Annotated in this window: 59 protein-coding genes (1 of these 59 running past the window's edge); 30 read left to right on the forward strand and 29 right to left on the reverse strand. The window is 72.6% G+C overall.

Annotated features, from left to right (window positions below; translation table 11 throughout):
* Positions 1-471: 471 nt before the first annotated feature.
* Positions 472-1,536 carry an A24 family peptidase gene (locus DVK05_RS08575; RefSeq protein ID WP_121562973.1) on the reverse strand — a complete coding sequence of 355 codons (1,065 nt, stop codon included), beginning with the start codon at positions 1,534-1,536 and terminating at the stop codon, positions 472-474.
* A 178-nt stretch (positions 1,537-1,714) separates the two neighbouring features.
* Here DVK05_RS08575 and DVK05_RS08580 point away from each other — a divergent pair, with 178 nt between their 5' ends.
* Positions 1,715-2,251, forward strand: a complete 537-nt coding sequence (locus tag DVK05_RS08580) for an HPP family protein (RefSeq protein ID WP_121562974.1) — start codon at positions 1,715-1,717, stop codon at positions 2,249-2,251.
* A 6-nt stretch (positions 2,252-2,257) separates the two neighbouring features.
* Here DVK05_RS08580 and DVK05_RS08585 read toward each other — a convergent pair whose 3' ends face one another.
* The 7 genes from DVK05_RS08585 to DVK05_RS08610 all read right to left on the reverse strand — a co-directional run bounded on the left by DVK05_RS08585 (position 2,258) and on the right by DVK05_RS08610 (position 7,614).
* A complete protein-coding gene (locus tag DVK05_RS08585; protein ID WP_121562975.1) occupies positions 2,258-3,553 on the reverse strand; it encodes a DUF6498-containing protein in 1,296 nt (431 codons plus the stop codon).
* 112 nt (positions 3,554-3,665) lie between these two features.
* Positions 3,666-3,878 (reverse strand): hypothetical protein, encoded by a 213-nt coding sequence (locus tag DVK05_RS08590; protein WP_121562976.1) that lies wholly within the window; start codon positions 3,876-3,878, stop codon positions 3,666-3,668.
* Positions 3,875-4,927, reverse strand: coding sequence for a GNAT family N-acetyltransferase (locus DVK05_RS08595; protein WP_121562977.1), 1,053 nt, complete (start codon positions 4,925-4,927; stop codon positions 3,875-3,877). Before DVK05_RS08595 ends, DVK05_RS08590 begins: the two co-directional genes overlap by 4 nt.
* Positions 4,924-6,222, reverse strand: coding sequence for a Glu-tRNA(Gln) amidotransferase subunit GatD (gene gatD, locus DVK05_RS08600; RefSeq protein ID WP_121562978.1), 1,299 nt, complete (start codon positions 6,220-6,222; stop codon positions 4,924-4,926). The genes DVK05_RS08595 and gatD overlap by 4 nt, the downstream gene beginning before the upstream one ends.
* Before the next feature lie 130 nt (positions 6,223-6,352).
* Positions 6,353-6,628 carry a PadR family transcriptional regulator gene (locus DVK05_RS08605; protein ID WP_004597247.1) on the reverse strand — a complete coding sequence of 92 codons (276 nt, stop codon included), beginning with the start codon at positions 6,626-6,628 and terminating at the stop codon, positions 6,353-6,355.
* A 480-nt stretch (positions 6,629-7,108) separates the two neighbouring features.
* Positions 7,109-7,255, reverse strand: a complete 147-nt coding sequence (locus tag DVK05_RS17300) for a hypothetical protein (RefSeq protein WP_006112955.1) — start codon at positions 7,253-7,255, stop codon at positions 7,109-7,111.
* Positions 7,256-7,389: 134 nt separating this feature from the next.
* A complete protein-coding gene (locus DVK05_RS08610; RefSeq protein WP_121562979.1) occupies positions 7,390-7,614 on the reverse strand; it encodes a hypothetical protein in 225 nt (74 codons plus the stop codon).
* Between the two features lie 104 nt (positions 7,615-7,718).
* On the opposite strand from DVK05_RS08610, the gene priS reads away from it, so the two are divergent.
* Genes priS through DVK05_RS08630 form a run of 4 tightly spaced genes read left to right on the forward strand, consistent with a single transcriptional unit; the run spans position 7,719 to position 11,947 of the window.
* Positions 7,719-8,882, forward strand: a complete 1,164-nt coding sequence (gene priS, locus DVK05_RS08615) for a DNA primase small subunit PriS (protein WP_121562980.1) — start codon at positions 7,719-7,721, stop codon at positions 8,880-8,882.
* Between the two features lie 10 nt (positions 8,883-8,892).
* Entirely contained in the window at positions 8,893-10,020 is a 1,128-nt protein-coding gene (locus tag DVK05_RS08620) for a DNA replication complex GINS family protein (RefSeq protein WP_121562981.1), read from the forward strand.
* A gap of 9 nt (positions 10,021-10,029) precedes the next feature.
* Positions 10,030-10,671, forward strand: coding sequence for a DUF998 domain-containing protein (locus tag DVK05_RS08625; protein ID WP_121562982.1), 642 nt, complete (start codon positions 10,030-10,032; stop codon positions 10,669-10,671).
* A gap of 25 nt (positions 10,672-10,696) precedes the next feature.
* On the forward strand, positions 10,697-11,947 hold the full coding sequence (locus tag DVK05_RS08630; protein WP_121562983.1) for an MBL fold metallo-hydrolase: 1,251 nt from the start codon (positions 10,697-10,699) through the stop codon (positions 11,945-11,947).
* 61 nt (positions 11,948-12,008) lie between these two features.
* On the opposite strand, the gene DVK05_RS08635 is transcribed toward DVK05_RS08630, so the two are convergent.
* Complete coding sequence (locus DVK05_RS08635) at positions 12,009-12,266, reverse strand: hypothetical protein (RefSeq protein ID WP_121562984.1); 258 nt, start codon at positions 12,264-12,266, stop codon at positions 12,009-12,011.
* 117 nt (positions 12,267-12,383) lie between these two features.
* Here DVK05_RS08635 and DVK05_RS08640 point away from each other — a divergent pair, with 117 nt between their 5' ends.
* The 4 genes from DVK05_RS08640 to DVK05_RS08660 all read left to right on the forward strand — a co-directional run bounded on the left by DVK05_RS08640 (position 12,384) and on the right by DVK05_RS08660 (position 15,729).
* Entirely contained in the window at positions 12,384-13,253 is an 870-nt protein-coding gene (locus DVK05_RS08640; protein WP_121562985.1) for an inositol monophosphatase, read from the forward strand.
* A 405-nt stretch (positions 13,254-13,658) separates the two neighbouring features.
* Positions 13,659-14,189, forward strand: coding sequence for a DUF5817 domain-containing protein (locus tag DVK05_RS08650; RefSeq protein WP_121562987.1), 531 nt, complete (start codon positions 13,659-13,661; stop codon positions 14,187-14,189).
* A gap of 68 nt (positions 14,190-14,257) precedes the next feature.
* Positions 14,258-15,283, forward strand: coding sequence for a PGF-CTERM sorting domain-containing protein (locus DVK05_RS08655; RefSeq protein WP_121562988.1), 1,026 nt, complete (start codon positions 14,258-14,260; stop codon positions 15,281-15,283).
* Positions 15,280-15,729 (forward strand): hypothetical protein, encoded by a 450-nt coding sequence (locus DVK05_RS08660; protein WP_121562989.1) that lies wholly within the window; start codon positions 15,280-15,282, stop codon positions 15,727-15,729. Before DVK05_RS08655 ends, DVK05_RS08660 begins: the two co-directional genes overlap by 4 nt.
* Before the next feature lie 18 nt (positions 15,730-15,747).
* Here DVK05_RS08660 and DVK05_RS08665 read toward each other — a convergent pair whose 3' ends face one another.
* Both DVK05_RS08665 and DVK05_RS08670 read right to left on the reverse strand, forming a co-directional pair.
* Entirely contained in the window at positions 15,748-16,128 is a 381-nt protein-coding gene (locus tag DVK05_RS08665; protein WP_121562990.1) for a hypothetical protein, read from the reverse strand.
* 92 nt (positions 16,129-16,220) lie between these two features.
* On the reverse strand, positions 16,221-17,060 hold the full coding sequence (locus tag DVK05_RS08670; RefSeq protein WP_121562991.1) for a ubiquinol-cytochrome c reductase iron-sulfur subunit: 840 nt from the start codon (positions 17,058-17,060) through the stop codon (positions 16,221-16,223).
* A 224-nt stretch (positions 17,061-17,284) separates the two neighbouring features.
* Between DVK05_RS08670 and ppc the strand changes: the two genes are divergently transcribed.
* On the forward strand, positions 17,285-19,987 hold the full coding sequence (gene ppc, locus DVK05_RS08675; protein ID WP_121562992.1) for a phosphoenolpyruvate carboxylase: 2,703 nt from the start codon (positions 17,285-17,287) through the stop codon (positions 19,985-19,987).
* Positions 19,988-20,040: 53 nt separating this feature from the next.
* Here the strand turns inward: ppc and DVK05_RS08680 are convergent, their stop codons facing one another.
* The 6 genes from DVK05_RS08680 to DVK05_RS08705 all read right to left on the reverse strand — a co-directional run bounded on the left by DVK05_RS08680 (position 20,041) and on the right by DVK05_RS08705 (position 26,664).
* Entirely contained in the window at positions 20,041-20,517 is a 477-nt protein-coding gene (locus tag DVK05_RS08680; RefSeq protein ID WP_121562993.1) for an MOSC domain-containing protein, read from the reverse strand.
* Positions 20,518-20,880: 363 nt separating this feature from the next.
* Entirely contained in the window at positions 20,881-21,336 is a 456-nt protein-coding gene (locus tag DVK05_RS08685; RefSeq protein ID WP_121562994.1) for a 30S ribosomal protein S19e, read from the reverse strand.
* A 136-nt stretch (positions 21,337-21,472) separates the two neighbouring features.
* Positions 21,473-22,816, reverse strand: a complete 1,344-nt coding sequence (hmgB, locus tag DVK05_RS08690; protein WP_121562995.1) for a hydroxymethylglutaryl-CoA synthase — start codon at positions 22,814-22,816, stop codon at positions 21,473-21,475.
* Positions 22,817-22,893: 77 nt separating this feature from the next.
* Positions 22,894-24,450, reverse strand: a complete 1,557-nt coding sequence (locus tag DVK05_RS08695) for a carboxypeptidase regulatory-like domain-containing protein (RefSeq protein WP_121562996.1) — start codon at positions 24,448-24,450, stop codon at positions 22,894-22,896.
* 83 nt (positions 24,451-24,533) lie between these two features.
* Positions 24,534-26,378 (reverse strand): hypothetical protein, encoded by a 1,845-nt coding sequence (locus DVK05_RS08700; RefSeq protein ID WP_121562997.1) that lies wholly within the window; start codon positions 26,376-26,378, stop codon positions 24,534-24,536.
* A gap of 97 nt (positions 26,379-26,475) precedes the next feature.
* Positions 26,476-26,664, reverse strand: a complete 189-nt coding sequence (locus DVK05_RS08705; protein WP_121562998.1) for a hypothetical protein — start codon at positions 26,662-26,664, stop codon at positions 26,476-26,478.
* A 187-nt stretch (positions 26,665-26,851) separates the two neighbouring features.
* On the opposite strand from DVK05_RS08705, the gene DVK05_RS08710 reads away from it, so the two are divergent.
* Positions 26,852-27,577 (forward strand): nucleoside phosphorylase, encoded by a 726-nt coding sequence (locus DVK05_RS08710; protein WP_121562999.1) that lies wholly within the window; start codon positions 26,852-26,854, stop codon positions 27,575-27,577.
* A 30-nt stretch (positions 27,578-27,607) separates the two neighbouring features.
* On the opposite strand, the gene DVK05_RS08715 is transcribed toward DVK05_RS08710, so the two are convergent.
* A complete protein-coding gene (locus tag DVK05_RS08715; protein ID WP_053770592.1) occupies positions 27,608-28,054 on the reverse strand; it encodes a UPF0179 family protein in 447 nt (148 codons plus the stop codon).
* A 129-nt stretch (positions 28,055-28,183) separates the two neighbouring features.
* Between DVK05_RS08715 and tmcA the strand changes: the two genes are divergently transcribed.
* On the forward strand, positions 28,184-30,475 hold the full coding sequence (tmcA, locus tag DVK05_RS08720; protein WP_121563000.1) for a tRNA(Met) cytidine acetyltransferase TmcA: 2,292 nt from the start codon (positions 28,184-28,186) through the stop codon (positions 30,473-30,475).
* 384 nt (positions 30,476-30,859) lie between these two features.
* Here tmcA and DVK05_RS08725 read toward each other — a convergent pair whose 3' ends face one another.
* Positions 30,860-31,189: a ferredoxin family protein gene (locus tag DVK05_RS08725; RefSeq protein ID WP_121563001.1), complete on the reverse strand. Its 330-nt coding sequence runs from the start codon at positions 31,187-31,189 to the stop codon at positions 30,860-30,862.
* A gap of 92 nt (positions 31,190-31,281) precedes the next feature.
* Positions 31,282-33,054: a glutamate--tRNA ligase gene (locus tag DVK05_RS08730; protein WP_121563002.1), complete on the reverse strand. Its 1,773-nt coding sequence runs from the start codon at positions 33,052-33,054 to the stop codon at positions 31,282-31,284.
* 358 nt (positions 33,055-33,412) lie between these two features.
* Between DVK05_RS08730 and DVK05_RS08735 the strand changes: the two genes are divergently transcribed.
* Positions 33,413-33,649, forward strand: a complete 237-nt coding sequence (locus DVK05_RS08735; protein WP_121563394.1) for a hypothetical protein — start codon at positions 33,413-33,415, stop codon at positions 33,647-33,649.
* Between the two features lie 57 nt (positions 33,650-33,706).
* On the opposite strand, the gene surE is transcribed toward DVK05_RS08735, so the two are convergent.
* Both surE and carA read right to left on the reverse strand, forming a co-directional pair.
* Positions 33,707-34,591, reverse strand: a complete 885-nt coding sequence (gene surE, locus DVK05_RS08740) for a 5'/3'-nucleotidase SurE (protein ID WP_121563003.1) — start codon at positions 34,589-34,591, stop codon at positions 33,707-33,709.
* A 195-nt stretch (positions 34,592-34,786) separates the two neighbouring features.
* Complete coding sequence (gene carA / locus DVK05_RS08745; protein ID WP_121563004.1) at positions 34,787-35,848, reverse strand: glutamine-hydrolyzing carbamoyl-phosphate synthase small subunit; 1,062 nt, start codon at positions 35,846-35,848, stop codon at positions 34,787-34,789.
* Between the two features lie 96 nt (positions 35,849-35,944).
* Between carA and DVK05_RS08750 the strand changes: the two genes are divergently transcribed.
* Positions 35,945-36,358, forward strand: coding sequence for an Lrp/AsnC family transcriptional regulator (locus DVK05_RS08750; RefSeq protein ID WP_053770586.1), 414 nt, complete (start codon positions 35,945-35,947; stop codon positions 36,356-36,358).
* Positions 36,359-36,755: 397 nt separating this feature from the next.
* Here the strand turns inward: DVK05_RS08750 and icd are convergent, their stop codons facing one another.
* Entirely contained in the window at positions 36,756-38,018 is a 1,263-nt protein-coding gene (icd, locus tag DVK05_RS08755; protein WP_121563005.1) for an isocitrate dehydrogenase (NADP(+)), read from the reverse strand.
* A 135-nt stretch (positions 38,019-38,153) separates the two neighbouring features.
* Positions 38,154-39,158: a glycosyltransferase gene (locus DVK05_RS08760; RefSeq protein WP_121563006.1), complete on the reverse strand. Its 1,005-nt coding sequence runs from the start codon at positions 39,156-39,158 to the stop codon at positions 38,154-38,156.
* A 168-nt stretch (positions 39,159-39,326) separates the two neighbouring features.
* Here DVK05_RS08760 and DVK05_RS08765 point away from each other — a divergent pair, with 168 nt between their 5' ends.
* Positions 39,327-40,301: an isoaspartyl peptidase/L-asparaginase gene (locus DVK05_RS08765; RefSeq protein ID WP_121563007.1), complete on the forward strand. Its 975-nt coding sequence runs from the start codon at positions 39,327-39,329 to the stop codon at positions 40,299-40,301.
* A 54-nt stretch (positions 40,302-40,355) separates the two neighbouring features.
* Here the strand turns inward: DVK05_RS08765 and DVK05_RS08770 are convergent, their stop codons facing one another.
* Positions 40,356-41,006 carry a TrkA family potassium uptake protein gene (locus DVK05_RS08770; RefSeq protein ID WP_121563008.1) on the reverse strand — a complete coding sequence of 217 codons (651 nt, stop codon included), beginning with the start codon at positions 41,004-41,006 and terminating at the stop codon, positions 40,356-40,358.
* Between the two features lie 3 nt (positions 41,007-41,009).
* Complete coding sequence (locus tag DVK05_RS08775) at positions 41,010-42,473, reverse strand: APC family permease (protein ID WP_121563009.1); 1,464 nt, start codon at positions 42,471-42,473, stop codon at positions 41,010-41,012.
* Positions 42,474-42,568: 95 nt separating this feature from the next.
* Here DVK05_RS08775 and cofD point away from each other — a divergent pair, with 95 nt between their 5' ends.
* The 8 genes from cofD (at position 42,569) to DVK05_RS08815 (ending at position 48,280) form a co-directional block, all read left to right on the forward strand.
* The gene (gene cofD, locus DVK05_RS08780; RefSeq protein ID WP_121563010.1) at positions 42,569-43,606 is read left to right on the forward strand and encodes a 2-phospho-L-lactate transferase; all 1,038 of its coding nucleotides are present in this window, start codon (positions 42,569-42,571) and stop codon (positions 43,604-43,606) included.
* The gene (locus DVK05_RS08785; RefSeq protein ID WP_121563011.1) at positions 43,603-44,493 is read left to right on the forward strand and encodes a tRNA-dihydrouridine synthase; all 891 of its coding nucleotides are present in this window, start codon (positions 43,603-43,605) and stop codon (positions 44,491-44,493) included. Before cofD ends, DVK05_RS08785 begins: the two co-directional genes overlap by 4 nt.
* The gene (locus tag DVK05_RS08790) at positions 44,490-45,470 is read left to right on the forward strand and encodes a triphosphoribosyl-dephospho-CoA synthase (protein WP_121563012.1); all 981 of its coding nucleotides are present in this window, start codon (positions 44,490-44,492) and stop codon (positions 45,468-45,470) included. Before DVK05_RS08785 ends, DVK05_RS08790 begins: the two co-directional genes overlap by 4 nt.
* Positions 45,467-46,117, forward strand: a complete 651-nt coding sequence (locus DVK05_RS08795) for a DUF447 domain-containing protein (protein WP_121563013.1) — start codon at positions 45,467-45,469, stop codon at positions 46,115-46,117. Before DVK05_RS08790 ends, DVK05_RS08795 begins: the two co-directional genes overlap by 4 nt.
* Positions 46,118-46,196: 79 nt before the next feature.
* Positions 46,197-46,391 carry a 30S ribosomal protein S17e gene (locus DVK05_RS08800; protein ID WP_053770576.1) on the forward strand — a complete coding sequence of 65 codons (195 nt, stop codon included), beginning with the start codon at positions 46,197-46,199 and terminating at the stop codon, positions 46,389-46,391.
* A gap of 83 nt (positions 46,392-46,474) precedes the next feature.
* Positions 46,475-47,710 (forward strand): tripartite tricarboxylate transporter permease, encoded by a 1,236-nt coding sequence (locus DVK05_RS08805; RefSeq protein WP_121563014.1) that lies wholly within the window; start codon positions 46,475-46,477, stop codon positions 47,708-47,710.
* Between the two features lie 122 nt (positions 47,711-47,832).
* Positions 47,833-48,012 carry an HVO_2753 family zinc finger protein gene (locus DVK05_RS08810; protein ID WP_053770574.1) on the forward strand — a complete coding sequence of 60 codons (180 nt, stop codon included), beginning with the start codon at positions 47,833-47,835 and terminating at the stop codon, positions 48,010-48,012.
* A 1-nt stretch (position 48,013) separates the two neighbouring features.
* A complete protein-coding gene (locus tag DVK05_RS08815) occupies positions 48,014-48,280 on the forward strand; it encodes an elongation factor 1-beta (protein ID WP_053770573.1) in 267 nt (88 codons plus the stop codon).
* Positions 48,281-48,409: 129 nt separating this feature from the next.
* On the opposite strand, the gene DVK05_RS08820 is transcribed toward DVK05_RS08815, so the two are convergent.
* Both DVK05_RS08820 and DVK05_RS08825 read right to left on the reverse strand, forming a co-directional pair.
* Complete coding sequence (locus DVK05_RS08820; protein WP_121563015.1) at positions 48,410-48,847, reverse strand: DUF5809 family protein; 438 nt, start codon at positions 48,845-48,847, stop codon at positions 48,410-48,412.
* A gap of 36 nt (positions 48,848-48,883) precedes the next feature.
* A complete protein-coding gene (locus tag DVK05_RS08825) occupies positions 48,884-49,342 on the reverse strand; it encodes a DUF5810 domain-containing protein (protein ID WP_121563016.1) in 459 nt (152 codons plus the stop codon).
* Positions 49,343-49,592: 250 nt separating this feature from the next.
* Here DVK05_RS08825 and DVK05_RS08830 point away from each other — a divergent pair, with 250 nt between their 5' ends.
* From DVK05_RS08830 to DVK05_RS08850, 5 genes are read left to right on the forward strand one after another with little or no spacing between them, the layout of a single operon-like run.
* Entirely contained in the window at positions 49,593-50,837 is a 1,245-nt protein-coding gene (locus DVK05_RS08830; RefSeq protein WP_121563017.1) for a translation initiation factor IF-2 subunit gamma, read from the forward strand.
* Position 50,838: 1 nt separating this feature from the next.
* A complete protein-coding gene (locus tag DVK05_RS08835; protein WP_121563018.1) occupies positions 50,839-51,294 on the forward strand; it encodes a PIN domain-containing protein in 456 nt (151 codons plus the stop codon).
* 21 nt (positions 51,295-51,315) lie between these two features.
* Positions 51,316-51,891 (forward strand): DNA-directed RNA polymerase, encoded by a 576-nt coding sequence (locus DVK05_RS08840; RefSeq protein WP_004597309.1) that lies wholly within the window; start codon positions 51,316-51,318, stop codon positions 51,889-51,891.
* A complete protein-coding gene (spt4, locus tag DVK05_RS08845) occupies positions 51,891-52,088 on the forward strand; it encodes a transcription elongation factor subunit Spt4 (protein WP_053770568.1) in 198 nt (65 codons plus the stop codon). The genes DVK05_RS08840 and spt4 overlap by 1 nt, the downstream gene beginning before the upstream one ends.
* A 25-nt stretch (positions 52,089-52,113) precedes the next feature.
* A complete protein-coding gene (locus tag DVK05_RS08850) occupies positions 52,114-52,737 on the forward strand; it encodes a GTP-dependent dephospho-CoA kinase family protein (protein ID WP_121563019.1) in 624 nt (207 codons plus the stop codon).
* Positions 52,738-52,758: 21 nt separating this feature from the next.
* On the opposite strand, the gene DVK05_RS08855 is transcribed toward DVK05_RS08850, so the two are convergent.
* Positions 52,759-53,340: a hypothetical protein gene (locus DVK05_RS08855; protein WP_121563020.1), complete on the reverse strand. Its 582-nt coding sequence runs from the start codon at positions 53,338-53,340 to the stop codon at positions 52,759-52,761.
* A gap of 149 nt (positions 53,341-53,489) precedes the next feature.
* Between DVK05_RS08855 and DVK05_RS08860 the strand changes: the two genes are divergently transcribed.
* Positions 53,490-53,795 (forward strand): 30S ribosomal protein S24e, encoded by a 306-nt coding sequence (locus DVK05_RS08860; protein ID WP_017343861.1) that lies wholly within the window; start codon positions 53,490-53,492, stop codon positions 53,793-53,795.
* Between the two features lie 9 nt (positions 53,796-53,804).
* Positions 53,805-53,918: the start of a bifunctional N(6)-L-threonylcarbamoyladenine synthase/serine/threonine protein kinase gene (locus tag DVK05_RS08865; RefSeq protein ID WP_121563021.1), read on the forward strand. Its footprint extends 1,587 nt past the window's final position; only the first 114 of its 1,701 coding nucleotides appear in the window; its start codon is at positions 53,805-53,807; the stop codon falls past the right edge of the window.

The raw sequence follows: 53,918 nt of genomic DNA on the forward strand, positions 1-53,918 counted from the left end.
TCTCGTGGGGTGTCCGCTCTCGCTCCACAAAATCCAAGTCAATCCACTCAGTAGAGTCGATGAGGCGGTTGGATTCGCACATAGACACTCGAACTACCGACCGCCTCGTTCTTAACTTAACATCGCCCGCGGTCGCCCCTTTCATTTATAAATAGTTGACCGAGGATCGGCGGCGAACACCGCCAAAGCCCCAGTCGCGAGGGCTCGGTGCGCTCGCTGCGGTCCTCGGCGCTCACTCCGTTCGAGCCTGCGGTCCTTGCGTCGCGCGCCTTCACCCTCACGACTGCCCCTTTGAGTCCCGCCCCGCACAGCACCGCACCTCGCGCCTCCCCAGCCTCGCGGTTCGCTCCGGGCTCCCTTCGGTCGCCCGTCGCTCACCGCGTCCCTCGCGCGTGCGATTCGCGCCCTTCGGGCGCTCATCGGCACGCGCCACCGCATCGTCTATTTATAAGTCAAGCCGTTGCCGCCGGCTCACACCAGTCCGACCGCGCCCAGCAGCGCGAACAGCGCGTCCCCGTACGTCAGCGAGACGACGAGCCCGACGGCCATCGGGACGACGAACGGCATCCCGGGCGAGACCAGCACGCTGTCCTCGCGGGCGACGACGTCGAGGCCGTCGCGGAGCGTCGCGGCGTCGGTGCCGTACGCGCCGTGGTCGATGTCGTCGAGGAAGCGCTCCGCTGCCCAGGGGTCGGCGCCCTCCGGGTCACCGTCGGCCGCGGCGGCGGGGTCCGCGTCGGCTTCGCGTCCCCGGTCGGAGGGCACGTCGTCCACTGCGCGCCCCCCGTCAGAGGACGCGTCGTCCACTGCGCGCCCTCCATCGGTCCGCGGGCCGACGTGGGTTCCACCGTCCGTCGGGTCGAACGTCTCGTCGACGGAGGCCGGGTCCCGGAGGGCGTCGGGGTCGGCGCGCAGGTCGGCGAGCGTAAGTCCGCGCCACCGGAGGTACATCCGGAGCGCGTCCAGGTCGAGCCCGCCTCGGGTGGGCCCGTCCGGGTCCTCGAACAGGCGGCCGTGCCGGTCCGGCAGCGAGTCGGTCGCGACCGGGCGCGCGAGGAACATGCTCGAGGAGACCTCGCCGCGGACGAGGTTGAGGGCGGCGAGGCCGACGGGGTACGCGAGCCCGATCAGGACGGTGTTCGTGAGGATCGTCAGCGAGAACACGCCGAGCTGGGTGCCAACGAGCGGGAGCGTGAGCCCCCCGACCTCGTAGGCCGGGAACGTCGGGAAGATCACCGCGAGCGCGATCATCGCCTTCGCGTCGGCGCCGCCGAACGCGCCGAGGTACCAGAAGGCGTAGCCGAGCGGCGCGACGAACAGCAGGCTGATCGCGGCCCGCACGAGGAAGATCCGCCCGTCGAACCCGGCGAACGGCCACAGCGAGACGGCCTCCCAGAGCAGGAGCAGCGCGCCGAAGAGGTACAGCGGCGGCCACAGCCGGTTCGGGAGGCGCCGGGTCCGGACGTCCCGGATCGCCGCCCACGCGAAGACGGGGACGACGAGCAGTCGGAGGAGGTCCGGCAGCGTCGCGACCATGTCACCACGGCCGAGACGGGACCAATTAGGCGTTCGGGTTCGGCTATCGCGAGCGATAGCGCCCCGCGGCCCGCCGGGCGTCTCGTCCCCGTCCGGCGGGGCCCAGTCCCCCAATCTACGGGGCGTCCCGCTCCGCGATCCGCCGGCCCTTTGTGAGTCGCCCGCCGACCGGAGCGCAATGCGCCGCCGCCTCGGGACGAGCCTGTACGCCGGCCTCCTGTTCACCGTGCTCGGCCTCGTCGCGTGGGCGACCGGCCAGCCGTTCGTCTTCCCGAGCCTCGGGCCGTCGGCGTTCGGCCTCGCGTTCGACCGGCGGAGCGAACGGGAGCGGGCCGTCCGCGTGGTCGCGAGCCACCTGATCGGCGGCGTCGCCGGGCTGGCGGCGTGGACGGCGATCGCCGACGGCGCCGCGCTGACGGCGACGCCGCCCGCCCTCTCGCCCGAGGGGTTCCGGCTGACCGCGAGCGCGGTCGCCTCGCTCGTGGCGACCAGCTGGGCGATGATCGCGACCGGGACGGTCCACCCGCCGGCGTGCGCGACGACGCTCATCGTCTCGCTCGGCCTCCTTTCGACGCCGAGGGAGGTGGCGATAATCGTCGCGAGCGTGACCGTCCTCGTCGCCTTTCACGCCGCCGTCATCCTGCTCTTCAAGCGCCTCGTCGGGGGCACGCACCCGCTGTACGGCCGTGACGAGGCGGGCGACGCGGACGGCTGAGGCGAGTCAGTCGCCGGATCGCTCCGGTCCGTCCGGGCGGTCCGCCCGCCGGTCGAAGACGGCGAGTATCGGCTCCGGGTCGGCGAGCCCCGGGATCCGGTACTCGTCGTCGCGGAGCTCGATCGCGACGGTCTCGGTCCCGAGCCGCCGGTCGAGCCCGCTCCGCTCCACCCGGAGGTCCGTCTCGTCCCACGGTTCGACGCGCCAGAGCACCGCGCCGAGCAGCCGGTCGCGGGCGACGAGGGCGTCGTCGCCGGCGCGGTACTCGACGAGCCCGTGTCGGAGCTCGTGGTCGATCGCGGCGGCCCCGAGCGGGACCGCGACCGCGGCCGCGGCGAGGGCGGCGGCGGCGCCCCACTCCCCGCCGATCGCGAACAGCGCGGCGCCGAGCGCGGGGAGCGAGGCGAGGTACCACAGCCCCGGGTGGCCGAGCGGGGTCGTCAGCGCTCCCGCGATCCGCGCGCGAGGGGGCTGGCGGACCGTCTCGACCGGCTCCGCGAGCGAGCCGTCGACCGGCTCCGCCGCGGGCGGGTCGTAGGAGAAGCCCAGGTCGAGCGCGGAGGACTCGTCGAACGCGGCCAGCCGGTCGCCGTAGAGGCTCGCGAGGTCGAACGCGAACTTCACCGCGACGATCCCGAGCAGCAGCGGGAGGCCGATCGCGTCCGGGTCGAGCGCCGAGATCGGCGCGTCGCCCTCCAGCGTGCTCGCGGCGACGATCGTGACGGTGAACAGCGCGCCGAGGAAGATGGCCGCGCCGCGCGCGAACACTCCCTGGATCGCCGTCTGGGCGCTGTGGTCGCGGTACTCGCCGCGACCGAAGTACTCGACGAGCGTCGTCGCTCCCTCGCCGACGAAGACCGCGATCACCGCGAGCGTCACGGTGTCGAGCGCCCGCTGCGACAGCCCGCCGTCCGCGACGACGCCGACCGTGAGCGTGCCGACGACCCCCCAGACGACCGCGAGGATCGGGGCGGCGATCGGGAGGACGAGCAGCGACGAGACCCGGACCTCGACGCCGGTCCGCGGGATCGACAGCCCGCCGCGGCGCTGCGCGAGCGGGCCGACGATCAGGCCGTCGCGCTCGATCTCGGACGGCCGCCCGGCGAACAGCGCGCGGACGAGCGCCCAGCCGGAGGCGATCCCGAGTTCGAACCAGTACAGCGTCATCAGCGCGGCCGCGTTCCAGCCGAGCGCGACGACGCCGACGAGCGGGAGCAGGGTGGCGACGGCGACCGAGAACGCGCGCGGTCGGCGGCCGCGACCGAGCGCGCGCAGGCGGTCGGGCAAGCGGGGGGAGGGCATCCGTCGGTCGTTCCGCGTCGTCGCACATAAGCGGTCTGGAGCGGGCCGCCACAGGAGCCGGGCGAGAGAGCCGGCGCGGGCCGCCGCGGGCTCGACCGACGGCGGCGTCTCCTTACCGCGCCGGGCCGGCCTCCCGGTGGAGGTAGAGGTACGCGAGCACCGGGACGATGGTGAAAACGAGCGTCGAGAGCGCCCAGAGGGGCGCGTAGCGGCTCCCGCGGGCCTTCGCGTCGCGGTAGATCCAGACCGCCGCGGCGACGACGACGCCGTAGATCACGAGCGTGAGCGGGAGCGACCACGGGAGGACGATACCGAGGAGGGTCATGGCTCACCGGTGAGGTCCGCGCACATCACGAAGTCGGGTTCGGTCGCGACCGACACGCGGTTCGCGGCGACGTCGCTCACGTGGTCGACCGTCTCGGGGATCAGCACGCGGGCGCCGTCGGCGTTGGCCGCCGCGGCGTCGGCGGCGACGGCGGCGAACAGCGTCCCCGCCGCGTCGGCGTCGCGCCACGCGGCGACGCCGTACGTCGCCGTCCGGGTCGTCTCGCCGTCGACCTCGCGCTCCGTCACGCGCGTCCGGACCGCGAAGCCGGCGACCGCGGCCGCGTCGCCGACCGCGATCAGGCGGTCGTCGGCCGCCGCGGCCGCGAGGCGCTCGCGGGTGAGCTGCGAGCAGGCCCACGACTCGTCGGGGTCGAGCGCGAGCCCGCGCAGGTGGTCGCGCGCGTCGCTGTCGCTCCAGAACGCCCACGCCGCGTCCGGGTCCGGGTCGGCGAGGGGGGCGACGCCGGCGTCGGCCGCGCCGTCGAGCGCGGTCGCGTCCGGCTCCGGCTCGGCGAACCGGAACTCCGTCTCGGGTTCGAAGCCGACGGCGCGCGACTGGCCGAGGCCCATGGCGTTCCACGAGAACACCATGTTACGGCAGACGGTCGCGCCGCGTTCGCGGGCCCAGTCGAGGGCGGCCTCCGAGAGCGCCGTGCCGACGCCGTGGCCACGGGCCGCGGGGTCGACGCGGATCCCCTGTCCCCACGCCTCCCACTCCGACAGCGAGACGGCCTGGATACAGCCGACGACCGCCTCGGGGTCGCCGGCGTCGGCGGCGCCGGTCCCGTCGCCCTCGACGCGCGTGTCGCCCGCTTCCCGGCCGTCGAGGTCGGCGGAGGCCGCGGCCTCCGGCGGGAGGGTCGCGACGAAGGTGCCGCGGTCGGGGTCGTCGGCGGCGGCCCAGTCGGGGAACACCCGCGGGATGTAGTCCTCGTGGCGCTCGCCCCACGTGTCCCGCGTGAAGGCCGCGACCGCGTCGGCGTCGGCGGGGCGCGCCTCGCGGACGACGACCGCCGGGGCGCCGGCGGCGGACGCGCGGCCGCTCATCGCCAGGGCCGCGACTCCTCGGTCAGCTCGCCGGCGAGGTCGCGGCCCATCGCCTCGGCGGGGTCGGAGCGGTTCGCCAGCGCCCACATGAGCTTCACCTTCGCGGTGCCGGGGAGGGTGTCGCCGGCCTCGACGACGCCCGCGTCGAGCAGGTCGCGGCCGGTGTCGTACACGCGGTCGCAGACCCGGCCGGCGAGGCACTGGCTCGTCATGGCGACGACGGCGCCGCCCTCGACCAGCTCCTCGATCCGGGGGATGAGGCCGGTGTGGACGTGACCGAGCCCGGTGCCCTCGATGACGACGCCGTCCTTCCCGTCGAGGTAGTCCCAGGCCGCCGGGTCCATCCCGGGCGTGAACTTGACGAGTTCGACGTCGCCGTCGAGGTCGGACTCGACGCCGACGGTCCCCTCGTCGTCGCCCCGCGGGAGCGGCTCGCGGTTCCACTCGACGGCGGCGTCGGCCGCGTCGCCGTCGGCGCCCGCCTCGGCGGCCGCCTCGTAGTCGATGACGCCGAGGGGCGCGGCGCCGACCGTCTCGAAGGCGTCCCGACGGGAGGTGTGGTTCTTGCGGACGCGCGTCCCGCGGTGGAGCGCGCAGGCGTCGTCGGAGGGGCCGGCGTGCATGCAGACGAGCGTCTCGGCGTGGTCGGCCTTCGCGGCCTCGACGGCGCAGACCGCGTTCATCACGTTGTCGGAGGAGGGGCGGTCAGCGGAGCGCTGGCTCCCCGTGAACACGACCGGCACGGGCGAGTCGAGCATGAACGAGAGCGCGGACGCGGAGTGCTGCATCGTGTCCGTGCCGTGCATCACCACGACGCCGTCGGCGCCCGCCTCGACCTCCTCGGCGACCGCCGCGGCGAGGTCGCGCCAGATGGACGGCTCCATGTTCTCCGAGAGGATGTTCGCCACGACCCGGCCGCGGTAGTTCGCGCGGCCGGCCAGTTCGGGGACCGCGCGGAGCACGTCCTCCGCGTCGAACTGGGCCGTGACGGCGCCGGTCCGGTAGTCGACCGTGGAGGCGATGGTCCCGCCGGTGGAGATGAGCGAGACGGTGGGGAGGTCGTCGTCGAAGGTGATCTCCGAGGTGGCGTCCCCGTCGTCGTCGGTCTCGGCCGCGGGGTCGACCTCGCGGACCCCGGACTCCACCACCTCGACGTCGGCCGCCTCGCGGTCGATGCCGACGTTGTAGCCGCCGTCGAGCTTGACGACGAGGTGGTCGCGCGTCGTGGAGGGGAGCAGTACGCCCTCGTTGGTGACGCCCCCGCGTTCGACGCGGACGCGATCTCCCGGTTGCATACGCCCCGATTCCGCCGGGGCGGACTTGAATCCAACCGTTCGCGGCGCGGAGCGGTCAGGCGACGGGAAACAGGAGAGAAGACGGAGGCCGACGGCTATCGGCCGATCGCGGGAGCGGCGGACGGCCGGGTCAGTGCTCGATGTACTCGGCTTCCCAGTCGGTCCGGGCCTCTATCTCGCGGCGCCCGCGGCGAGTCAGCGTGTAGTAGTTCGTGCGGCGGTCGCGCTGGCCCTTCTCGACGAGCCCCTTCTCGACGAGCGTGTCGAGGTTCGGGTAGAGGCGGCCGTGGTGGATCTCCTTCTCGTAGTACTCTTCGAGCTCCTCTTTGATGGCCAGCCCGTGCGGCTCGTCGAGCCCCGCGATCACGTAGAGCAGGTCACGCTGAAAACCTGTGAGGTCGTACATACAACTGCCTCTACATACCTGTCGAAAATAAATAAATATACCGTTATATCAGTCCACGTACGACCGGCGAGCGGCCCCTACGTCCCCGGAACGCCGGCCTCCGTTCTGTCAACTCCGCAACCGTCGCGTGAGTCCGGACTGCGCGTTCACCGGCGGCAGTCGTTTCGCGGGAGTGATACGTGTCCTCGACCGGACCGGACGACGCGCTCGGAGGCGAGCGACGGAACTGCGCTGTGGTCCGGCGGCGCCGCTCGGTCCGGTTCCGGTATTCGCAGAGGGGAATATGACACCGCGCGCTCCGCTCAGGCGCGACGCGAGGGAGAGCCACCACTGGGCGGTCGAGTGTCGGAAGAAGGCACGCCCGACGCGGAAAAAAGCCGCGTCGGGCCTGCCGATTGGTCCCCGCTGACGCTTCGGCCCTCCAGACGAAGCGTCACCAGATCGTACAGCGTAGAGAGTGATAAACGTGTCGTACGTCGCTCACATGTGTTCCTCTTCTAACACCCAGCCGAGCGCGCGCTTGTAGTGCGCGAACAGCTCCTCGACGCCGCGGTGGTTCATCTCCTCGTCGTCCAACTGCTCGCGGAGGAACTCGTACTGCTCTCTGACCTCCTCTTCGGAGCGCATGCGAGACGGATAGGGAGCGGTCCCGGATAGTGTTTGGCCGACGGTGGCCGTTTCGCGGTCGTCCCCGGAGGGCGGTCGGCACCCAACGCGCGGCGCTCGGGGGGCGGAACGGGACCGCAGGGCTGGGACGCCGATCAGCGGTACCACGCGACCAAGACGCCGCCCACCATCGACACGCCGACGGCGGTCAGGAGTCCGCCGAGGCGGACCGACCCGTCGAGCGTCGTCATTCCGAGGAGCATCGACACGCCGATCATCGTCGCCAGGGCGCCGGCGATCAGGAACAGGGCGCCCCACACGACGTCGGGGACCAGTTCCGCTACCGCGCCGAAGAACACGTCGAATATCTCGTCGAGCATGGGGACCGGGCGTGTGCGGCGACGGCGCTCCGGAAGAAAATACTGTCGGCGGTCGCCGGCGAACGGTAACGTTGATACGTCGACCGCGGGTACGAGAGGAGACGATGGACGACCGGACCCGCGAGTACCTCCGGGGGCGGTTCGGCGACTACTACCGGTCGGTGTCGCTGTCGCTCCCGCCCGACGCGAACCTCCGCGAGTGGGGCCACATCCCGTGGACCCCCGGGTCGGGGACGACGATGGTCCGGCACCAGTCGCTGTTCGACCTCGGCGACGTGGACACGTTCTTCGCGGACAACGCCCCCCGGCACGCCTACTTCTCGGCCGCGCGCTACGACGACCCCGGCGCGGCGACGATGGGGCAGAAGGGGTGGCGGAACGCCGACCTCGTCTTCGACCTGGACGCCGACCACCTCCCCGGCGTCGACCCCGAGACCACCTCGTACCCGGAGATGCTCGCGGCGTGTAAGGACGCCCTCCTGCGGCTCTTGGACTTCATCGACGACGACTTCGCGTTCGAGGACGTGACCGTCGTCTTCTCGGGCGGGCGCGGCTACCACGTCCACGTCCGCGACGAGGGCGTGAGGGAGTTGGACAGCGACGCGCGCCGCGAGATCGTCGACTACGTGCGGGCGATCGACCTCGACACCGACGGCCTGATCCGCACCGTCTCCGACCGGGGGACGACGAAGCGCGTCCTCCGCACCGAGGGGGGGTGGGGCGCGCGCGTCCACGACGCCTTAGTCGAGTACGCCGACGACCTCCGGGAGATGGACGACGAGGCCGCGCGCGAGCGGCTGACGGAGCTCGACGGGATCGGCGAGGGGCGCGCGGAGACGATCCTCGGCGCGTTCGACCGGAACCCGACGGCGGTGCGCGAGGGCAACGTGGAGGCCGGCGGGCCCGGGGTGCGCCGGCTCGTCTCCGCGCTCGCCGCGCGCGTCGCCGCGGAGGACGCCGCGCCGATCGACGAGCCGGTGACCACCGACACGCGGCGGCTCATCCGGCTGCCGGGGACGCTCCACGGCGGCTCCGCCCTGGTCGTCACGCCGCTGGACCGGGACGAGATCGCCGACTTCGACCCGCTCCGGGACGCCGTCCCGGAGCGGTTCGTCGGCCGCGAGATCCGGATCGAGACGGACGCGGATCGGACGGTAGAATTAAACGGCGAGCGCGTCAGAGTTGAATCCGGTAGAAACACCGTGCCCGAGTTCGCGGGGGCGTTCCTGATGGCCCGCGGCGAGGCGCGGAAAGCCCCCGAACGATGACCGACGAGCAATGAACCTCGACGAACTCCGGTCCGCGCAGGCGAAGGAGCGCCGGAAGGACAGCCTCCAGCACCTGCGGGACTCGTTTTACGACGACGTGGGCGCGTACGTCGCGGACCTCCGCGCCGCGCGCGACCGCCGCGCCGAGCAGGTCGAGAACCCGTTCGCGGACGACGACGTCCGCCGGCTCTCCGACGAGGTCGAGACCGCCGAGGAGGTCGCGGAGGCCCTCTACGAGCGCCGGGTCGGCAAGGTCGTCAAGCTCGCCTCCTTCGCCGCGGCCGACATGTCCGTCGACGAGGAGGGGATGACGACCGAGGAGCGCCGGCTGTTCGACGACCTCGTCGAGCGCATCACCGCGAACAAGTCGGAGGTTCTCGACGTCCTCGCGGGTGAGTCGCCGGTCCGGGAGGGGTCGCCGATCCGAGACGAGTCCTCGACCGCTGACGGAGCGTCGGCCGCCCGCGACGCCGGGGGATCGCGCGACTCGACGCCTGCGGACGCGACGCCGAACGGCCCGGCGACCGAAGCCGAGACGCCGCCAGCCGGGACGGAACCGGACCCGGCGAGCGCCGGCGACACGGCCCCCGAGAGCGACTCCGCCGGCGCGGACGCGCTCGCCGGAGCGATGGGCGGACGCGAGGCCGAGTCGACCGCCGACGCCCCGCCCGAGCCGACCGAGGGCGACGCGGACCCCGCCGCCCGGGAGCCGACCGGCGACGCCGGGACCGCGGGCGACGGCGAGCCGACGCCGGTGCCGCCCGAGCCGGCGCCCCCGGGCGCGGTCGGGGTCGACGACGATCCGGACGGGACCTCCGCGGGCGACGCCGACGAGGAGTCGACCGCCGGCGCGACGACGGACGGCGGCGCGGTGCCCGAGGGGACGGCGGCCGGCTCGCCGCCCGCCGAGGCGGAACCATCCGCAGATCCGGAGCCGGCCGCGGGTTCTGAACCGGCCACCGACACGGAGCCGGCCGGCGGAACGGAGCGAGCGACCGTCCGGATCACCCGCGACGTCGGGGCCATCTTCGGCGTCGACGAGCGGGAGTACGAGCTCGCGAGCGAGGACGTCGTCTCCCTGCCGGTCGAGAACGCCGACCCGCTGGTCCAGCGCGACGCCGCCGAGCGCATCGACTGACCGCGGCCGATGGCCCCCTCCGCGACGGACGGTCGAGGCGGCGCCGGCGCGGAACCCGACGTCCCGGAAGTCGGACGCGTCGCGGTCGCGTGCGGCGCGGTCGCGACGCTGTCGGCGCTGGGCGGCATCGCGCTCGCGGTCCTGCTCGACCCGACCTTCTCGTGGACGACCGACGCGCTCTCCGACCTGGGGGTCCGCGACGGGAGCGCCGCCGCGTTCAACTGGGGGCTGATCGCCGGCGGGGCGGCCGGGGTCTGCTACGCGGCGGGCCTCGGACGGGCCGGGCGCCCGGTCCGGGCGCTCCTCCTCGCGCTCGCGATGGTCGCGATGGCCGGCGTCGGCGTCTTCGACCTCACAGAGCCGCTCCACGGCCCGGCCGCGATCGGGTTCTACGGACTCGTCACCGCGGTGTTCGCCGTCGACGGCTGGTTCAGGCGACGGGAGCCGACCGGCCGCGTCGCGCTCGCGTTCGCGCCGGTCCACGTCGGCGTCTGGGCGACGTTCGCCGCCGGGTGGTGGCCCGTGACCGGCCTCGCGCTCCCCGAGCTTCCGGGGGCGCTCATGCTCGCCGCGTGGGTGTGGGCGGTCGGGCCGGCGCCGGTGGTCGGGGCGCTCCGGTCCCCGCCCGGCGGCCCGACCGACGGACACTAACGCCGCGGGCGGCTACGACCCGCCGATGGAGTTGGAGTTCCTCGGCGGCGCCCGCGAGGTCGGCCGCAGCGCCCTCCTCGTCGACGACGCGCTGCTCGTGGACTACGGGCTCATGACGGTGGACCCGCCGCGGTACCCGGTCCGGGGCCCCGAGCCGGAGGCGGTCGTCGTCTCGCACGGGCACCTCGACCACGTCGGGGCGGTGCCCGCGCTGTTGAAGGGCGACCGCCGACCGCCGGTCCACTGGACGCCGCCGACGGGCGACCTCGCGCGCACGCTCGCCGAGGACACGCTGAAGCTCCACGGCAACAGCCCGCTGTGTCCGTTCGGCGCCGAGCACGTCGCCCGGCTGGGCGAGGTGGAACGCCGGCACGGCTACGGGGAGCCGTTCCCGGTCGCGGGCGGGATCGACGGCGGCGGGTACGAGGTGACGCTGTTCTCCGCGGGGCACGTTCCGGGCTCCGCGCACGTCCTCGTCGACGACGGCGACACGCGGCTGCTGTACACCGGCGACTTCCACACCGACGACCAGCGGCTGGTCGCGGGGACGACCGCGCGCCCCGACGCCGACGTCGTGGTCTGCGAGTCCACCTACGCGGACGTGACCCACGAGGAGCGCGCCGCGGTCGAGTCGGCGTGGGCCGACAGCGTCGAGCGGACGGTCTGGGAGGGCGGAACCGTCGTCGCGCCCGCGTTCGCCATCGGCCGGACGCAGGAAATGCTCCTCGTCGCGGCCGCGCACGGGCTCACCCCGTACGTCGACGGGATGGGGATCGAGGTGACCGAGACGCTCCGGCGGTACCCGTCGTTCCTGCGCGACGCGGAGGCGTTCGGCGAGGCGGTCGGGCGGGCGCGGGTCGTCACGGGCCGCGACGGGCAACGGAAGCGGATCGCGGCCGAGAACGCGCTCATCGTCACCACCTCCGGGATGCTCGCCGGCGGACCCGTCCAGACGTACCTCCCCGAGATCCGGACGAACCCGACGAACCTCGTGACGCTCACGGGGTACCAGGTGGAGGGCACGCCCGGCCGTGAGCTCCAAGACCGCGGGCAGTTGGAGCTGAACGGGCGCGTTCAGCCGGTGAGCGCGCGGGTGGAGTCGTACGACTTCTCCGCGCACGCCGACCGCGAGGGGCTGGAGTCGTTCCTGGCGTCGTACCGCGGGGCGCGCGTGCTGGTGAACCACGGCGACCGCTGCGAGGCGTTCGCGGCGGACCTGCGCGCGGACGGGTTCGAGGCGAGCGCGCCGGCGATCGGAGACCGAATCGCTCTGTGAAAATGGACGAGCACGATGCTGAACGACAATTCGGGGGCGAGAGAAGGAGGTTCGGCGAGTGCTACTCCCCGCCGTCGGTATACGCCCAGTCGTCGAGCACGCGCTCGGCGACCGCGTTCGCCTCGGCCGGCGACGGACAGGAGCCGGATACAACCTCCTCGGAGAGCTCGCCCGCGAGGTCGTACACCGCGGCCCCGTCCGCGCGTTCGGCCACGCGCTCGAAGGTAGGCCGGTAGCCGGCGGCGGCGCGCTGACCGATCTCGTCGAGCGAGGCGTCGATGGTGTACTCGAGCTGACGGACCGCTTCCTCTGGTTCCATACGCGATCCACCGGCGGCGATCCACTTAAAGGTACTCGGATTCGGAACTGAGTTAATTCCGCGGCGACGCCCGCGCCGAACCGACGTTTATACGCGGCCGGAGGTGCGACCGACGCCATGACCGACGCAGACGAGCGCGACGCCGACGCGACCGGACGCGCCGCCGAGGCCGTGCCCCCCGTCGCGGAGCGCGCTGACGACGTCGCCGAGCGCGCGGCCGTCGCGAAGCGCGCCGCGGAGGCGGGCGCGGCCGTGGCTCACGAGCACTTCCGGAGCGACATCGCGGTGGAGACGAAAGGCGAGGACGACGTGGTGACCGAGGCCGACCGCGCGGCCCAGCGCACCGTCATCGAGGCGATCCGCGAGTCGTTCCCGGACGACGCGGTCGTGGGCGAGGAGGAGGACGAGCGCAAGACCGTGCCCGAGACGGACCCCGCGTGGGTGATCGACCCCATCGACGGGACGAACAACTACGTCCGCGACGTGCGCGTGTGGGCCACCGCGGTCGCGGCCGTCGTCGACGGCGAGCCGGTCGCGGCCGCGATCGTCGCGCCCGCGCTCGGCGACACCTACACCGCCGACGCCACGGGCGCGTACCGCAACGGCGAGCCGATCGCGGTGAGCGACGTGGCCGACCCCCGCGACGCCGCCGTCGACCCGACGATCTGGTGGGACTACGACGCCCGCGACGAGTACGCCCGCGCGTGCGAGGCGATCGTCACCCGCTTCGGCGACATGCGCCGGTTCGGCGCCGCGCAGGTGGTGCTCCCGACCGTCGCCGCCGGCGGGCTGGAGGGGACGATCACGAACGTCGCCGCGAACCCCTGGGACACGGTTGCGGGGGTGTTCGTCATTCGGCAGGCCGGCGGGCGCGTGACGGACCTGAACGGAGAGCGGTGGCGGCACGACTCGACGGGCCTCGTCGCCTCGAACGGCGCCCTTCACGACGAGGTCCTCGCGGCCGCGAACGAGATCGAATCGGACTGATACGTGGAGTAAGTGTTCGGTATCGGTCGTTGCCGAGTCACTGGTTGCTGAGGCGACGATCCCTCGGAGACAACTGCCTCCAAAGCCCCAGCCGCGAGGGCTCGATGGGCTCGCTGCGGTCCTCCTCGCTCGCTTCGCTCGCTCCTGCGGTCCTTGCGTCGCCCGTCTTCGCCCTCGCGGCTGCCCCTTTGAGTCCCGCCCCGCACCGCAACCGCACCTCACGCCTCCCCAGCCTCGTCAGTCGCCTCCGCTTCGCTCCGGCGACTGACTCCCTCGCGCGTGCTCCTCGCGGCCGCCTTCGGCGGCCACTCGGAGGCACGCGCCACGGGAGTTGGTGGGGTGTTCGAGGGGGCGGCGGCGTCCCGGAGCCGAGGGTTCAAATTCGGGGGCGGCGAACTCCCTCGTATGTACGCGGTCGTCGGCTGTAACGAGTGCGCCAACATGTGGCTGGTCACGGACCCGGAGACGAGCGAGACCGCGCAGTGCTCGCGGTGCGGCAAGACTCACCGCACCGCCAAGCTCAAGCGCTTCTTCGAGTCCGAGGACCGCGCGGCCGCGCGGGAGGCCCGGTCCGCCCTGCTCGCGAAGAAGCGCGGCGACAGCGCGGCGTTCGCCGAGGTCGACCACGTCTCGGAGCTGGAGGCCGCGGTCGACGAGGCGGGCATCGACGACCGCGAGTACCTCGAAGCGTCCGGACTCGACGCCGACGCGGTCGACGAGGCCGGCGAGCGAGCCGAGGGCGGCGGGGACGGGTCGCGGAGCCGCACGGAGGTCGTCCGCGACGCGGTCGACGCCGTCGACGACCCGACCGAGGCGGCGGTCGTGGAGCGCGCCGAGCGCGACGGCGTCCCCGCCGACGCGGCCCGAGAGATCCTGACCCGCCTCGCGCGCCGCGGCGAACTCACCGAGTCGAACGGGCGGTATCGCGTCCTCTGACCCGGTTTCGCCCGGCGGCCGTCGGCAACTGGACAAAGCACTTATATCAGGCTCATAACCGGTCGCACATGGACACCCGCACGGCCCTCCTGGCGGCAGCGGCCGCGCTCCTCGTCGCGGGCGCGGTCGGCGCCGTCGCCGCCCCTGACGCCCTCGCCGACCCCCGAGCGACGGACGAGCCGCCCGGGCGGATCGACGTCGCCGGCGCGACCGTCGCCCCGGGCGAGGTGCGCGGCGAGACCGCCGAGCTCCGGCTCGGCACCGACCTCCGCCACCGCGGCGGGCCCGTCGAGAACGTCACCGTCCGCCACCGCGCGATCGGTTCCGAGTCCGGCCTCCTCGTCGACGAGACGACCGTCGAGGTCGGCGACGTCGACTTCGAGGGCGAACGCACCGTCAACGGCACCGTCACCGTCGAGCGCGAGGGCGGTTACCGCATCGAGACGGTCGTCTTCGCGGACGGCCAGCGCCGCGAGCAGCAGACCACACGCGTCGCCGGCGTCGCGGCGCTCACGCCCGACTACGCCGACACGCAGGTCGGGTTCACCGACGGGAGCGTCTGGCCGACCGTCGCCGTGAGCGTCGTCGAGGCCGACGACGAGACGGCGACGCTGTCGGCGTCGGTGTCGGTGACGAACCGCGGCGACGAGGCGAGCGACGACGTCGACCTCCGGCTGTACCTCCGGCAGGCGGAGTCGAACGTCATCGCCGCGGAGGCGACGGAGACGGTCGGCACCGTTCGCCCCGGCCGCACCGACACCGTGACGGCGACCGTCGAGGTGCCCGACGGCTACAACTACTACATCGACGCCGCGCTGTTCGACGACGACGTGCTCGTCGACGAGACGCAGGGCGTCGCGAACCTGAACCCGCGGGAGACCATCACCGCGAACGAGACGGTCCGCGACGTACAGTTCTCCGTCGAGGACTTCGAGCGCGACGACGTCGGCGGCGACGGCGGCGACGGCGCCCCCCCAGAGGGCGGCGACGCCGGCGGGGACGGTGCCAGCGCCGACGGGACGCCCGGCTTCGGCCCGCTCGCCGCGCTCGTCGCCTTGGTCGTCGCGGCGCTGGCGGCGCGGAGGCGACGATGACGGCCGACCCGCCGCGCGAGGGGCCGAGCGACGAGGAGGCGACCGGCGACCGCGATCACACGAGCGACCCACCACAGCCCATGACCGACGACACCGACGCGACCGAGCGCACGGCGACGGACGCCGACCGCACCGACCGCGAGGAACCGGACCCCGACCGCGACGAGGGGAGCTACTGGACGGAGCCGGTCGACTCCCCGGGAGGCGGCGGCCTCTCGACGGACGGCCTCCGCGGCCTGCTCGACCGGGTCGGGCTGGCGGCGCTGTCGCTGCTCGCAGTCGTCGCCGGCTGGGGGTTCTACTCCCAGTCCGGGGAGGCGATCCGCACGTGGCTGGACCCGGCCTACGAGCCGATCGCGCTCGCCGTGTTCAACCTCGCGGTCCTGTTCGTCGCGCTCGCCGGCGTCGCCCACCAGCTCCGCCGGATCCGCTCGACGGAGCCCTGACGCGACCGGCGACGGGCGTCACTCGTCGGGGAGCTGATCGGTGCTGGCCGGGATCTGCTCCACCTGCCCCGCGAGCGTCGCGGCGTCGCCGGCGACGGTGGAGGGCTCGACGCCGGCCTCGCCCGCGACCAGCCTGACGTGCGCGGCGAGCAGCGCGAGCGCGCGGAGGCCGGCGCCGTCGGGGTCGCCGTCGGTGCGCTGGGCGAACGTGGTGTCGACCTCGCCGTCGCGGACGACGCCGACGTGGACCGCGTCGATGTCGTCGCCGTCGAGGAGGTCGCGGGCGCGGGCGATCTCCGTCTCGAAGTCGTCGCCGTCGGCCGCGTCGGAAGCCGCGGATCGGTCGTCGCGGGCGGCTTCGTCGCGGGCGGCCTCGTCGGAAGCGGGGTCGTCGCTCATGTCGTCCTCTCGGGCGAGCGACGTGAAAAGCGCGGCGGGACTCTCGGTCGCGGAGCGGGAGACGGACGGAAGGCCGGAACGCGGAGGCGGAGTTACTCCTCGGGGCGAGGCCGGGCGATGAACAGCGCCTCCTCGATGGTGAACGGGTCGTACGTCGACTGGTGGCAGACGCAGTAGGTCCCGTCGGCGGCGTCGTAGCGGGCGGACTCTTCTAACACCTTGTACCCCGGGATACAGCAGAAGTGGGTACAGACGTTGAGGTACGCCATGAACCCCTGGTCGGTGGAGGCCTGGAGCCACTCGTCGTTCTGGGCCGCCTCTTCGATCTCCGGCGAGCGGATGACGATCGCGTTGAGGTTCGTGTCGGCGTCCTCGGAGCGCCACGTGACAGACGCGGGCTTGCCGACGCCCGCGCTGCCGATCCCGTTGCCCCACTCCTCGTAGTCCGAGAAGTCGTCGATGTGGATCCGGTCGCCGCCCGAGTAGGTGTTCGACTGCCAGTCGTACGGCGGGCCGCTCGCCGCGCGGAACAGGTTGTCCGACTCGAAGTTCGGCTGGACGTTCTCCTGCGACTCGACGCCGCAGTACTGGAACCACGCGCCGGAGTAGGTCACGCCGCCGAGCTCCTCTTGGGCGACCTCGATCTCCTGACCCTCCTGGGTGACGGTGGTCGTCTCGGGCCAGATGCCCTCGATGTACCCCTCGTCGGTGACCCGAACGGGGATCTGCGGGAGCCCCCGGGGCGCCGGGCCGCCGGTGTGCGCGATGGTCCTCGCGACCGTCGACCCGCCGCCGACCCCGCCGGCGGTCGTCAGGGTGTTCACGGTCGCCGACCCCATCGCACCGACCCCCGCGAGGGCCGCGCCGCCGACGACGCCCTTCACGAAGCGTCGCCGCCCGGACTCAGACGGATACTTGTCGGACGCACTCATACTCGCACCTGAGGTTGGATCGGTAAAAAGGGTGACGAACCCGTAACCGGCGCGAAAATCGACGCCGTCGCCGGTCGTCGCCGGCGTACCGAACCCGGTCCCCGCCGAACGCGCCCCCGCGGCCGCCGTCGAACAGGAACGTTCGTGATCGAATTAACTCGGAACCGAGGCAAACCTTCGTCCAGACCGCGCTTTTAACCGACCGCGACCGCAGTATGTGTGGTATGAAGTTGCATAATCGGGACGTGCGGACGGACGTTCGGGAACTCGGGGCGCTGGTGGGAGACGTCCTTGCCGCGCAGGCGTCGACGGAGGCGTACGAGACGGTCGAGACGCTTCGGAACGCGGCGATCGACTACCGGCGCGGCGACGCCGAGGACCGGGCGGCCCTCCACGAGGCGGTCGGCGACCTCTCGACGACGCGCGAGGAGGTGGTCGCCCGCGCGTTCACGACCTACTTCGAGCTCATCAACCTCGCCGAGGAGCGCGAGCGGGTCCGCGCGGTCCGGAACGCCGACGACGGGAGCGCCCTCCACGACTCCTTCGACGCGACGATCGCCGAGTTCGCCGAGGCCGGCGTCGACGCCGACGAGCTGGAGGAGCTGCTCGCCGACGTGCTCATCGAGCCGACGTTCACCGCCCACCCGACGGAGGCCCGGCGCTCGACGGTGAAGTCCAAGCTCCGCTCGATCGCGAACCACCTCGGCGAACTCGACGAGCGCAACCTCACCGACCGCGAGCGCCGCGCCGTCTGGCGCGACGTCACCGCGGAGGTGACCAGCCTGTGGGGCACGCGACAGGTCCGCCAGCGCGCGCCCGAGCCCGAAGACGAGGCGCGAAACGTCCAGTGGTACCTGGAGAACACCCTCTTCGACGTGGTCGGCGACGCCTACGAGGAGTTCGAGGAGACCATCTCGAAGGAGTACGACGACGTCGACTGCCCGAAGCTCTTCGAGTTCCGCTCGTGGGCCGGCTCCGACCGCGACGGCAACCCGTTCGTCACGCCGGAGGTGACCGACGAGACGCTCGAACGCCAGCGCGAGGTCGCCGTCGAGAAGTACCGCGACCGCTGCAAGCGGCTCTCGGCCGTGCTGAGCCAGGACGGCGAGCGCTACGCGGCGGGCGACGCGCTGGCGCGGTCGCTCGCCGCCGACGCCGAGCGGTTCCCGACCGTCGTCGAGGAGGCGCGCGAGCGCTACCCCGACGAGCCGTACCGGCAGAAGCTCCGGCTGATGCGCGAGCGGCTCGACCGCGTCAACGACGTGCGCCCGGGCGAGTACCCCGACGGCGACGCGTTCCTCGACGACCTCGACGTCATCGCCGAGTCGCTGCGCGAGGACGGCCAGGAGTCGGTCCTGGAGTCGTTCGTCGAGCCGTTCCGCCGCCAGGTGGACACGTTCGGGCTCACGCTGGCGTCGCTCGACCTCCGCGACCACCGCGAGAACCACACCGAAGCCGTCGCCGAGGCGGTCGCCGTCGAGGGCGTCGACTACGAGGGGATGAGCGAGGACGAGCGCGTCGACTTCCTCACCGAGGCGATCCTACAAGAGGAGCCGGTCGTCGACGTCGACGAGCCCGGCGACGTCTCCGAGACGACGGAGCGCGTCCTGCGGCGGTTTGCGTCGTTCGCGGAGTGGCAGGAGGAGTACGGCCAGCAGGCGATCGACACCTACTGCATCTCGATGACCGAGGAGCCGAGCCACGTGCTGGAGGTCCTCTTCTTGGCCGACCAGGTCGGCGTCGTCTCCCTCCCCGACCACTGCGCGGTCGACGTGGTCCCGCTGTTGGAGACCGAGTCCGCGCTCAACGGCGCCGAGCGCATCCTCGGCACCCTCTTCGAGAACGAGGCGTACGCGGCCGCGCTCGACGCGCGCGGCGAGGTCCAAGAAGTGATGCTCGGCTACTCCGACTCCAACAAGGAGAACGGCTTCCTCGCGGCCAACTGGGACCTCTACGAGAACCAGCGCCGGATCGCGCGCTTCTGCCGCGAGGAGGACGTGACGCTCCGGCTGTTCCACGGCCGCGGCGGCTCCATCTCTCGGGGCGGCGGCCCGATGAACGAGGCGCTGCTCGCGCTCCCGAACGAGACCGTCACCGGGCAGGTGAAGTTCACCGAGCAGGGCGAGGCCATCGCCGAGAAGTACGCCAACCCGCGGATCGCCGAGCGCGAGCTGGAGCAGATGCTCGACGCGCAGATCCGCGCCCGGAAGGAGGCGAACGAGGAGCCGGTCGAGGACGTGCCCGACCGCTGGGTCGAGGCGATGGAGACCATGGCGCCCGCGGCGCGGGAGACGTACCGCGACCTGCTGAACACGGACGGGTTCGTCTCCTACTTCGAGCAGGCGACGCCGATCAGCGTCGTCGAGGACCTCAACCTCGGGTCCCGGCCCGCCTCGCGGTCGGGCGAGCGCAGCGTCGAGGACCTGCGCGCCATCCCGTGGGTGTTCTCGTGGACCCAGACCCGGCTCATCCTCCCCGGCTGGTACGCGATCGCCTCCGGCATCGACGCCTACCTCGACGAGGTCGGCGAGGAGGAGGGGATGGAGACGCTCCGCGAGATGTTCGACGAGTGGCCGTTCTTCCGGACGACGCTCGACAACGCCTCGCTGGCGCTCGCGCGCACCGAGCCGGAGATCGCGGCCGAGTACGCCGACCTGGCCGACGACGAGCTCCGCGAGCGCTTCTTCCCCGACCTGGTCGACGAGTACGAGCGCGGGCGCGAACTGGTCTTGGAGATCAGCGGCCGCGACCAGCTGCTCCGCCGCGAGTGGCTCGAAGAGAGCCTCGACCGCCGGAACCCCTACGTCGACCCCCTGAACCTCCTCCAGGCGAACCTGCTCGGGCGTACCCACCGCACCGACGAGGAGGAGCGCACCCTGCGGCTCACGGTCAACGGCATCGCCGCCGGGATGAAGAACACCGGATAGCTCGGGTCGCGACGCCGCACCGTCCTCGGTTCTTTTCCGCCGCCGCCGAGTGCCTATCGGACGATCTCGTCGCCGACCGCGATCGTCCCCGACTCGACGATCCGGGCGTCGAGCCCGCCGCGGCCGTCGAGGGCGGTCGCCGCGTCCGCTTGCTCCGCGAGATTCGCCATGTAGCCGCACGGCTCGCAGTGGCCCGTCCCCTCGACGACCGCCTCGCCGACCCGGAACCGCTCGCCGATCAGTTCGTCGAGGGCGACGCCGCGCGTCGTGACGTTGCGCCGGTGGACGCCCGCGTCGAGGTCGACGCCGTACTCCTCGGCCGCGGCCGCGAGCGCCTCCGCCGCGATGAACGTCACGTCGCTCGGCTCCAAGTCCGCCTGCTCGTTGTAGATCCCGTCGCCGTCGAAGTAGCGGTCGCCCCTGAGGCCGCGGTCCGCGACCGCTTCGACCGCCTCCCGCGGCTCAGGTTCGCCGCCCGTTCCCGAGGCGACGTGAATCCGTTCGACCGTGCCGACGCCTGATCCCGTCATGCGCGACTCACGGACTGACTCCGGCGCGCGGGATCAAGAAGGTAGCGACGGGGTGAGAGTTGGGAACGTGGCGGGGTGAGAGTTGGGAACGTGGCGGGGTGAGAGTTGGGAACGCGGCGGGGTGAGAGTTGGGAACGCGGCGACGGGCGGCGTCCGTCCGCCACGACGCGACCGGCGCGACTGCGCGTCGGGTGTCGGACCCGCCCGATCGCGATTCGATATAGCGGCATCAGGTGTATGGTGGGTATCGGGGCCGAACTGGACGGTCGGAGCGATCGCTCGCGAGGTCGGCGCGGCGTACCCGAAATTGAACGAAAAAGCGGTGGCTAAGCGGGTTACGCGGGCAGAAACGAGAGAAACGGCTTACGCGTAGCGTTCGAGTTCCGGCCGGTCGAGGTCCTCGAAGACCTCGGTCGCGACCTCCGAGAGGAACGCCTCGCCCTCGTCGGAGAGGCGGCGGCCCTCACCGGAGGCGGTGGTGACGAGGCCCTCCTCTTCGAGCGCCTGCAGCGCCGTTCGGATGAGGTTCCGGGAGCCGCCCTCGTGTTCCGGGGGACGGACGACGTAGCGGTTCGAGCCGCGCTTCTTCGAGCCGTACTCGGTCGCGAGCCGCTCGATGCCGATCGGCTCGTTCTGGGCGACCTTCCGCAGGAGGCTCGCGGAGCGAATGTACCAGAAGTCGTCCTGCTCCGGCGGGAGCTCCTTGCCGGCGCCGGTCTTGGCGAACTCCACCCAGTCGGGCTCGTCGATGCGGTCCTCGAGTCGCGCGGCGACGGCCTCGATGAGGTCGTCGGCCGGCACGTCGTAGATGGTTACCATTGGGTCTCGATTCACGCCAGCGTCGTTTAAAACCATCGTATCGCGTACGGCCCGTGTGAGCCGTTTTCACGGTGCTGCGGGCCGCTGCGGAGGACTCGCGGATCGGAACGAGGTCGAGTGCGGGGGCCGCGCGGCGCTACTCGACGTACTCGTACTGCCGCTCGTTCATCCGGCCCCAGCCGGTGAAGACGAACTCCCCGTCGGGCTGGGTGAACTCCTCGACCTCGCGGCCGAGGTCGGCGTCGAAGTCGTGGACGTCGTGGACGTCCTCGTACTCGTCCCACGTGAGGTCGTAGCGGGCGTCGAGCTGGGCGTCGATGTCGAGCGCCTCGACCTCCGCGCGCCACCCCTCGCGGATCGTCTCGGCGTGGATCTCGGCCTGCGCGCCGGAGCCGTAGGAGGCGACGAGCAGCGTCTCGTCGACGAAGTCGCGGTCACGGGTCAGGGCGTCGCGCAGGGCGCTCACGCGGGCAATGTGGACGGAGCTGGTGTACCAGTTGCCGACCTCCCGAGAGAGCCCGAGCGTCGGCTCGACGGCCGCGTCGTACCACGACTGGTACTGCTCGGTCGTCTTCAGGTCGTCCATGTAGCCGCGGATCGCCTCCTCGTAGGCCTCGCGGTCATCGTACTCGTCCTCGCGGGGCTGACGGCCGATCTCGTCGGCCAGCGCGTCCTCGTGGTCGGTGTCGCGGATGACGTGCCGGTAGGCCAGAAGCGCCGCCTTGCGGACCATCCCGGGGAAGGGCGTGTGGAACGGGGCGTACGCGAAGTCCTCAAGTTCGATGTCGTCGGTGACAGACTCGTAGTCCTCCAGGGCCTCGCGCATCCGGGAGAGGTACACCTGGACCGAGCGCTTCCCGTCGACGCTAGGGAACTGCTGGTTCGGCTTGAGGAAGTCCGTCTCGTCTTTCGACCCGTACCCCTGGTCGGCCGAGAGCTCGACGATCGAGGGGTCCTCGTCGATCAGCATCGCGACGGCGCCGGCGCCCTGCGTCGCCTCGCCGGGGTCGCCGCGGGCGTACAGCGCCGTGTCGGTCGTGATGACGATCGCCGGTCGGTCGCGGTTTCGGCCCGCTCGGATCCAGTTGTACGCGTCGTCTATCGCCTGCGTGCCGGCGAGGCAGGCGAACTTGCGCTCGCCTTTGTTGGCGTGGGTGAAGTCGCCGTCGTACACCTGCTCGAGACAGCCCGCGATGTACGTCGACACCGGCTTCGAGTGGTCGAACGCCGACTCCGTGGCGACATCTATCCGGCCGACGTCGGCGGGTTCGAGCCCCTTCCGGTCCATCAGCCCCTTGGCGGCGTTGGCGCCCATCGTGACGATGTCCTCGTACACGTCGGGGAACGAGGAGTTGTTGAGCCCGAGCCCCTTCGTGTACTTCTCGGGGTCGTCGCCCTGCTCCGGCGCGAACGTGCCCGGCAGGTCGAGCTTGAGCTTTCCGGTCCAGATCTCGACGCCGTCGATCCCGACTGCGGTCATACACGGTCGTTCACGGGACTGGCATATGGCTTTGTCGATGCCGAGTACGTCGATCGTGGAAGTGCCGTGCCGACGCCTCACTCCCGCGGCGGGTCGAAGGAGGCGCCCTCGGTCCGGACCGTTCCGCCCGCGGTGACGGTGATCCGGCCGTCGTTCCGACCGAAGAAGCTCACGCCGACCGCCTCGAACGTCCCGTCGCGGAGGTCCGCGTCCCCGCCGGCGGTCAGTTCGATGTCGCCTGCACCGGCGGCGATCGCGGCGCTCGCGGAGGTTCGAACCGTCGCCCCGCGGGCGTCGAGGTCGCCGCCGGCCCGCAGCGACACGTCGCCGGCGCCCGCGAAGAAGAAGCCGCCCGGGTCGGTATCGATCTCGGCCCCGTCGCCGACTCTGAGGGCTTTGTCGGCCTCCAGAGCGACCGAGGCCGCCGCGATCGCGACCCCGTCCCGGACCGTGACGCGGTCCGCGGTCGCGCCGACCGGAGTCTCGACGGTGACGTCGTCGTACACGACAAGGTGGCCGTCGACGGCGCCGAGGAAGGCGAGTTCGACGGCGGTGTACGTCTCGTCCGGGTCGCCGTCTCCGTCGCGGTCGACGTACGCGACCGCGTCGGTCGCGGCGTCGAGGACTTCGACGGTCGTCGTGGCCGCGTCGTCGCCCGCGTCGACGGTCAGCGTCTCCTCGCCGACGTCGGTCGGGAGGGTCTGCCAGCGCAGCGAGACGGTCCGAGACTCGCCGGCGTCGAGCGGGAGCTCGACGGAGTCGACCCGCTCGTCGCCGACGCGCAGTTCGACGGTCTCAGTCCCCCGCTCGTCCCCGACGTTCTCGACGGTCGCGTCCACGGTGACCGGGTCGCCCGCGTCAACGCTCGCGTCGACGCCGGCGATCTCGACCGCGAACTCGGCGGGCCGGAGCGGGTCGAGCCGGAAGTCCACGGTCGCCGTCTCGTTCGGCTCGACCTCGACGGTCGTCGCCGAGACGGCGAGCCCGGGCGCGTTCGCCGACACCTCGTACTCGCCCGGTTCGAGCCCGTCGATCCGGTAGGCGCCGCCGACCCCGGTCGTCGCCTCGGCGACGCGGCCGGCGCCGTCGACGGCGACCGTCGCGCCCGAGAGCGGCACGACGGACGGCCGGAGCCCGAGCGAAGCGCCCGACGCGACCCGGGTCGCGGCCGCGCCGGGACCGACGACGGTCCCCTCGATCGACCCCGTCTCGGCCGCCGGAGGCGGTGTCGCCGTCGGCGCGAGCGTCGTCCGCGCTATCCGCTCGCCCGAGGCCTCGTGGTAGAGCGCGACCTCGTTCGTCGCGTTGGCGACGAGCGCGTCCGAGAACGCGCGGCGCTCGCCGGGCGCGAACTCCCCCGCGGGCGGCGCGAACGGGTAGCGAGTGGCGTTCCCGTCGGCCCTGACGACGACCGCGAGCTCGCCGTTCGGGAGCGCGTCGCCGCCGAGGTGGTCGACGCGGAGGTCGGTCCCGTCGGCGCTGAGCTCCGCGGAGACGACGACCTCGTCGGTGTCGGAGCCCACGCCGCCGACGTAAGCGACCCCGATGGCGCTCGCGCTCACGACGAAGACGGCGACGAGGAGGATTATCCCGACCGTCTCCGACTGTGCGCGGGCGGTTGTGGGACGGGACATGCTGGTCGTATCTCAACCGATTCGGGCGCAGTATATCAACAAACGGCCGTACCTATCAGCAGCGATAACAGTCCGGTGGACCGCTACTGCTCGACCAACCGCTGGTAGTCGATTTCGAGGTCGTCGTTCTGTCTGTCCCCCGTGTACCGGACCGTAACATCCTGCTCGGGGTCGATCGTCCCCACGTTGAGTGACACGACGGTGTTCGAATCCCCGTCGTCGAGCGTCGTCGATCCGAGGACGTTTCCGCTCTCGTCTTCGACCACGACATCGATACCGGCGGAACTGCCCTGAAGGTCGACCGTTCCGACGCCCAGTTCTAACGTGTAACTACCGCTGGGAACGGATTGGGTCGTGGTCTCGACGTCGAACGCGTTCGAACCCTGACCGTCGAAGACGGCGACCGTCCCGTCCTCGTCTTGCATGTTGGGGAAGTCGGTGATGCTACCCTGGAGTTCCGTGGAGGTGTCCGGGTACAACCTCGTCGGCGCTCCCGGCGCCACTACCTCGACGCGCAGTGTGTCCACGTCGTCGCCGGAGGTCGCGTAGAGCGTGAAGTTGTCGCCGGCGCTCGCCGAGTTGGTGTCGAACGTGCTGACCGTCGTGCGGCCGCTCGCGTCGGTCTCAGAGGGCTCGGCAACGCTCGGGACGCCGCTCACGGAGCCGATGGGAGCGAACGCCACCTCGACGGCCGCGTCGTCTATCGGTGCCCCGGATGCAGCGTCGGAGACCAAGATGTCGAGCGGCTCGCTCGTGCCCTCTTCGACCTGAACGGGATCGATCTCGTCCCACTCGACGTCGTACGTACGGTTCGTTGCGCCGCCGCCACCGCCGCCCGCGGACACGTCGAACGTCACCGACTCGTAGACGGGCCCCGCGGAGCCGTTGATGTTCGCGACGAGCGGCCCGCTCGCGGTCGGCTCGAAGAACGCACGGCCTCCGTCGCCCGTGGTTCGGTTCTCACCGCCGAACGACACCGTCGCGTCCGGCACCGGGTTGTTGTACCGGTCGCGGACCTCGACCGCGACCGTCTCGCCGACCGCGGCGCTCTCGGAGCCGACCGGCACGACGTACGCCGGCTCCGTCTCGCCGGTCGCGTCGAGCGACACCTCCGAGAGCGCCAGCCGGTAGGGGTCCGAGCCGTTCGCCAGCGTGATCCGTATCGCCTCGCCGGTCGCGTTCGGCGCCGCGGTCGCGCCCGTCGGAAGCGCCCGGTTCCAGCGGTCCGCGAGCCGCGAGGCGTTCCCGACCGCGGTCGGGAGTTCGAGGGTGACGTTCCCGCCGGTCGGTTCGAGCGGGAGCGTTGTGTCGCTCGCCGAGACCGCACGCGGGTCGACGCTCTGCGGGGCGACGCCACTCTCCGAGACCGAGCCGGTCAGCGCCGTCAGCGAGATCCGGCCGTCGGAGACGACCGTCTGTCCGGTCCGGAGCAGGACCGCGTCGTCGAACTCGGCGGCGACGACGGAGTGCTCGTAGACGAGCTCCGGGGCGCCGTCGAACTCGTTGTAGTCCGCGTCGTAGCGGAGCGAGCGCGTCGGGAACGTCGGGGTCGTGTTCCAGAACGCGGCGGCGTTCGGGTGGGCGCCGTCGCCGACCGTCGCGTTGGAGACCCGTATCGACCCCGTCGGCTCGGTCGAGAGCGACCCCGACACGGGCGGCGGGTTGATGAAGAACGTCCGGGCCGGGTACCGCGTCCCCAACCGGATCTGCGTCGACCCCGTCGACCCGGTCGATCCCGCCCTGAGAACGTCGTTCCGGAGGTCGCCGAAGTCGTCCTCGACCGCCTGGCTGTGCTCGAACTCGACGTTCGCGTTCTCCGTCGGGACGACCTGGACCTGAAAGACCCCGAGCGCGACGATCAGGAACCCGAACAGGATCACCGTCCCGACCACGACCGACTGGCCCCGACGGTCGCGACTGAGTCGCATTGTGAGAGGTCGACGCCGAGCGGGTATAAAATCCTCCGTCCGACCTCTCAGTCGCGATACTCGGGCGGGTGCGGCCGAACGCCGTCGGCGAAGGCGGTTAGTCGTCCTCCGCCCGCCGGGCCGTCAGCCACGCCGACGCGACGGCCACGGCGCCGGCGAACCCGCCGAGCAGCACCGCCTGCGTCCAGTTGAAGCCGAACAGCGTCCCGGAAACGAGCGTGACGAGGACGAACGCGACCGCCAGCGCGCCGAGCGTCGAGCCGAGGTCCGCCGAGGCGTCGGGCATACGCGAACGTCGAGCCGTCGCGCGATAAAGCGGGCGGTTCGACCGGACCCGCCGCGCTCGTTCGGGGGCGAACGGCGCCGAGATCGCGCACTAATAAATCTCATAGCGCGATATCAAATCCGCACCGCGGCGCGATCCGGGCCCGCCGACCGGTCCGTTTTTGCGCGCGGCGGCTGTTGGCGCGCCTATGGCGAAACAGCCGCATCTGCTGGTCGAGGAGGGCGACGTACACGAGGTCGCGGTCATCCCGGGCGACCCGGGGCGCGTCGACCGGATCGCGGACCTCTGTGACGACAGCGAGGTCGTCGCGCAGAACCGCGAGTACAAGGTCGTCAACGCGACCTACGAGGGCGTCGACCTCACGATCTGCTCGACAGGGATCGGCTGCCCCTCCGCCGCCATCGCCGTCGAGGAGCTCTCGCGCGTCGGCGTCGAGACGTTCGTCCGGTGTGGAACCTGCGGGGCGCTCCAGCCCGACATGGAGGTCGGCGACATGGTCGTCGCGACCGGCGCGGCGAAGGAGGAGGGGACGAGCAAGCGCTACGAGGACGAAGTGTACCCCGCGGTCCCGGACTACGACGTGCTCACGGGGCTCGTCGGGGCGGCCGAGGAGAACGGCGAGGAGATCCACGTCGGCCCCATCGTCTCCGACGACGCGTTCTACAACGAGGACGACGAGTACGTGGCCGACTGGAACGACGCGAACCTGCTCGCGATCGAGATGGAGGCGGCGACCGTCTTCTCGCTCGCGCGGCGCAAGGGGCTCGCCGCGGGCGCCATCTGTACCGTCGACGGGAACCTCGTGGCGGGGTCACAGAAGGGCGCGGACTCCGACGACGAGCTGCCGGCGAAGGCGAAGGACAACGTCGAGCGCGCGATCCGGATCACGCTGAACGCGATCACGTCGCTGTAACGCCCCGGGCGGTCAGCCCGCCCCGGCTTCTCACTCCTCCGCGCGGAACTCCACGAGCGTCAGGTCGCGGTCGAGCGCGCACGTCTCGTGGGGCGGGTCGCCGAGCACCTGGTCGATGACGCGCTCCTCGTCGAAGTCGGCGCCGTCGGGGACGCAGTAGCCGTGGCTCGGGCACTCGGTGTGCGGGCAGGGGCCGGCGAGCGACGCCTTGCTCCCGGCGTACGCGCGCTTCGCGGGGACGTTCGCGGGGACGGAGGCGGGCTCGACCTCGACCGCGCGGACGCCCGCGTCGTGGACGGCGCAGTCGAGCGTCTGCGCGTTCTCGCGGATCCCGGTCACCCGGTAGCGGGTGCCCTCGGAGAGGTTGAGGCACTGGCCGCGGTAGGGACACCCCTCGCAGTCGGCCGATTCCCCCTCGTAGACGAACTCGCGGCCCACGTCCGCGAGCCGGGTCCCGATGAGCGTGACCGTGGTCATGCCCGGAGCGACGCGCCGAGCGTCCGTAAGCCTCCCGCCTTCGCGGCCGTCTGCGGACCGGTCGGACCGCGGCGGACGGCGGCGCGGAGGGCAAGACACATCCGCTCGCCTCGGCAACGACGAGCGGAGATGATCGCGGGAGTCGCGCGCGACCTGCGCGCCGAGGCCGAGCGGACGAACGAGCGGCGCGTGCTCGTGCTCGCGGGCGACCGGGACCGCGGGGTCGACGCGGCCTACGACGCGGTCGAGTCGCCGGGGGTCGACGACGGGGACGTGACGATGGTCTCGACCCGCGAGGGGTTCCGGTTCGAGGAGACGCGACCGCGGAACGCCGACGAGCTCCTCGGCCGCACCCGCGAGGCGGTCGTGCTCGACTGCCACGAGCGGTTCGTCCCGAACGCGCTCGGCCGGGCGGTCGGCGCGGTCGACGGCGGCGGCCTCCTCGTCCTCCTGACGCCCCCGCTCGACGACTGGCCCGGGATCCGCGACCGGTTCGACGACTCGCTTGCGGTGCCGCCGTTCGGCATCGGCGACGTGACGGGGCGGTTCCGCGAGCGCCTCGTCGCGACGCTCCGCGCGCATCCCGGGGTCGCGGTCGTCGCGCTCGGCGACTCCGCGGCCGCCGACGCGGTGGAGCGCGACGGGCTGACGGGCGCCGACGGCGGCGAGGGCGGCGGCGGGCGCGACAGCCCCGACGCGGTCGGCGGACCCGACGAGCGGAGCGCGCCGCCGGGCGCGACGTTCCCCGCGGCCGCCTACGGGGCGTGTCTCACGGCCGACCAGGCGCGGGCGCTGCGCGCGTTCGAGTCCCTCGCCGACCCCGGGGCCGCGGTCGTGGTCGAGTCGGACCGGGGGCGCGGGAAGTCGAGCGCGGCCGGGCTCGCGGCCGGCGCGCTCGCCACCGCGGGCCGCGACGTGCTCGTCACCGCGCCCGCGTTCCGGAACGCCGCGGAGGTGTTCGCGCGAGCGCGGGAGCTGATCGGGGGCGAGGTCGACGGCGACGGCGCCGACAGTGATGCGGACGAGCGCGAGATCCGAACTCCGGCCGGCGGTCGCGTCCGGTTCCTCCCGCCCGCGGCCGCGGCGGACGTCGCCGGCGAGGCGGACGCGGCGGTCGTCGACGAGGCGGCGGCGCTCCCGGTGCGGCTGCTGGAGGGGTTCCTCGACGCGCCGGCGGTCGCGTTCTGTACGACGGTCCACGGCTACGAGGGGGCCGGCCGCGGGTTCGCGGTCCGGTTCCGCGAGCGCCTGCTCGACTCCCGGTTCGCGGTCCGGGACGTGCGGCTCGACGAGCCGATCCGGTACGCGCGGGACGACCCCGTCGAGGCGTGGGCGTCGCGCGCGCTCCTCCTCGACGCTCGGCCCGCGGTCGACGCGGCGGTCGACGATGCGGCGGTCGGCGACGCGACCTACCGCGCGCTCGACCCGGACGACCTGTGCGCCGACGAGACGCTGCTCGGCGAGGCGTTCGGCCTGCTCGTCGCCGCCCACTACCGGACGGAGCCGAACGACCTCGCGCGGCTGCTCGACGCGCCGAACCTCGTCGCCCGGGCGCTCGTCGCGGACGGGCGCGTGGTCGCGGTCGCCCTGCTCGCGCGCGAGGGCGGGCTCGACGCCGCGACGCGCCGCGGGATGTACGAGGGCGAGCGCGTCCGCGGCAACATGGTGCCGGACGTGCTCACGAGCCAGCTGCGCGACGAGGCGGCCGCCGCGCCGCGGGGGCTTCGGACGGTCCGGATCGCGACCCACCACGCGCTCCGGGACGCGGGGTTCGGCACGCGGCTGCTCGACGAGGTCCACGCGGAGTTCGCGGGCGACCTCGACTACTTCTCGGTCGGCTACGGCGCGACGCCGCGGCTGCTCCGCTTCTGGCGGCGGGCGGGCTACCGGACCGTCCACCTCTCAACGAGCCGCAACGACGCCTCGGGCGAGTACTCCGCCGTGATGCTGCGTCCGGAGACCGCGGCCGGCCGCGACCTGCTGGACCGGCACGCGGTCGCCTTCCGGGACCGGGAGCGCGACGGACTCTCGGACGCGCACCGCGACGTGGACCCGGACGTGGTCCGCGGGGCGCTCCGCGCGTGCCCCGCGCCCGCACCGGTCGACCTCACCGAGACCGAGTGGCGCTCCGTCGTCGGCGCGTCGGTCGGGCCGGGGATGTACGACACCGCGCCCGGCGCGTTCCGGGACCTCGCGCTCGCGGCGCTGATCGACGGGGAACCGGCGCTCGACGACCGAGAGGAGCGCCTGCTCGTCCGGAAGGTCCTCCAGGGCCGACCGTGGGAGGGGGTCGCCGACGAACTCGGCTACGTCTCGACGAGCGCGTGTATGCGCGCGCTCGGCGACGCGTACGTCCCCATCGTGGAGCGGTACGGGACCGAGTTCGCGCTCGCGGAACGGGAGCGATTTACGAGCGAGTGAGCGGGCAGGCGGCGGCTATTGATAAATAGGTCTGCGGTGGCGCGTGCCGGCGAGCGGCCGGAGCGAAGCGACGGCCGCGAGTCGCACGCGCGAGGGAGTCGGTCGCCGAGCGAAGCGACGGCGACCGACGAGGCTGGGGAGGCGTGAGGTGCGGGGCTGTGCGGTCGGGTGGAACTCAAAGGGGCAGCCGTGAGGCGGGCGCAGACGACGTAAGCACCGCAACGAGGGAGCGGCAGCGACCGAGTGAGGAGCGCAGCGAGTGTGCGCCCGCCTCACGGCTGGGGCTTTGCCGGTGTTCGCCGTCGCTCCGCAGGTAACTAATTATGGACAGGCGACGCGGACGACGAAATCCGCCACCGCGCTACCGACAGCAGCAACGTCAGATTAGATCCGGTTCTCGCGCCCGGGGTCGACGTCGATGGCGTCGACCGGACACACGTCCACACAGAGCATACAGTCGATACACTGGTCCTCGTCGGCGGGGTTCGCCTTCCGCTCGGACTCGGGGTGGCCGGGCGTGTCGACCCACTCGAACACGTCGACCGGGCAGTCCTCCAGACACGCGCCGTCAGCGAGACAGATGTCGAAGTCGACCGCGACGTGGGTGCCGCGGATCCCCTGCTTCTCGGGCGGTTCGACCGGGCCCCACACGGCGACGCCGTCCTCCTCGCCGACCCGCTCGCGGTTCGCTTCGAAGTTCGAGTCGATGGCCATCGTTGCCCTCGCTTCGCCGGTCGCGGGTTTAAACTCCGCGACGAACGGATTCGGTCGGCCGAGCGAGGGCGGCCGATCTCCCGGCGGCCGATCTACGGGTGCGCGTAGTACGCCAGCGCGTCCTCGGTGCCGTCCGGCCCGTCGTCCTCGTCGGTCGCCGCGGGGTCGAACCCGTCGATCCGGGCGAAGCCGACGCGCACGAACTGGACCACGGTGTCGGGCTCGACGTCGGCGAGGGCGGGCTCGGCGACGCCGCGAACGTCGCCGTCGACCGTGCGGAGGAGCGTGTCGAGGCCCTCGTCGGCCGGCGCCCAGTGGATCACGTCCACGTCGCCCTCGCGGACGACGTCGATGTCGGCGTCGAGGAAGGCCAGTTCGTCGCCGTCGTAGCGGACGCAGCCGTACCCCTTCAGCCAGACGCGCTCGCCCTCGGGCGGGAGGTCCGGCGACTCGACGACGACCGTCCCGGCGGGCACCTCGCGGTCGCCGCGGTCCGGGTGGTCAGGGTGGAGCGACGGGTGCCCGGCGTCGGGCGCGGGCGCGTCGCCGTCGACGACCGGGAGCTCGACCGCCGGGGCCTCGTCGCGGTCGCGGACGAAGAAGTAGCGGTTCGCCGCGTCGTCGACCAGGTCGCGGTTGTTCGCGTAGACCGAGGACATCGCGAGGTCGACGTCGGAGGTGGACATGCCGAGCTCCGTCATCGAGTCGACGAGCGCCTGACCCTGGATGCCGCGGCGGCGCATCGACTGGATGGTCGGGGCGCGCGGGTCGTCCCAGCCCGTCAGTTCGCCGTCCGCGATCAGCTGCTTGATCGTCGACGTGGACAGCTTCACGTCGTACTCGTCGACCTGGACATGGCCCCAGTGGAGCACCTCGGGGTACTCCCAGCCGAAGTAGTCGTAGACGAACCGCTGGCGCTTCGCGGAGTCCTGGAGGTCGATGCCGCGGATGATGTGGGTGACGCCCGTGAGGTGGTCGTCGACGCCGGACTGGAAGTCGAGCATGGGCCAGCAGCGGTACTCGCTGGCCGCCTCGCGCGGGTGCGGCGTGTCGATCATCCGGAAGGCGACCCAGTCGCGGAGGGCGGGGTTCTTGTGCTCAATGTCGGTCTTCACGCGGAGCACCATCTCGCCGGAGCCGTACTCGCCGTCGACCATGGCGTCGAACTCCTCGTGAACCGTCTCGGCGTCCTTCCCGCGGTGCGGACACGCCTCGCCCGCGTTCTTCAGCTCCGAGAAGTCGTCGCCGGAACACGAGCAGGTGTAGGCGCCGCCGGCGTCGATCAGGTCGCGGGCGTGGTCGTAGTACGTCTCCAGCCGGTCGGACGCGCGGAGCACGCGGTCCGGCTCGAAGCCGAGGTACTCGATGTCGTCGAGGATGGCGTCGTACGCGTCGAGGTCGGGGCGCTTCGTCTCCGGGTCCGTGTCGTCGAACCGGCAGATGAACTCGCCGTCGTAGCGCTCCTTGTACGTCCCGATGACGGCGGGCATCCGCGCGTGACCGACGTGCCACGGGCCGTTCGGGTTCGGCGCGGCACGCATCACGACCTCGCCGTCCTCGGCGTTCGGGAGGTCGGGGAGGACGCGCTCGTCCTCCTCCTCGTCGGCCTCGAGCTCCGCGAGCCGCTCGGGGGCGAGCTCGCCGAGCCGCTCCCGGCGCGCCGCCTCGTCCATCTCGCCGACCTCGTCGACGACCGGCGCGAGGACGCCCGGGATCTCGTCGCCGTGCGGGCGGAACTCGGGGTTCTCGCCCATGATCGGGCCCATGATCGCACCCACGTCCGGGTCGCTGCCGTGCTTGAGCGCGTTGTAGAGCGCCGCGGCCTCGCCGGCCGCCGCGACGCGCTCGCGGAGTTCGTCGTCCATGGGCGTCGCTTGTCGGGGTCGGGTCAAAAACGCCGCGAAACGGCGGGGAGGGGCGGATCCCGAGGGACCGCCGGGGCGGCGGGCGCCGGTGGCGGCCCGGGAGCGGGTAGGGGCACTCGGAACCAGCGGTCGGACGGGCTTAAACGGCCCAGACCGTTCACGCCGGCGACGGCCCGCGACCGTCGTGAACGGTCGAGACGCTTTTCACCGATCGCGTCCGATCGGCGTGGTCGGTCGCCGCGTCGACCGGGCGTCGCGCCGGGCGGACCGAACTGGTTCGTCGCCTTGATGGTCGCCGGGAGCGTGGGTGACGCATGAGCGTCGCGTCGGTCGCCGTCGGAACGCGGGGGGGATCGCGGTGGTAGGACCAATCTCCGAGGCGGAGCGAGACGCCGGCAACCGGAAGATCAGGCTCGTGCTGCTCGCGATCGTCACGGCCACGCCGCCGCTTATCGCCCTCCAGTTGGACCCGACGCCGGTCGAGCTGCTGGCGGCGGCCGGGGCCGGGTTCGGCCTCGGCCTCGTGGTCGTGTGGTACCTCGGTCGCCTCGCGGCGGAGTTCGCCGGGAGCGGGCGTCGGCGCCCCCGGCGCTGAGGTCGGGCAATCCCCCGTTTCTGTCGCGCCAGCTTCCCGCCCGAGCGGCGCGACCGGTCAGTCGGCGCCCGTCTCGGCGCCCGGAGCGGGGTCGACGAGCTCGCCCGTCCGCTCGCCCGCGACGGACCGGGAGCTCGACAGCGGCGAGATGCTCACCTCGCCCTCGACGGCCGCGCGCCGGTCGGAGCCGGGGTCGTCCTGAACGTTCCCCCGCAGGAACTCGCGCCAGAAGCGGTCGCGGAGCTCCATCCCCATCTCGCCGCGGCGCTCGCCGAACTCCCATCCCTCCGGGACGTTCTCCTCGTCGGGGCCCTCCTCGCCCGGACGGAACTCGATGACGTCGAAGCCGCGCGCGGGCTCGGTCAGCCGGTAGGTCGGGTCCGCCGCCGCCTCGTCGTCGGCGGCCGGGACGTTCACGTTCAGCACGTCGGCGCCGAACGGGAGTTCGAGCCCACCGCCGCTGCCGACCGCGGCGCGGTCGATCAGGTCGGCGACGACCGAGCCGGCGACGGCGAAGTCGCCGTTGTCGAGCGTCGGCGGCACGGGGAGGTTGCCGCGGTCGTACAGCGAGACCGCAATGGCGGGCGTGCCGAGGAAGGAGGCCTCCATCGCGGCCCCGACCGTGCCGGACTGCCCGAGGATGTGCGCGCCGATGTTCGGGCCGTGGTTACAGCCGGAGACGACGACGTCGGGGTCGAGTTCGAGCGCCACGTCCGCGACCGCGACGCAGTCCGCGGGGGTCCCCTCGACCGCGTAGCCGCGGTCGGTCTCGGTGTAGTCGACCGTCGTGTCCCACCACGAGCGCGCGCCGCCGACGCCGGACTGGTTCGTCGCGGGCGCGATGACCGTCACGTCGTAGTCGCGGGAGAGCGCGTCCGCCAGCGCCCGGAGGCCGACGGCGTCGATCCCGTCGTCGTTGGTGAGCAGGATCTCGGTTGGCATACGACACCGTCCGCGGGGACGGGAGAAAACGTCGCCGGTCCGGGGCGAGGAGCGAGGCGAGAGGAAATGAGGAACGAACGCGAGAGGGAAGCGAGCGCGAGGGGAACGAACGTCGCGGGCGTCGGCCGGGTGGTACTCCGTGTGGTCAGCGGAGGGCGTCGAGACCGCCGAAAACGGGGCGTTCGGACCGTCGGGTCAGTCGGCCGCCACTCGACGCGACGAGGACGCGAGGTCCAGCACCTCGTCGAAGAAGCCGAGCGAGTCGTGCGGGCCGGGGTTCGCCTCGGGGTGGTACTGGCGCGTGATGACGTCGAGCTCCTCGCTGTCGAGCCCCTCGACGGTGTCGTCGTTGACGTTCACCTGCGTCACCTCCAGCGGGCCGGTGTCGTCGACCGTGTAGCCGTGGTTCTGCGTGGTCATCACGACCTTGTCGGTGCGGAGGTCCTTGACGGGCTGGTTGACGCCGCGGTGGCCGAACGCCATCTTCTCCGTCGAGCCGCCGAGCGCGCTCGTGATCACCTGCTGGCCGAGGCAGATGCCCGCGAGGGGGAGCTCGCCCGCGAACTCGTCGACCACGTCCTGCGCGGCGACGAAGTTCTCCGGGTCGCCCGGGCCGTTCGAGACGAAGAGCACGTCGGGCTCGACGGCGGCCACGTCCTCGGGGGTCGCGTCGTACGGGAGGACGTGGACGTCCGCGCCGCGGTCGGTGAGCGAGGAGATGATGGAGCCCTTCGCGCCGCAGTCGAGCAGGGCCACGTCCACGTCGCCGCCGCCCTCGTGGACGGTCGGCTCGGTCACCGACACCTGCGCGCCGATGTCGACGTGGTCGCTCATCGGCTTACACGCCTCCATCTCGTCGACCGCGTCCTCGGGGGTCGCGTCCGGGCCGGCGGCGATCCCGCAGGCCATCGCGCCCTCTTCGCGGACGGTGGTGACGATCTCGCGGGTGTCGACGTGGTCGACGGCCGGCACGCCCTCGCCGGCGAGCCAGTCGGCGACGTCGTCGGTCAGCTCGCGGGCGATCGCCGCGCGGGGCTGAACCGACTCGGACTCGAACCGCTCGGTTCGGACGCCGTAGTTCCCGATGAGGGGGTACGAGAAGGTGAGGATCTGTTCGGCGTAGGAGGGGTCGGTGAGCGACTCCTCGTAGCCGGTGTACGCGGTCGTGAACACCAGTTCGCCGCGAGTGCGCCCCGGCGCACGGGCGCGCGCTTCGAGCACGCGGCCGTCGGCCAGCGCGATGTAGGCGTCCGACATTACGAGAAACGTACGCGCAATGGATAATAAATGCGTCGTTCGAAGGTTCGTTACGATATTCGTAACGGGTAAGGCGACGGGGAGAAAGGCAGTGGTATGGACGACCTCGACCGACGGATCCTCTCGATCCTGCGACGGGACGCGCGGACCCCGTACACGGAGATCGCGGACCGGGTGGGGACCTCCGAGGGCACCGTGCGCAACCGCGTCGACCGCATGACCGAGGAGGGCGTGATCGAGCGGTTCACCGTCACGACCCGCACCGGGAACGTGAAGGCGATGATCGAGATATCGGTGGAGATGAACGTCAACACCGACGCGGTCGGCCAGCGGATGGTCGAGTGGGAGGAGGTCGACTTCGTCTGGCAGGTGTCGGGCGAGGAGGACGTCGTCCTCGTCGTCGACGCGGTCGACACGCGCGCGGTCAACGAACTGATCACGAAGGCCCGGGAGATGGACGAGGTCAAGTCGACGAAGACGCGGCTTATCCTCGACGAGCGGTTGGGGTAGGCGGGCGGCAGCTACTTATAAATGAATTCGCGGTGGCGCGTGCCGACGAGCGCCCGCAGGGCGCGAGTCGCACGCGCGAGGGAGCGGTGAGCGCTCGGAGAGCGCGAACCGCGAGACTGGGGAGGAGTGAGGCGCGGGGCGGTGCGGTACGGGGCGGGACTCAAAGGGGCAACTGCGAGGCGGGCGCAGGTGACGCAAGCACCGCAGCGAAGAAGCGGAGCGACTGAGCGAGGAGCACAGCGAACGTGCGCCCGCCTCGCAGTTGGGGCTTTGGCGGTGTACGTCGCCGATCCGCGGTCGTCAAGTGCTAATAAATAGAGACGCCGCTCACGCTCGCAGGCAGAGAGAGAGAGAACACGAGAGCCGTCGACCGCGAGGTCGACGCCGCCGAACCGGCCTACGCCAGCTCGTCGATCTTGTCGACGACGGCGTCTGCGAACTCGCTGGTGGCGAGCTTCTCGCCGCCCTCGATCTGCCGGTGGAGGTCGTAGGTGACCTTCCCGGAGGCGATGGTCTCCTCGACGGCGTCGCGCACGAGGTCGGCGGCGTCGGACCAGCCGAGGTAATCGAGCATCTCGCGGCCGGAGAGGATCATCGCGGTGGGGTTCACCTTGTCCTCGCCGGCGTACTTGGGCGCGGAGCCGTGGACCGGCTCGGCGAGACAGCGGCCGTGACCGAAGTTAGCGCCGGGCGCGATGCCGAGGCCGCCGATCTGCGCGCCGGCGGCGTCGGACATGTAGTCGCCGTTGAGGTTCATCGTCGCGATGACTCCGTACTCCTCGGTGCGGGTCAGGAGCTGCTGGAGCATGTTGTCCGCGATGCGGTCCTTGACGACGAGGGTGCCCTCGGGCTGCTCGCCGTCGTGGTCCTCCCAGAGCTGGTCTTCGGTGATCACGTCCTCGCCGTACTCCTCCTCGGCGACCTCGTAGCCCCAGTCGCGGAAGGCGCCCTCGGTGAACTTCATGATGTTCCCCTTGTGGACGAGGGTGACCGAGTCGCGATCGTTGGCGAGCGCGTAGTCGATGGCCTCGCGGACGAGGCGCTTCGAGCCGAACTCGGAGATTGGCTTGACGCCGATGCCGACCGGGCCGTCGTGGATGACGTCCGCGATGCCCATGTCGTCTTCGAGGAAGTCGCGTACCTCCTCGACCTCGTCGGTGCCGGCCTCCCACTCGACGCCGGCGTACACGTCCTCGGTGTTCTCGCGGAACGTGACCATGTCCATCTTCTCGGGGCTCTTGACGGGCGACGGGACGCCTTCGAGGTGGTAGGTGGGGCGGACGTTCGCGTACAGGTCGAGCGTCTGACGAAGCGCGACGTTCAGCGAGCGGAACCCGGCGCCGACGGGGGTCGTCAGCGGGCCTTTGATCGCGACGCGGTGGTCGCGGATGGCCGAGACGGTGTCCTCGGGGAGGTTCTCGTCGTACTTCTCGCGGGCGCTGGCGCCGGCGTAGACGCGCATCCAGGCGATGGAGCGGCCCGTCGCCTCGGCGGCGGCGTCGAGCACCTGCTGTGCGGCCGGCCCGACGTCGGTCCCGATTCCGTCGCCGTGGATGATCGGGATGATCGGGTTCGAGGGAACGTTCAGCTCGCCGGTCTCCTCGTCGGCGAGGGTGATGGCTTCGCCGTCGTCGGGGACGTCGACCTTGTCGTAGCTCATGAACGTTCGAGGATTTTTGTGCCCCCCTAAAGTGCCTGCCGTTTTCGGCGTGAGCGTCGCGCTCGCAGCGTTTGCCGGTTTTCGCCCCCGGCGCCGCGGGCGTCGTTCGGCCGGCGCCCCGCGGCCGTCCGGGGGTCAGACCGGTTCGACCTCGACGTCGAACATCGACCGCCAGCGGTAGCGGCGACCGCCCCACACGAAGGTCCGCCGGGCGAACGCGTACGCCATCAGCGGCGGGGCGATCAGCACGCCGGGCGCCGCGAGCAGGAACGTCGCGCGAGCGATTCCGAACCGGGCGTACGCGGCCCCCGCGAGCGCGGTGACGAGGGGCACCCCAACGAACGGCGCGAACAGGCACAGCGCGGCCATCGCGACGCCGAAGGCCGCGTTGAACGCGGTCGCCCCCGGCGCGTGGTACCGGGTGATCGTCAGGAAGCGGACGAACCGCTCCAGCGAGCCCCGGAGCGACCCGCCGGCGCGGACGTAGCGCGTCCGGTCGACCGCCGACACGTCGAGGTGCTCGGTGAGCGTCCCGTCGTCGCTGACGGTGCGCCGGAGGTCCCGGCGGAACGCCGCCTCCCCGTCGCGGAGGTCGTCGCGCTCGAATATCACCGCGCCGCCCCACGCGACGCCGGCCGCGAACACCGCGAGCGTCCCGCCGATGACGTACGCCGGCTCGAACAGCCGGGCGAGGGGGTCCTCGCCGACGAACACCGGCACCTCCGTGGTCGGGCCGCGGCGGTCGTAGTCGGCGTCGAGCGTCGCCAGCCAGTCCGGCGGGTGCCGGAAGTCGTCGTCGGTCCACGCGATCCGGTCGTTCGCCGCCGCCTCCATCCCGGCCGCGATGGCGTTCGCCTTCCCGGAGCACCCCTCCGGCTCGCCGGCGACGAGGATCCGGACGCGGTCCGGGAGGTCGCCGCGGCGCGCCGCGACGGGGTCGTCCGGCGAGTCGCAGATCACGAGGAGCTCGTCGGCGGCGCGGTCGCCCCCGCGCCCGCCCTCGTCCCCGCCGGCGAACGCCGACGGGCCGCGGAGCTGGTCCGCCACCTCGTCGCACGCCTCGGTCCAGCGGACGGTCGGGAGCAGGACCGACACCGGCGTCGGACGCCCCGGCCCCGCGGTCGGCTCCGAATCGGTCACGTCGGTCGCTTCGGGCGGCGGGGAGTAAACGCCGGCGGTCACGGGGTCGGGCGCGAGCGCGTCCCGCGCCCGTCGGCCTCGGCCTTCCGGTCTCGCGGTGCGCGTGCGAACGCCCGAGCAGGCCGCCGCCTTCCGGGCGCTTATGTGGCCGCCGCGGGTGCCCCCGGTATGCGAGTCATCGTTCACGGCGGCGCCGGCGGCGCCCCGGACGACCCGGAGCCCAGACAGGCGGTCCTCGACGAGGCGGCCGCGCGCGGCGCCGCGGGCGCGACGCCGCTCGACGCGGTCGAGTCGGCGGTCGGCGTCCTCGAATCGGACCCGCGGTTCAACGCGGGCGTCGGCGGCGCGGTCCAGTCGGACGGCGTCGTCCGCACCGACGCCGGCATGATGACCGCGGACCGCGAGGTCGGTGCGGCCTGCTCGATGCCGGGCGTCGAGCACGCCGCGAGCGTCGCCCGCGTCGTCCACTCCGAGACGCCGCACGGCTTCGTCTCGGGCGAGCACGCCGTCGACCTCGCGGCCGACTTCGGGGTCGAGACCGATGCCGACCTGCTCACCGACGAGACGCGCGAGCGGTACGAGGCCGAGGACCCGCCGCGGGGGTCGCCGCGCGACCACCTCGACTGGCTCGCCTCGCGGTTCGGGTCGGGCGACGACCAGGCGGGCGGGGCGGGAGACGGCGAGGGCGACGGCTGGGAGGCGGCGGAGAGAGACGGCGAGGAAGCGGGAGCGGCCGAGTCGGGCCGCGCACCCGATCACGACACGGTCGGCGCCGTCGCGACCGACGGCGAGCGCGTCGCCGCGGTCACCTCCACCGGCGGGCGGTCGTTCGCGCTCGCGGGGCGCGTCGGCGACGTGCCGCAGGTCGGCTCGGGCTTCTTCTGCACCGAGGCGGGCGGCGCGAGCGCGACCGGCGCGGGCGAGGACATCGCGCGCGTCACGCTCTCGCGGCGCGCGGTCGACTTCCTCGACGAGGGGCTCGGCGCGCAGGCCGCGGCCGACCGCGCGATCGAGGAGTTCGAGGCGGTCACCGGCTCGGGCGCGGGCGTCATCGTCCTCGACCCGACGGCGACCGGCGCGGAGGCCGCCGGGAGCGCGTTCAACACCGAGGGGATGCAGACGAGCGTCGCGCTCGGCGAGTGAGGCGGACAGGTCCGTCGCCGCCCGGCGCGGCTCACCGGCTCGCCCCGCCGGCGCCTACCCGCGGAAGAGGTTCAGTACCTCGTCGACGACGGAGGGCTCGACCGCGACGAGGTACGACTCCCCCGCGTGAAGCACCGTCTCCGGGCCGGCGAGGGTGTCGCCCGCGGCGTCGGAGACGATCAGGCTCCCGCGCGGCAGCGCCACCTCGTCGAGCGAGCGCCCGGCGACGGGCGCGCCGTCGGCGACGTGGACCTCCAGGATGTCGAGCGTCCCGGTGACATCTTCGAGCGTGCTCACGTCGGGTTCGATCGCGTTCACTGCGGCGCGCGCGCCGGCGCGCTCCGGGAAGATCACCTCGTCGACGAAGCGGTCGAACTCCGCGCCCGGCTCGCTCTCGGTCCGGACGACCGTCTGCGTGTCCGGGGCGAGCTCGCGGGTCAGCAGGCAGACCGCCAGGTTCGTCCCGGTCTGACTCGTCAGCGCGGCGACCACGTCGGCGCGCTCTAACCCCGCCTGTTCGAGGACGCCCGGGCGCGTGGCGTCGCCCTCGATCACCGTGGCGACGTAGTCGTCCGAGAGCGCCTCCGCCCGCTCTGAGTCCCGCTCGACGACGGTCACGTCGTGGCCCCTGTCGTCGAGGATGTGGGCGACCCGGTTCCCGACGCGGCCGCCGCCGGCGATCACGATCCGGAAGTTCCCGTCCATGTGTCAGCCGTCGCCGGCCTCCGCATTAGAACTGTCCGTGCTCGCCGGGGGCGCGCCCTCGCCGCGGCCGCGCAGGGCGTAGTACGCGGCGACGCCCGCGAGGATCCAGCCGACGCTCAGCGCCAGCGCGAGGGGGTCGGTCCGGACGAGGTACACCACGAGGACGCCGGTGAGCAGGAGGTTCAACGCGATCCCGAGCACCGCCGGGATGGGGTAGTACGGCATCTCGTACGGGCGGCGCATGTTCGGGCGGTCGCGGCGGAGCTTGATCACGGCCGCGTTGACGACGATGAACGAGAGCAGGAAGAAGAGGCTGGAGACGTTCCCGGCGCTCTCGGTCGGCAGGACGACGGACCCGAGCATCACGACCGCGCTGAGCAGGATCGCGAAGAACGGGGTGCCGTACCGGTGGTGGATGCGGCCGATCCGCGGGAGCAGCTGCCCCTCCCGCCCCATCGAGAAGGCGACCCGCGAGGAGGCGATGACGACCGCGTTCAGCGCCGTCAGCGTCGAGAACACCGCGCCGAAGACGATGAGGGCGCCGCCGTTCCGGATGATCGGGAGCCCCGTCGGCATGAACGAGGTGGCGGCCTGCGCGATCCCCGCCTCGCCGGCGTCGGCGAGCCCCTGCGCGCCGAGGGTACCGATGGCGACGACGACCACCAGCGCGTAGACGACCACGGTGGCGCCGAGGCTGTAGAAGATCGCTCGCGGGATGTTCTCGCGCGGGTTCTCGACCTCCTCGGTGACGGTCGTGATGAGGTCGTACCCCTCGAAGGCGATGAACGTCAGGCCCATCGCCGGGAGGATCGAGAACGCGGAGTTCCCGGCGGGGAACAGCGGGTCGAACTGCTGGAAGGTGAAGCTCGTCTCCCCGCCGCCGCCGGCCGAGAGGAACCCGAAGGCGACGAAGACGACGAGGATGGCGACCTTGACGGCCGTGAACAGCGTCTCCGCGCTGCCGCTCGCGGCCGTCGAGAGGGCGTTGACCGTCACGAGGAGCGCGACCGCGACGAGCGCGAGTCCGACCGCGGCCGGGACCGACACCGGGAGGAGCGGCACCGCGATCGCGCCGACCTGTCCCGGGGCGGCCGTGACCCCGTAGACGTGGAGCAGCTCCAGGAAGTTCGGCGCGAACCCGAGCGCGTAGAGCCCGCCCGCGATCATGTACGCGAACCAGAGCATCCACCCCATCAGGAACGAGGGGAGGTCGTCGAACGTCTCGCGGACGAAGGCGTACCCGCCGCCGGACTTCGGGATCGAGGCGGCGAGCTCGGCGTACGAGAGCCCCGTGAACGCCGTGACGATCCCGTTGAACACGAAGACGAGGATCGCGGCGGGCCCGGCGATCTCCGCCGCGAGCCCGGTCAACACGAATATTCCGGCGCCGATCATCGCCCCCATCCCGATCATCGTCGCGTCCAGCAGCCCGAGTTCGGCGGCTGGCGCGCGCTCACCGGCACTCATCGTCGTGTCCCACCGTCCCCACGTGAATAGTTGTTTGGCCGTCGGGGCCGCCGCGCGAGGCGAGGATACAAATCCGGGCGTCGCCTTGCGCCGGTATGGTAACCTTCCTCGCCGGGGGAACGGGCACGCCGAAGCTCCTCGACGGCGCGGCCCGGGTGTGGGAGCCCGCCGAGACGGCGGTCGTCGCCAACACCGGCGACGACGTCGAGCTGGGCGGCCACCTCGTCTGCCCGGACGTCGACACCGTGCTGTTCGCGGGCGGCGGCGTCCTCGACCGCGAGACGTGGTGGGGGATCGACGGCGACACGACCGCGACCCACGAGGAGCTCGGCCGGCTCGCCGAGGCGGCCGGACTCGAAGCGGGCCCCCGGTACCTCGACGCCGACGCGCAGACCGCGGGCCGGGAGATCGCCCGGTGGCGGCGGTTCTCGGCGGTCGCCGAGTTCATGGAGATCGGCGACCGCGACCGCGCGGTCCACCTCACGCGGACGGGCCTGCTCGACGAGGGGCACACGCTCACGGCCGCGGTCCGGACGCTCGCGGACGCCTTCGGTCTCGACGTCGACCTCCTCCCGATGTCCGACGACCCGGTCGCGACGCTGGTCCACACCGAGGCCGGCGAGACGCTCCACTTCCAGGAGTACTGGGTCGCGCGGCGCGGCGAGCCCGCGGTCGCCGACGTGGAGTTCCGGGGCGCGGACGACGCCGAGCCGACCGACGCCGTGCTGGCGGCGCTCGACGGCTCAGTCGTGATCGGCCCCTCGAACCCGGTGACGAGCATCGGACCGATGCTGGCGCTCCCCGGGTTCGAGCGCGCGCTCCGGGAGACGCCCGTCGTCGCCGTCTCGCCGTTCGTCGGCGACGAGGTGTTCTCCGGACCGGCCGCGGACCTGATGGCCGGCGTCGGTCGCGAACCCTCGACCGCGGGCGTGGCGGCGGCGTACCCGTTCGCGGACGCGTTCGTCCTCGACGACGCGGACCCGACCGAACTCGACCGACACGTCGAGCGCACCGACACCGAAATCGACGACGCGGACGACGCCGAGCGCGTCGCCCGGGCCTGCGAGCGCGCGCTGGCGGCGGTCGACGACGACGCGGCGGACGCGCCGCCGCCGCGGGAGGGCGCGGAGTGACCCGGAGCGGGAGCGAGCGGGAAGCGTCAGCCGAGGGCGATGACGACGGGAGCGGCGCGCCGGCCGACGGCGATCCGTTCCTCGTCGCCGCGAGCCTCAGCGGCGCCGCCGACGCCGCGTGGGCCCGGGCCGCGGCCCCGCACGTCGACGCCGCGCTCCTCGGCGGGGTCGCGCTCGACCCGGCCAGCCGGGCGGCCGCCCGCGACCTCGTCGCGCGCGGCCGCTCCGAGTTCCTCCCCGCCGACCCGGTCGCGTTCGTCGCCGACCAGCTCGACGCGGTCGCCGACGCGCCGGTCCGCCCCGGGGTCAACGTCCGGAGCGCGGCGCCGGGACCGGTCCGGGATGTCGCGCGCGTCTGCGCCGACCGCGGCGCCGTCTGCGAGGTCAACGCCCACTGCCGGCAGCCGGAGCTGCGCGCGGTCGGCTGCGGCGAGTCGCTGCTCCGCGAGCCGGACCGCCTCGCGCGGTACGTCGCCGCCGCGGCCGAGGCGGGCGCGACGACGAGCGTGAAGGTCCGCGCCGAGGTGCCGGGCGTCGACCTCGTCGCGGTCGCGGAGCGGGTCGCGGCCGCGGGCGCGGACTGGCTCCACGTCGACGCGATGGACTCGGAGGCGGTGATCGCGGACCTCGCGGCCGCGGTCGACGCGGCGGCGCGGGACGGCGAGACCGCGCTCGCCGACCTGACGCTCGTCGCCAACAACGGCGTCCGCGGCCGGGAGACGGTCGCCGAGTACGCGGAGCACGGCGCCGACGCGGTGAGCGTCGGGCGGCCGACCGAGGACCCGCCGGTGCTCGCGCGCGTCGCGGACGCTGTCGAGGCGTGGCGGAGCGGGGGGCTCCCGCGCGGGGCCCGCGGGCCTGAGCCCGGGCCGGGGGCGTCGCCGTGACCGACCCCGTCGACGACGCGACGCTCGCGCTCCTCGTCGAGGTGGCCGGGACGCCGAAGCCCGGGAACGTCGACCGGCGCCGCGACCTCGACGACCTGCGGTTCGAGGCGTTCCTCGGCGGCGCAGTCGGCGCGCGCCCGGGGCTCGAACGGGCCGCGAGGGGAACCGCCGGGGGCGCGGGCCCCGCGGTCGGCGACGCCTTCGAGCGCGCGGTGCGGGGGATGGCCGACCGGGCCGGGACGAACACGCAGTTCGGCTGCCTGCTGCTCCTGGTCCCGCTGGTGCGGGCGGCCGCCGACCCGGACCGGGACCTCTCGCCCGCCGGCCTCGACGCGCTCTGTCGGGCGACGACCGTCGAGGACGCGGTCGCCTTCTACCGCGCGTTCGAGGCCGTCGACGTCGCGGTCGACGACCCGCCGCCGGGCGCGGACGACCTCGACGTGCGCCGCGGGAGCGACGCGGAGCCCGCGATCCGCGACCGCGGCGCGACCCTGCGGGACGTGCTGGCGCTCTCGGCCGACCCCGCGGGCGGGGCCGACGACGGCGAGGGAGCCGGCGACCGCGCCCCCGACCGCAACGCCGCCGAGTGGACCGAGGGGTTCCCCCGGACGTTCCGCGCGGCCGAGTGGATCCTGACCGACGAGGGACCGCTCGCGGACCGGGCGGCGCGGGCGTTCCTGGGGCTGCTCGCCGCCGAGCCGGACACCCTGGTCGCGTCGACGCAGGGGGCCGAGACCGCCCGCGAGGCGAGCGAGCGGGCGAGAGCGATTCTGGAGCCTGATTCGACCGACCCGAGCGGTCCGGTGGGAGACGTTTCCGGAATCGACGCCGACGCCGTCCACGGCGCCGACCTCGACGCCGCGGAGTCGCTGGCGGACGAGTTCGTCGACGAGGGGATCAACCCCGGGACGACCGCCGACCTCACGTGCGCGGCGCTGTTCGTCGCGCTCCGGCGCGGCGCGGAGGTGGCGCCGTGAGCGACGGCGGTCGGAGGGGTCGGGACGGCGTCGCCCCCGACGGCTGGCCGGTCGCGCTCCGCGGGGTCACCGAGTCCGTGGTGACGACGCTGGGGCCGAACGACCGGTGGAACGTCGCGGCGCTGGGGCTCCACGCGCCCGAGACCGGCGCGGACGGCGAGCCCGACGGGCCCGTCATCGCGCGCACCTACGGGCGCACCCGCACGTGGCGGAACTTCAGCGAGCGCGGCGGCGGCGTGGTCCAGTTCACGGTCGACCCGCGGACGTTCGTCGACGCGGCGCTCACGGTCCGCGAGGCCGACGACCCCGTCCTCCCGAGCGCCGACGCGTGGGTCGAGGTCGAGGCCGAGGCGGTCGCGGCCGAGAGCGAGGGCGACACGACGGTACGGACCTGGGAGCTGTCGCCGGTCGAGTCGGCGGTCGTGAGCGAGCGCGTGCCGACGGTGAACCGCGGGTTCGGCGCGGTCGTCGACGCCACGGTGGCCGCCTCGCGGCTCGACGTGCCGGCGTTCGACACCGGCGAACTGCTCGACCGCCTCCGGTACTTCGCCGACGTGGTCGAGCGCTGCGGCGGGCCCGCCGAGCGCGAGGCGTTCGCGCGGATCGACGAGGCGACCGGGTGGCGCGAGCGCGCCGGCGAATCGTAAGGAACCCGCCGCGACTCCGGCTCGCGGCCGCTCGCGGCGGAACGAACCCTTTTAGTTCGCCCCTCCGGTACCGCTCGGTATGGCCATCAAACCCAAGTACATCAAACAGCTCGGGAACGCCCTCCTGGAGCGGTATCCCGACTCGTTCAACACGGACTTCGAGACGAACAAGGAGAGCGTCACGGCGCTGACGACCGTCGAGTCGAAGGGCGTCCGCAACCGCATCGCCGGCTACGTCACCCAGAAGAAGTCGCAGGCCGCGCAGAACGCGTAACCGCTCGGTTCGACTCGCACTGATTCTGCGACCCGTCGCGCCGCCCCACAGCTTAAGCCCGGAGCCGCGGCCATCCCGCCTCGATGGACGCGCTCGTGCGGCCGGTGGTCGACCCGACGTTCGCGGCGGGCGCGCTCGCGTTCCTGCTCGGCGGCGTCGCGCTCGGGACCGCGAGCGGGCTGGTGCCGGGGCTCCACGCCAACAACTTCGCGCTGCTCCTCGCCGGCCTCGCCCCGTCGGTGCCGGCCGACCCGCTGTTCGTCGGCGTCGCGATGCTCGGCGCCGGCGTCGTCCACTCGTTCCTCGACATCGTCCCCGCGCTCGCGCTCGGCGTGCCCGACGCCGCGACCGCGGTGGCGGCGCTGCCCGGCCACAGGCTGGTGATCGCGGGGCGGGGTCGGGAGGCGGTCCGGCTCTCCGCGCTCGGCTCCGGGCTGGCGGTCGCGCTCGCGGTGCCGCTGGCGGTCCCGGTCACGTGGCTGATGGTGCGGTGGTACCCGGCGCTGCGCGCGCACCTGCCGCTGCTGCTCGGGGGCGTCGTCGCGCTGCTCGTCCTCACCGAGTCGTCGCGACGGGCGGCGGTCGGCGGGGTCGTCGCCTTCCTCGCGAGCGCCGCGCTCGGGTTCGCGACGCTCGACGCCGACCCCGCCGCGCCGCTGTCGACCGGCGGGGTCCTCGCGCCGCTGTTCGCCGGGCTCTTCGGCGTCCCGGTCCTCGTGGAGGCGCTCGGCGGCGAGGGGGTCCCGCCGCAGGCGGACCCGCGGATCGCGATGCGAGCGCGCGACCTCGGCACGAGCGCGGGGGCGGGGTCGCTCGCCGGCGCGGTGGTGGGGTACGTCCCGGGCGTGTCGGCCGCCATCGCCGCCGTGGCCGCGATGCCCGCGGTGCCGCGCGCGTCGGCGGACCGCGGGTTCGTCGTGGCGACGAGCGGCGCGAACACGGCGAACACCGTCTTCGCGCTGTTCGCGCTGGTTGCGCTCGGGACGCCGCGCACGGGCGTGACCGTCGCGATCGATCGGGCCGGCGTGCCGTTCGCGCTGCCGATGCTTCTCGTCGCCGCCGCGACCGCCGCGTGCTTCGGGTTCGCGCTCGTCGTGCTCGTCGGCGACCCGTACCTCCGGGTCGTCGGCAACGCCGACTACACCCGGCTCTCGGTCGGCGTGTTGGGACTGCTCGCGGCCGTCTCGTACGCGTTCGCCGGCGCGTACGGCGTCGGCGTTCTCCTCGTCGCCGGGGCGTTGGGACTCGTGCCGCCGCGGGTCGGCGCCCGGCGTGTCCACCTGATGGGCGTCCTCATCGGCCCGCTGATCGTCGGGTGACGGCCCCGTTCGGTCTCCGCGACCCGCAGACCCGCCTTCCGCCGAGAGGGACGGTACCGGTCCGCACGGTCCGTTCCGGCGAAAAGAACAACGGTTAAAAGTCGCCGCCGGTGAGTACGTGTATGAGCCAGAGCGACTCTCAATCGACTCCGCAGTGCGTCTCCTGTGGAATTCAGGTGTCCGGCATGAACGCCGCGCAGTTCTCCTGTCCGGACTGCGGCGCCACCATCTACCGGTGCGCCAAGTGCCGGAAGCAGAGCAACCTCTACGAGTGCCACGACTGCGGGTTCCGGGGGCCGTAAGATGGGCGACGTCGCCGCCAAGATCAAGGTCATGCCGAACAGCCCCGAAGTCGACCTCGACGACCTCCAGGACCGCCTGGAGGAGGAGCTCCCCGAGGGCGCGAAGATCCGCGGCTTCGAGCGCGACGACGTCGCGTTCGGGCTGGTCGCGCTCCTCCCGACCGTCATCGTCCCCGACGGCGCGGGCGGCACCGAGGCCGTCGAAGAGGCGTTCTCGCAGGTCGAGGACGTCGAGTCCGTCACGGTCGAGAACGTCGGTCGCCTGTAAGGCCCCGACCCGTCCGCCGCGAGCGCCGGCACCGGCGTTCGCGGTTCGATTCTGCGGCTCCGCTCGTTTCGGAAAGCGGCCGCTCCGCGGTTCGCGTTCGGCGCGTCGGCGAGCGCCGCCGCGGTCGGCCTATCGGCCCGACTCGTAGAACTCCTCGCGGTACACGCGCCCGAAGGCGTTGCGCCGGAGGGTGCTGGCGGCCGCGTCCGGCTCCTCCTGGTACGTCGCCGCGATCACCGCGTCCGCGAATGGGATCGGGTGCCAGACGACGTTGTCGACGTTGTCGGAGCCGATCTGCGTCACGGCCGCGTCGTCGAACTCGCTGTCCGCGAGCCACGCGTCGAACTCGTCGCGGTCGCCGACGTGGACCGCGAGCAGCTCGGCGAACGTCGCGTCGCGGGCGGTCCGGATCACCTCGGGCGTGACGCGCTCGTCGTACTCGTCGGCGTCGAACGACATCGCCTTGGTCGCCTCGCGGACGACGACCTGCGCGACGGGGCCGACCTCCTCGTACCGTTCGAGCGCCTCGGCGCGCGTCTCGGGGGCGAACGTGCCTCTGGTCTCCATACGCGCGGTTGGCCGGGGGCGGGGAAGGGCGTTCCGCTACGCGTCGCTTTCGTCGTCGGTCGAGGGGTGGTCGTCCTCGTCGGCCGCGGCCTTCCGGGTCATCTCGCGGGCCTCGCGCAGCGCCTCGGCGACCTCGGGGTCGTCGACCTGCTCGGGGGCGGGAACGCCGGCGTCCGCGGGGGCGCCGTGTTCGTGGCCGGCGTGATCGTGGCCGGCGTGACCGTGACCCGACGCACTCCCGCCCGACCCCATCCCGACGTCCGGGCGCCCGCGGGGGACCGTGTCCTCGAACACCTCGTCGTACTCGGCGTCCTCGGCGTGCGGGGTCACCTCGGCGGCGAGTTCGGCCGGTTCCCGGTCGCTCCAGTCGTCGACGCGCTCGTCGAGCCACGACTCGTGGTCGCCGCCGTGGAGCATCGCCGTGAACGCGAGGTGGTGCGCGAGGTGTTCGCCGTCGCGCTGCGGCGTGTCGCAGACGGGGCACGCGTATCCCATTACGCGTCCGCGTTACCGCGTGAGGCGTAAATCGGCGTCGAAGGACGCCGGCGCCGACGGCGCTCGTTCGCGACCCTGGTGTCGGGTCACGTGGTGAACGGCGAGACCGCGACCGTCGCGGCCCCGAACCGGACGGAGTCGGACGGTCGCCGTCGGCTCGCCCGCGGGCGTCTCTCGCACCTATAACAGCAACTTTATCACTCGCACGGGGCGAAATTCGCATAAGACTACTCCGTTAGGAGGTCCAACAGTGACTGAAGCCAACACACAACCGGAGGTGAACATCGGTCTCGTCGGTCACGTCGACCACGGGAAGACGACGCTGGTACAGGCGTTGTCCGGCTCGTGGACCGACCAGCACAGCGAGGAGATGAAACGCGGTATCTCGATCCGGCTGGGGTACGCGGACGCGACGTTCCGACGCTGCCCCGGTGTCGACGAGCCCGAGTGTTACACCGTCGACGAGGAGTGCGACGACGGCTCCGAGAGCGAGCCGATACGGACGGTGTCGTTCGTCGACGCGCCGGGTCACGAGACGCTGATGGCGACGATGCTCTCGGGCGCCTCGATCATGGACGGGGCGGTCCTGGTCGTGAGCGCGACGGAGGACGTCCCGCAGGCCCAGACGGAAGAGCACCTGATGGCGCTCGATCTCATCGGGATCGAGAACATCGTCATCGCGCAGAACAAGGTCGACCTGGTCGGCCGCGACCGCGCCGTCGACAACTACGAGCAGATCCGGGAGTTCGTCGAGGGGACCGTCGCGGAGGACGCGCCGATCGTCCCCGTCTCGGCCCAGCAGGAGGTCAACCTCGACCTCCTCATCGACGCCATCGAGTCCGAGATCCCGACGCCGGAGCGCGACCCGGGCGAGAGCGCCCGGATGTACGCGGCCCGCTCGTTCGACATCAACCGACCGGGCGCGAGCGCCGAGGACCTCAAGGGCGGCGTCGTCGGCGGCTCGCTCGTCAGCGGCGAGCTGTCCGTCGGCGACGGCTTAGAGATCCGGCCGGGCCGCGAGGTCGACGAGGAGGGACAGACCGAGTGGCGACCGCTGGAGACGACCGTCCGGTCGCTCCAGGCCGGTAACCGCGACGTCGACACCGCCCACCCCGGCGGCCTCCTCGGCGTCGGCACCGGGCTCGACCCCAGCCTGACGAAGGGCGACGCCCTCGCCGGGCAGGTCGCCGGCGAGCCGGGGACGCTCCCGCCGACCCGCGAGGAGTTCGAGATGACGGTCGACCTCCTCGACCGCGTCGTCGGCAAGGAGGACGACGAGAGCGGCGAGAGCGACATCGAGGAGATCAGCACCGGCGAGCCGCTGATGCTCACGGTCGGCACGGCGACGACGGTCGGCGCCGTCACGAGCGCGCGAGACGGCGAGTGCGAGGTGAGCCTCAAGCGCCCCGTCTGCGCCGAGTCGGGCGCCCAGATCGCGATCAACCGGCGCGTCGGCGCGCGCTGGCGACTCATCGGCGTCGGGACGCTGGCGTAGCGTGGCCGACGACGCCCGCGCGGACGGTCCGGAGACCTCGGCCGCGGGCGACGCCCGAACCGAGGCCCTCGGCGGCGCGCCCGTCGTCGCGCTCGACACGAGCGCGCTGATGGCGCCGGTCGAGGCCGACCTCCGGCTGTTCGAGGAGCTGGACCGGGTCCTCGGCGGCTACGAGGCCGTGGTGCCGACGGCGGTGCTCGCGGAGCTCGACGGCCTCCAGGGCGGCAACGGCGCGGAGGCGACCGCCGCGAGCGTCGGGGCGGACCTCGCGGAGCGGGCGGAGGCGGTGGAAACTGACGAATCGTACGCCGACGACGCGCTCGTCGCCCTGGCCGCGGCCGGCCGGGTCGACGCCGTCGTCACGGTCGACGGACCCCTCGCGAACCGGGTGCTGGCCGCGGACGCACCAGTAATCGGTTTAAGGGGTCGGAACACACTGGCGATAACGGAACCCTAGCGGCCGCGGACAACCAACAACATGTACAAACGAGTTCGACTCAAGGACACGGTCGAGGTCCCGCCGAAGCACCTGGCGGACGTCACCGACGAGCGGGTGAAGGCCCTGCTCCAAGACAAGCTGGAAGGACGGATGGACGAGGACGTCGGCAGCGTCGTGAGCGTCATCGAGGTTCACGACATCGGCGAGGGCGCGGTGTTACACAACCGCCCCGGCGTCTACTACGAGGCGGAGTTCGACGCGCTCACCTACGACCCCGACATGCAGGAGGTCGCCGACGGCACCGTCGTGGAGACGGTCGAGTTCGGCGCCTTCGTCGGGATCGGCCCGGTGGACGGGCTGCTCCACGTCTCGCAGATCACCGACGAGTACCTCACGTTCGACGGCGCGAACCAGCAGCTCGCCTCGTCGGACTCCGACAAGACGCTCGGCGTCGACGACGCCGTCCGCGTCCGCGTCGTGACGAAGAGCATCGACGAGCGCAACCCCCGCGACTCGAAGATCGGGCTCACCGCGAAACAGCCCGGCCTCGGCAAACACGAGTGGCTGGAGGGCCAGCGGAAACACCGCGAACAGACCGGTGAGGAGGCCGACTGATGGCCGAGGACCGCCTGGCGTGCCGGGAGTGCCACCACGTCAACGACCCGGACGCCCAGACCTGCGCGCTCTGCGGGTCCTCGTCGCTGACGGAGGACTGGGCGGGCTACGTCATCGTCACCGACCCCGCGGACAGCCAGATCGCGGAGGAGATGAACGTCTCCGACGCGGGCGCGTACGCGCTGAAGGTCCGGTAACCACCCGCTCCGAGGCCGACGGCCGATGAGCGACGCATCCGACCCGCTTCTCACGCTGCCCGAATCGCTGCGCGACGCGTTCAAGGAGCCGCTGGGCCCGGTGACGACGGACGCGGACGCCCTCCTTGCGGCCGCCGACGAGACCCGCGAGCGACACGCCTCGCCCGCGGAGGGGCCCCCGCGGCTGATCGCGGTCGGCGACGTTGTCACCTATCACCTCCGCGAGGCGGGCCGCGTCCCGGACGCCGCGCTGGTCGACGGGAAGACGGAGCGCGAGGCGGTCCGCGAGGAGATAGCGACCGCGCTCGCGGCGACGGACGAGCGGCGGGTTCCCGTCGAGAATCCGGCCGCTGCGCTGTCGGCGGCGCTGCTCGACGCGCTCGCCGAGGCGCTCGCGGCCGACGAGCCGGTGACGATCGAGGTGACCGGCGAGGAGGACCTGGCGGCGCTGCCGGCGATGCTCGCGGCGCCGCTCGGGTCGACCGTCGTCTACGGCCAGCCCGGCGAGGGGATGGTCCGCGTCGCGGTCACGCCCGAGACGCGGCGGCGGGCCCGGGAGCTGTTCGAGGGCCTGGCGGGCGACGTCGCGGCCGCGTACGATATCCTCGACGTCGACCCGGACGGGTTCGACGGCACCGACGCGGCGTGAGTCCGAGCCGGCCGGTCGGCGTCACTCGCGGTCGACGACGACGGAGGCCCCGAGGACGGCGAGCCCGGCGGCCAGCGCGACGGCGGTCACCAGCCGCGGCGTGACCGGGACCGTCGAGACCGAGAGGTACGGCTCGACGCCGTTGCGCCGGAGCCCGGCGAGCGCCTCGACGCCCCAGTGACCGCTCGCCAGCAGCGTGAGGCCGACGCCGACCCCGAGCCCGCCGGTGACGAAGCCGATCCCCGTGAGCGCGTCCTCGACCGCGAGGAACGACCAGACCGCGTCGTCCGTGGGTTCGGGACCGCGCGCGAGGCGCCGCTGGAGCGCGACCAGGCCGAGGCCGGCCCCGCCGGCCGCGACGGTGCCGGCCAACGCGACGGCCGCGACGCCGAGGGGGGTCGCGGCCGGCGGGCCGGAGAAGTTCGCCTCCCGGACGGCCGCGGGCAGGGTCGCGACGAGGGGGGCGGCGAGCGAGCCGAGGAGCGCCAGCGCGCCGCAGATCCGGGCCTTCCGAAGGGGCGACATCGGGACGATGATGTTGGCCGACCTGGTGAGTTCGTACTCGGAGCGCTCGGTCGGGTCGAATCGGGCGTCGTCTGGCATTCGCGTGCTAACGAAACCCACGGCCCGGAGGACTGAAATCCTGACGCCGAACGGGGCGCTCGGTCGACGGTCGGCCGGGAGTTCGACGGCGACACCCCCGCTTCGAAATCCTTTTACAGCTTTCGAGGGGATATACGCCCAACTGAACCATGGACGTCGATATCATCTCCGAGGAGGAGAACCCGATGCTGCACCGCACGGACATCCGTTTCGAGACGACCCACGAGGAGGCCACCCCCTCGCGGCTGTCGGTCCGCGACTCGCTGGCCGCCAAGCTCGACAAGGACTCCGAGGAGGTCGTCGTCCACGAGCTCGACACGAAGTTCGGCATGCGCAAGACGATCGGCTACGCGAAGGTGTACGACTCCGCGGCCGACGCCCTGGAGGTCGAACAGGACCACATGCTCGAACGCAACAAGATCGGCGGCGAAGAGGCGGACGCCGAGGAAGCGTAACCCCGCCGGATGCGCGTTCTCGGCATCGAGGGTACCGCGTGGTGCGCGAGCGCCGCGCTGTACGACGCCGAGACCGACTCAGTTCTCATCGAGTCCGACCCCTACGAGCCCGACAGCGGCGGC

It is taken from the genome of Halorubrum sp. Atlit-8R, assembly GCF_003666025.1.
Taxonomy (GTDB): Archaea; Halobacteriota; Halobacteria; order Halobacteriales; family Haloferacaceae; genus Halorubrum; species Halorubrum salinarum.

Coding starts and splice junctions, on each gene's coding strand:
- DVK05_RS08855 (WP_121563020.1), bottom strand. CDS start 53,340: ATGCCAGACGACGCCCGATTCGACCCGACCGAGCGCTCCGAGTACGAA.
- DVK05_RS08620 (WP_121562981.1), top strand. CDS start 8,893: ATGAACCTCGACGAACTCCGGTCCGCGCAGGCGAAGGAGCGCCGGAAG.
- DVK05_RS08660 (WP_121562989.1), top strand. CDS start 15,280: ATGACGGCCGACCCGCCGCGCGAGGGGCCGAGCGACGAGGAGGCGACC.
- DVK05_RS08765 (WP_121563007.1), top strand. CDS start 39,327: ATGCGAGTCATCGTTCACGGCGGCGCCGGCGGCGCCCCGGACGACCCG.
- DVK05_RS08705 (WP_121562998.1), bottom strand. CDS start 26,664: ATGCCCGACGCCTCGGCGGACCTCGGCTCGACGCTCGGCGCGCTGGCG.
- DVK05_RS08605 (WP_004597247.1), bottom strand. CDS start 6,628: ATGTACGACCTCACAGGTTTTCAGCGTGACCTGCTCTACGTGATCGCG.
- priS (WP_121562980.1), top strand. CDS start 7,719: ATGGACGACCGGACCCGCGAGTACCTCCGGGGGCGGTTCGGCGACTAC.
- DVK05_RS08710 (WP_121562999.1), top strand. CDS start 26,852: ATGGCGAAACAGCCGCATCTGCTGGTCGAGGAGGGCGACGTACACGAG.
- DVK05_RS08590 (WP_121562976.1), bottom strand. CDS start 3,878: ATGACCCTCCTCGGTATCGTCCTCCCGTGGTCGCTCCCGCTCACGCTC.
- DVK05_RS08700 (WP_121562997.1), bottom strand. CDS start 26,378: ATGCGACTCAGTCGCGACCGTCGGGGCCAGTCGGTCGTGGTCGGGACG.
- DVK05_RS08725 (WP_121563001.1), bottom strand. CDS start 31,189: ATGGCCATCGACTCGAACTTCGAAGCGAACCGCGAGCGGGTCGGCGAG.
- DVK05_RS08770 (WP_121563008.1), bottom strand. CDS start 41,006: ATGGACGGGAACTTCCGGATCGTGATCGCCGGCGGCGGCCGCGTCGGG.
- DVK05_RS08630 (WP_121562983.1), top strand. CDS start 10,697: ATGGAGTTGGAGTTCCTCGGCGGCGCCCGCGAGGTCGGCCGCAGCGCC.
- DVK05_RS08595 (WP_121562977.1), bottom strand. CDS start 4,927: ATGAGCGGCCGCGCGTCCGCCGCCGGCGCCCCGGCGGTCGTCGTCCGC.
- DVK05_RS08840 (WP_004597309.1), top strand. CDS start 51,316: ATGTACAAACGAGTTCGACTCAAGGACACGGTCGAGGTCCCGCCGAAG.
- surE (WP_121563003.1), bottom strand. CDS start 34,591: ATGCCAACCGAGATCCTGCTCACCAACGACGACGGGATCGACGCCGTC.
- DVK05_RS08825 (WP_121563016.1), bottom strand. CDS start 49,342: ATGGGATACGCGTGCCCCGTCTGCGACACGCCGCAGCGCGACGGCGAA.
- tmcA (WP_121563000.1), top strand. CDS start 28,184: ATGATCGCGGGAGTCGCGCGCGACCTGCGCGCCGAGGCCGAGCGGACG.
- DVK05_RS08640 (WP_121562985.1), top strand. CDS start 12,384: ATGACCGACGCAGACGAGCGCGACGCCGACGCGACCGGACGCGCCGCC.
- DVK05_RS08715 (WP_053770592.1), bottom strand. CDS start 28,054: ATGACCACGGTCACGCTCATCGGGACCCGGCTCGCGGACGTGGGCCGC.
- DVK05_RS08775 (WP_121563009.1), bottom strand. CDS start 42,473: ATGAGTGCCGGTGAGCGCGCGCCAGCCGCCGAACTCGGGCTGCTGGAC.
- spt4 (WP_053770568.1), top strand. CDS start 51,891: ATGGCCGAGGACCGCCTGGCGTGCCGGGAGTGCCACCACGTCAACGAC.
- DVK05_RS08815 (WP_053770573.1), top strand. CDS start 48,014: ATGGGCGACGTCGCCGCCAAGATCAAGGTCATGCCGAACAGCCCCGAA.
- gatD (WP_121562978.1), bottom strand. CDS start 6,222: ATGCAACCGGGAGATCGCGTCCGCGTCGAACGCGGGGGCGTCACCAAC.
- ppc (WP_121562992.1), top strand. CDS start 17,285: ATGAAGTTGCATAATCGGGACGTGCGGACGGACGTTCGGGAACTCGGG.
- icd (WP_121563005.1), bottom strand. CDS start 38,018: ATGAGCTACGACAAGGTCGACGTCCCCGACGACGGCGAAGCCATCACC.
- DVK05_RS08750 (WP_053770586.1), top strand. CDS start 35,945: ATGGACGACCTCGACCGACGGATCCTCTCGATCCTGCGACGGGACGCG.
- hmgB (WP_121562995.1), bottom strand. CDS start 22,816: ATGACCGCAGTCGGGATCGACGGCGTCGAGATCTGGACCGGAAAGCTC.
- DVK05_RS08800 (WP_053770576.1), top strand. CDS start 46,197: ATGGCCATCAAACCCAAGTACATCAAACAGCTCGGGAACGCCCTCCTG.
- DVK05_RS08580 (WP_121562974.1), top strand. CDS start 1,715: ATGCGCCGCCGCCTCGGGACGAGCCTGTACGCCGGCCTCCTGTTCACC.
- DVK05_RS08695 (WP_121562996.1), bottom strand. CDS start 24,450: ATGTCCCGTCCCACAACCGCCCGCGCACAGTCGGAGACGGTCGGGATA.
- DVK05_RS08730 (WP_121563002.1), bottom strand. CDS start 33,054: ATGGACGACGAACTCCGCGAGCGCGTCGCGGCGGCCGGCGAGGCCGCG.
- cofD (WP_121563010.1), top strand. CDS start 42,569: ATGGTAACCTTCCTCGCCGGGGGAACGGGCACGCCGAAGCTCCTCGAC.
- DVK05_RS08820 (WP_121563015.1), bottom strand. CDS start 48,847: ATGGAGACCAGAGGCACGTTCGCCCCCGAGACGCGCGCCGAGGCGCTC.
- DVK05_RS08685 (WP_121562994.1), bottom strand. CDS start 21,336: ATGGTAACCATCTACGACGTGCCGGCCGACGACCTCATCGAGGCCGTC.
- DVK05_RS17300 (WP_006112955.1), bottom strand. CDS start 7,255: ATGCGCTCCGAAGAGGAGGTCAGAGAGCAGTACGAGTTCCTCCGCGAG.
- DVK05_RS08860 (WP_017343861.1), top strand. CDS start 53,490: ATGGACGTCGATATCATCTCCGAGGAGGAGAACCCGATGCTGCACCGC.
- DVK05_RS08850 (WP_121563019.1), top strand. CDS start 52,114: ATGAGCGACGCATCCGACCCGCTTCTCACGCTGCCCGAATCGCTGCGC.
- DVK05_RS08670 (WP_121562991.1), bottom strand. CDS start 17,060: ATGAGTGCGTCCGACAAGTATCCGTCTGAGTCCGGGCGGCGACGCTTC.
- DVK05_RS08635 (WP_121562984.1), bottom strand. CDS start 12,266: ATGGAACCAGAGGAAGCGGTCCGTCAGCTCGAGTACACCATCGACGCC.
- DVK05_RS08610 (WP_121562979.1), bottom strand. CDS start 7,614: ATGCTCGACGAGATATTCGACGTGTTCTTCGGCGCGGTAGCGGAACTG.
- DVK05_RS08575 (WP_121562973.1), bottom strand. CDS start 1,536: ATGGTCGCGACGCTGCCGGACCTCCTCCGACTGCTCGTCGTCCCCGTC.
- DVK05_RS08810 (WP_053770574.1), top strand. CDS start 47,833: ATGAGCCAGAGCGACTCTCAATCGACTCCGCAGTGCGTCTCCTGTGGA.
- DVK05_RS08655 (WP_121562988.1), top strand. CDS start 14,258: ATGGACACCCGCACGGCCCTCCTGGCGGCAGCGGCCGCGCTCCTCGTC.
- DVK05_RS08650 (WP_121562987.1), top strand. CDS start 13,659: ATGTACGCGGTCGTCGGCTGTAACGAGTGCGCCAACATGTGGCTGGTC.
- DVK05_RS08805 (WP_121563014.1), top strand. CDS start 46,475: ATGGACGCGCTCGTGCGGCCGGTGGTCGACCCGACGTTCGCGGCGGGC.
- DVK05_RS08585 (WP_121562975.1), bottom strand. CDS start 3,553: ATGCCCTCCCCCCGCTTGCCCGACCGCCTGCGCGCGCTCGGTCGCGGC.
- DVK05_RS08665 (WP_121562990.1), bottom strand. CDS start 16,128: ATGAGCGACGACCCCGCTTCCGACGAGGCCGCCCGCGACGAAGCCGCC.
- DVK05_RS08680 (WP_121562993.1), bottom strand. CDS start 20,517: ATGACGGGATCAGGCGTCGGCACGGTCGAACGGATTCACGTCGCCTCG.
- DVK05_RS08625 (WP_121562982.1), top strand. CDS start 10,030: ATGGCCCCCTCCGCGACGGACGGTCGAGGCGGCGCCGGCGCGGAACCC.
- carA (WP_121563004.1), bottom strand. CDS start 35,848: ATGTCGGACGCCTACATCGCGCTGGCCGACGGCCGCGTGCTCGAAGCG.